This window comes from Amycolatopsis sp. NPDC000009 (assembly GCF_055563465.1).
Window position 1 is genome coordinate 115,344 of record NZ_JBVHDI010000003.1, and the last position, 54,957, is coordinate 170,300.

Annotated in this window: 60 protein-coding genes and 1 pseudogene (2 of these 61 running past the window's edge); 17 read left to right on the forward strand and 44 right to left on the reverse strand. The window is 69.2% G+C overall.

Going from position 1 to position 54,957, the window contains the following annotated elements; genetic code table 11:
• Nucleotides 1–905, forward strand: partial view of an alkaline phosphatase D family protein gene (locus ACZ3HL_RS10385; protein WP_465530184.1) — the 3' portion only. It extends 631 nt beyond the left edge of the window; the window shows 905 of its 1,536 coding nt (coding positions 632–1,536); its start codon lies beyond the left edge, outside the window; its stop codon occupies nt 903–905.
• Between the two features lie 164 nt (nt 906–1,069).
• The gene (locus ACZ3HL_RS10390; protein ID WP_465413376.1) at nt 1,070–1,411 is read left to right on the forward strand and encodes a hypothetical protein; all 342 of its coding nucleotides are present in this window, start codon (nt 1,070–1,072) and stop codon (nt 1,409–1,411) included.
• Nucleotides 1,412–1,448: 37 nt separating this feature from the next.
• On the opposite strand, the gene ACZ3HL_RS10395 is transcribed toward ACZ3HL_RS10390, so the two are convergent.
• Both ACZ3HL_RS10395 and ACZ3HL_RS10400 read right to left on the reverse strand, forming a co-directional pair.
• The gene (locus ACZ3HL_RS10395) at nt 1,449–2,312 is read right to left on the reverse strand and encodes an alpha/beta fold hydrolase (protein ID WP_465530186.1); all 864 of its coding nucleotides are present in this window, start codon (nt 2,310–2,312) and stop codon (nt 1,449–1,451) included.
• Between the two features lie 28 nt (nt 2,313–2,340).
• A complete protein-coding gene (locus ACZ3HL_RS10400) occupies nt 2,341–3,165 on the reverse strand; it encodes an ANTAR domain-containing protein (RefSeq protein ID WP_465530188.1) in 825 nt (274 codons plus the stop codon).
• Between the two features lie 348 nt (nt 3,166–3,513).
• Between ACZ3HL_RS10400 and ACZ3HL_RS10405 the strand changes: the two genes are divergently transcribed.
• Nucleotides 3,514–4,956, forward strand: coding sequence for a SpoIIE family protein phosphatase (locus ACZ3HL_RS10405; protein WP_465531036.1), 1,443 nt, complete (start codon nt 3,514–3,516; stop codon nt 4,954–4,956).
• 6 nt (nt 4,957–4,962) lie between these two features.
• Here the strand turns inward: ACZ3HL_RS10405 and ACZ3HL_RS10410 are convergent, their stop codons facing one another.
• From ACZ3HL_RS10410 to ACZ3HL_RS10425, 4 genes are all read right to left on the reverse strand, one after another.
• Nucleotides 4,963–5,517 carry a cysteine hydrolase family protein gene (locus ACZ3HL_RS10410; RefSeq protein ID WP_465413384.1) on the reverse strand — a complete coding sequence of 185 codons (555 nt, stop codon included), beginning with the start codon at nt 5,515–5,517 and terminating at the stop codon, nt 4,963–4,965.
• Nucleotides 5,518–5,629: 112 nt separating this feature from the next.
• Nucleotides 5,630–6,181 carry a hypothetical protein gene (locus ACZ3HL_RS10415; RefSeq protein WP_465530190.1) on the reverse strand — a complete coding sequence of 184 codons (552 nt, stop codon included), beginning with the start codon at nt 6,179–6,181 and terminating at the stop codon, nt 5,630–5,632.
• A 235-nt stretch (nt 6,182–6,416) separates the two neighbouring features.
• Nucleotides 6,417–7,598: a cysteine desulfurase-like protein gene (locus ACZ3HL_RS10420; protein ID WP_465530192.1), complete on the reverse strand. Its 1,182-nt coding sequence runs from the start codon at nt 7,596–7,598 to the stop codon at nt 6,417–6,419.
• Nucleotides 7,599–7,678: 80 nt separating this feature from the next.
• On the reverse strand, nt 7,679–9,664 hold the full coding sequence (locus tag ACZ3HL_RS10425; protein ID WP_465530194.1) for a peptidase S8/S53 subtilisin kexin sedolisin: 1,986 nt from the start codon (nt 9,662–9,664) through the stop codon (nt 7,679–7,681).
• A gap of 496 nt (nt 9,665–10,160) precedes the next feature.
• Here ACZ3HL_RS10425 and ACZ3HL_RS10430 point away from each other — a divergent pair, with 496 nt between their 5' ends.
• Entirely contained in the window at nt 10,161–10,466 is a 306-nt protein-coding gene (locus ACZ3HL_RS10430; protein WP_465413392.1) for a DUF6355 family natural product biosynthesis protein, read from the forward strand.
• A 56-nt stretch (nt 10,467–10,522) separates the two neighbouring features.
• Here ACZ3HL_RS10430 and ACZ3HL_RS10435 read toward each other — a convergent pair whose 3' ends face one another.
• Nucleotides 10,523–11,326: a sulfite exporter TauE/SafE family protein gene (locus ACZ3HL_RS10435; RefSeq protein ID WP_465530196.1), complete on the reverse strand. Its 804-nt coding sequence runs from the start codon at nt 11,324–11,326 to the stop codon at nt 10,523–10,525.
• 91 nt (nt 11,327–11,417) lie between these two features.
• Here ACZ3HL_RS10435 and ACZ3HL_RS10440 point away from each other — a divergent pair, with 91 nt between their 5' ends.
• From ACZ3HL_RS10440 to ACZ3HL_RS10450, 3 genes and pseudogenes are all read left to right on the forward strand, one after another.
• Complete coding sequence (locus ACZ3HL_RS10440; protein ID WP_465530198.1) at nt 11,418–12,191, forward strand: AraC family transcriptional regulator; 774 nt, start codon at nt 11,418–11,420, stop codon at nt 12,189–12,191.
• Between the two features lie 76 nt (nt 12,192–12,267).
• Nucleotides 12,268–12,781: pseudogene (locus ACZ3HL_RS10445) on the forward strand (SDR family NAD(P)-dependent oxidoreductase).
• Nucleotides 12,781–12,906 (forward strand): SDR family oxidoreductase, encoded by a 126-nt coding sequence (locus ACZ3HL_RS10450; RefSeq protein WP_465414127.1) that lies wholly within the window; start codon nt 12,781–12,783, stop codon nt 12,904–12,906. The pseudogene ACZ3HL_RS10445 and the gene ACZ3HL_RS10450 overlap by 1 nt, the downstream one beginning before the upstream one ends.
• Nucleotides 12,907–13,140: 234 nt before the next feature.
• Here the strand turns inward: ACZ3HL_RS10450 and ACZ3HL_RS10455 are convergent, their stop codons facing one another.
• The gene (locus tag ACZ3HL_RS10455) at nt 13,141–13,956 is read right to left on the reverse strand and encodes a DUF1206 domain-containing protein (RefSeq protein ID WP_465531038.1); all 816 of its coding nucleotides are present in this window, start codon (nt 13,954–13,956) and stop codon (nt 13,141–13,143) included.
• 195 nt (nt 13,957–14,151) lie between these two features.
• Between ACZ3HL_RS10455 and ACZ3HL_RS10460 the strand changes: the two genes are divergently transcribed.
• A protein-coding gene (locus ACZ3HL_RS10460) for an IS5 family transposase (protein WP_465530199.1) occupies nt 14,152–14,972 on the forward strand; the annotation gives its coding sequence in 2 pieces (ribosomal slippage) (nt 14,152–14,506 and nt 14,506–14,972; 822 coding nt in all).
• Nucleotides 14,973–14,977: 5 nt separating this feature from the next.
• Here ACZ3HL_RS10460 and ACZ3HL_RS10465 read toward each other — a convergent pair.
• Nucleotides 14,978–15,388 (reverse strand): hypothetical protein, encoded by a 411-nt coding sequence (locus ACZ3HL_RS10465; RefSeq protein WP_465530201.1) that lies wholly within the window; start codon nt 15,386–15,388, stop codon nt 14,978–14,980.
• Between the two features lie 111 nt (nt 15,389–15,499).
• On the opposite strand from ACZ3HL_RS10465, the gene ACZ3HL_RS10470 reads away from it, so the two are divergent.
• The gene (locus tag ACZ3HL_RS10470; RefSeq protein ID WP_465530203.1) at nt 15,500–16,084 is read left to right on the forward strand and encodes a dihydrofolate reductase family protein; all 585 of its coding nucleotides are present in this window, start codon (nt 15,500–15,502) and stop codon (nt 16,082–16,084) included.
• A 31-nt stretch (nt 16,085–16,115) separates the two neighbouring features.
• On the opposite strand, the gene ACZ3HL_RS10475 is transcribed toward ACZ3HL_RS10470, so the two are convergent.
• Complete coding sequence (locus ACZ3HL_RS10475) at nt 16,116–16,421, reverse strand: hypothetical protein (RefSeq protein WP_465413404.1); 306 nt, start codon at nt 16,419–16,421, stop codon at nt 16,116–16,118.
• Between the two features lie 33 nt (nt 16,422–16,454).
• Nucleotides 16,455–17,561, reverse strand: coding sequence for a dual-specificity RNA methyltransferase RlmN (gene rlmN / locus ACZ3HL_RS10480; RefSeq protein WP_125673176.1), 1,107 nt, complete (start codon nt 17,559–17,561; stop codon nt 16,455–16,457).
• A 193-nt stretch (nt 17,562–17,754) separates the two neighbouring features.
• Between rlmN and ACZ3HL_RS10485 the strand changes: the two genes are divergently transcribed.
• From ACZ3HL_RS10485 to ACZ3HL_RS10495, 3 genes are all read left to right on the forward strand, one after another.
• Entirely contained in the window at nt 17,755–19,911 is a 2,157-nt protein-coding gene (locus tag ACZ3HL_RS10485) for a YcaO-like family protein (RefSeq protein WP_465530205.1), read from the forward strand.
• Nucleotides 19,912–19,941: 30 nt separating this feature from the next.
• On the forward strand, nt 19,942–20,409 hold the full coding sequence (locus ACZ3HL_RS10490) for a GNAT family N-acetyltransferase (RefSeq protein WP_465530207.1): 468 nt from the start codon (nt 19,942–19,944) through the stop codon (nt 20,407–20,409).
• An 88-nt stretch (nt 20,410–20,497) separates the two neighbouring features.
• Nucleotides 20,498–21,106 (forward strand): PadR family transcriptional regulator, encoded by a 609-nt coding sequence (locus ACZ3HL_RS10495; protein WP_465413411.1) that lies wholly within the window; start codon nt 20,498–20,500, stop codon nt 21,104–21,106.
• Here ACZ3HL_RS10495 and ACZ3HL_RS10500 read toward each other — a convergent pair.
• Complete coding sequence (locus ACZ3HL_RS10500; protein WP_465530209.1) at nt 21,052–21,891, reverse strand: class I SAM-dependent methyltransferase; 840 nt, start codon at nt 21,889–21,891, stop codon at nt 21,052–21,054. The two genes, ACZ3HL_RS10495 and ACZ3HL_RS10500, sit on opposite strands and share 55 nt — an antisense overlap.
• A 115-nt stretch (nt 21,892–22,006) precedes the next feature.
• Between ACZ3HL_RS10500 and ACZ3HL_RS10505 the strand changes: the two genes are divergently transcribed.
• Nucleotides 22,007–22,852 carry a VOC family protein gene (locus tag ACZ3HL_RS10505; protein WP_465530211.1) on the forward strand — a complete coding sequence of 282 codons (846 nt, stop codon included), beginning with the start codon at nt 22,007–22,009 and terminating at the stop codon, nt 22,850–22,852.
• A 13-nt stretch (nt 22,853–22,865) separates the two neighbouring features.
• On the opposite strand, the gene ACZ3HL_RS10510 is transcribed toward ACZ3HL_RS10505, so the two are convergent.
• The 6 genes from ACZ3HL_RS10510 to rpsB form a co-directional block, all read right to left on the reverse strand.
• Nucleotides 22,866–24,398 carry a carboxylesterase/lipase family protein gene (locus ACZ3HL_RS10510; RefSeq protein WP_465530213.1) on the reverse strand — a complete coding sequence of 511 codons (1,533 nt, stop codon included), beginning with the start codon at nt 24,396–24,398 and terminating at the stop codon, nt 22,866–22,868.
• A 60-nt stretch (nt 24,399–24,458) separates the two neighbouring features.
• Nucleotides 24,459–25,355, reverse strand: coding sequence for a phosphatidate cytidylyltransferase (locus tag ACZ3HL_RS10515; RefSeq protein WP_465413419.1), 897 nt, complete (start codon nt 25,353–25,355; stop codon nt 24,459–24,461).
• Nucleotides 25,355–25,912 (reverse strand): ribosome recycling factor, encoded by a 558-nt coding sequence (gene frr, locus ACZ3HL_RS10520; protein ID WP_034310934.1) that lies wholly within the window; start codon nt 25,910–25,912, stop codon nt 25,355–25,357. Before frr ends, ACZ3HL_RS10515 begins: the two co-directional genes overlap by 1 nt.
• Nucleotides 25,913–25,963: 51 nt before the next feature.
• On the reverse strand, nt 25,964–26,707 hold the full coding sequence (gene pyrH, locus ACZ3HL_RS10525; protein WP_005154669.1) for a UMP kinase: 744 nt from the start codon (nt 26,705–26,707) through the stop codon (nt 25,964–25,966).
• A 92-nt stretch (nt 26,708–26,799) separates the two neighbouring features.
• On the reverse strand, nt 26,800–27,624 hold the full coding sequence (gene tsf / locus ACZ3HL_RS10530; RefSeq protein WP_395882492.1) for a translation elongation factor Ts: 825 nt from the start codon (nt 27,622–27,624) through the stop codon (nt 26,800–26,802).
• Between the two features lie 89 nt (nt 27,625–27,713).
• Nucleotides 27,714–28,586: a 30S ribosomal protein S2 gene (rpsB, locus tag ACZ3HL_RS10535; protein ID WP_034310929.1), complete on the reverse strand. Its 873-nt coding sequence runs from the start codon at nt 28,584–28,586 to the stop codon at nt 27,714–27,716.
• 381 nt (nt 28,587–28,967) lie between these two features.
• Here rpsB and ACZ3HL_RS10540 point away from each other — a divergent pair, with 381 nt between their 5' ends.
• Complete coding sequence (locus ACZ3HL_RS10540) at nt 28,968–29,573, forward strand: murein hydrolase activator EnvC family protein (RefSeq protein ID WP_465530215.1); 606 nt, start codon at nt 28,968–28,970, stop codon at nt 29,571–29,573.
• Nucleotides 29,574–30,435: 862 nt separating this feature from the next.
• Here the strand turns inward: ACZ3HL_RS10540 and ACZ3HL_RS10545 are convergent.
• From ACZ3HL_RS10545 to ACZ3HL_RS10660, 24 genes are all read right to left on the reverse strand, one after another.
• The gene (locus ACZ3HL_RS10545; RefSeq protein ID WP_126733408.1) at nt 30,436–31,284 is read right to left on the reverse strand and encodes a FliA/WhiG family RNA polymerase sigma factor; all 849 of its coding nucleotides are present in this window, start codon (nt 31,282–31,284) and stop codon (nt 30,436–30,438) included.
• Nucleotides 31,285–31,391: 107 nt separating this feature from the next.
• Complete coding sequence (locus ACZ3HL_RS10550; RefSeq protein ID WP_465413426.1) at nt 31,392–32,387, reverse strand: tyrosine recombinase XerC; 996 nt, start codon at nt 32,385–32,387, stop codon at nt 31,392–31,394.
• Between the two features lie 105 nt (nt 32,388–32,492).
• The gene (gene dprA, locus ACZ3HL_RS10555) at nt 32,493–33,632 is read right to left on the reverse strand and encodes a DNA-processing protein DprA (RefSeq protein WP_465530217.1); all 1,140 of its coding nucleotides are present in this window, start codon (nt 33,630–33,632) and stop codon (nt 32,493–32,495) included.
• On the reverse strand, nt 33,629–35,140 hold the full coding sequence (locus ACZ3HL_RS10560) for a YifB family Mg chelatase-like AAA ATPase (protein WP_465530219.1): 1,512 nt from the start codon (nt 35,138–35,140) through the stop codon (nt 33,629–33,631). The genes dprA and ACZ3HL_RS10560 overlap by 4 nt, the downstream gene beginning before the upstream one ends.
• A complete protein-coding gene (locus tag ACZ3HL_RS10565; RefSeq protein ID WP_465413432.1) occupies nt 35,141–35,527 on the reverse strand; it encodes a YraN family protein in 387 nt (128 codons plus the stop codon). It abuts the gene before it with no gap.
• A gap of 231 nt (nt 35,528–35,758) precedes the next feature.
• Entirely contained in the window at nt 35,759–36,082 is a 324-nt protein-coding gene (locus ACZ3HL_RS10570; protein WP_003096226.1) for a DUF2469 domain-containing protein, read from the reverse strand.
• Complete coding sequence (locus ACZ3HL_RS10575) at nt 36,079–36,858, reverse strand: ribonuclease HII (RefSeq protein WP_465531040.1); 780 nt, start codon at nt 36,856–36,858, stop codon at nt 36,079–36,081. The genes ACZ3HL_RS10570 and ACZ3HL_RS10575 overlap by 4 nt, the downstream gene beginning before the upstream one ends.
• Before the next feature lie 58 nt (nt 36,859–36,916).
• Nucleotides 36,917–37,867 (reverse strand): signal peptidase I, encoded by a 951-nt coding sequence (gene lepB / locus ACZ3HL_RS10580; protein WP_465413434.1) that lies wholly within the window; start codon nt 37,865–37,867, stop codon nt 36,917–36,919.
• A gap of 31 nt (nt 37,868–37,898) precedes the next feature.
• A complete protein-coding gene (gene rplS / locus ACZ3HL_RS10585; protein WP_005154717.1) occupies nt 37,899–38,267 on the reverse strand; it encodes a 50S ribosomal protein L19 in 369 nt (122 codons plus the stop codon).
• Between the two features lie 160 nt (nt 38,268–38,427).
• A complete protein-coding gene (trmD, locus tag ACZ3HL_RS10590) occupies nt 38,428–39,192 on the reverse strand; it encodes a tRNA (guanosine(37)-N1)-methyltransferase TrmD (protein WP_465413436.1) in 765 nt (254 codons plus the stop codon).
• Nucleotides 39,192–39,704, reverse strand: coding sequence for a ribosome maturation factor RimM (rimM, locus tag ACZ3HL_RS10595; RefSeq protein WP_034310909.1), 513 nt, complete (start codon nt 39,702–39,704; stop codon nt 39,192–39,194). Before rimM ends, trmD begins: the two co-directional genes overlap by 1 nt.
• 16 nt (nt 39,705–39,720) lie before the next feature.
• Nucleotides 39,721–39,960 carry an RNA-binding protein gene (locus ACZ3HL_RS10600; RefSeq protein ID WP_003103110.1) on the reverse strand — a complete coding sequence of 80 codons (240 nt, stop codon included), beginning with the start codon at nt 39,958–39,960 and terminating at the stop codon, nt 39,721–39,723.
• On the reverse strand, nt 39,957–40,403 hold the full coding sequence (gene rpsP / locus ACZ3HL_RS10605) for a 30S ribosomal protein S16 (protein WP_005154724.1): 447 nt from the start codon (nt 40,401–40,403) through the stop codon (nt 39,957–39,959). Before rpsP ends, ACZ3HL_RS10600 begins: the two co-directional genes overlap by 4 nt.
• Before the next feature lie 157 nt (nt 40,404–40,560).
• Nucleotides 40,561–41,364 carry a lysostaphin resistance A-like protein gene (locus ACZ3HL_RS10610; RefSeq protein ID WP_465530221.1) on the reverse strand — a complete coding sequence of 268 codons (804 nt, stop codon included), beginning with the start codon at nt 41,362–41,364 and terminating at the stop codon, nt 40,561–40,563.
• 57 nt (nt 41,365–41,421) lie between these two features.
• Nucleotides 41,422–42,171: a lysostaphin resistance A-like protein gene (locus tag ACZ3HL_RS10615; RefSeq protein WP_465414133.1), complete on the reverse strand. Its 750-nt coding sequence runs from the start codon at nt 42,169–42,171 to the stop codon at nt 41,422–41,424.
• Between the two features lie 45 nt (nt 42,172–42,216).
• Nucleotides 42,217–43,290, reverse strand: coding sequence for an amidohydrolase family protein (locus ACZ3HL_RS10620; protein WP_465530223.1), 1,074 nt, complete (start codon nt 43,288–43,290; stop codon nt 42,217–42,219).
• Nucleotides 43,291–43,293: 3 nt separating this feature from the next.
• Nucleotides 43,294–44,835 (reverse strand): signal recognition particle protein, encoded by a 1,542-nt coding sequence (gene ffh, locus ACZ3HL_RS10625; protein ID WP_465413442.1) that lies wholly within the window; start codon nt 44,833–44,835, stop codon nt 43,294–43,296.
• 675 nt (nt 44,836–45,510) lie between these two features.
• Nucleotides 45,511–46,368 (reverse strand): non-homologous end joining protein Ku, encoded by an 858-nt coding sequence (gene ku, locus ACZ3HL_RS10630; protein WP_465530225.1) that lies wholly within the window; start codon nt 46,366–46,368, stop codon nt 45,511–45,513.
• Nucleotides 46,369–46,418: 50 nt separating this feature from the next.
• Nucleotides 46,419–46,811 carry a hypothetical protein gene (locus tag ACZ3HL_RS10635; RefSeq protein ID WP_465413447.1) on the reverse strand — a complete coding sequence of 131 codons (393 nt, stop codon included), beginning with the start codon at nt 46,809–46,811 and terminating at the stop codon, nt 46,419–46,421.
• A 92-nt stretch (nt 46,812–46,903) separates the two neighbouring features.
• Nucleotides 46,904–47,212 (reverse strand): EamA family transporter, encoded by a 309-nt coding sequence (locus tag ACZ3HL_RS10640; protein ID WP_465530227.1) that lies wholly within the window; start codon nt 47,210–47,212, stop codon nt 46,904–46,906.
• A gap of 146 nt (nt 47,213–47,358) precedes the next feature.
• Nucleotides 47,359–47,745 (reverse strand): EamA family transporter, encoded by a 387-nt coding sequence (locus ACZ3HL_RS10645; RefSeq protein ID WP_465530229.1) that lies wholly within the window; start codon nt 47,743–47,745, stop codon nt 47,359–47,361.
• Nucleotides 47,746–47,781: 36 nt separating this feature from the next.
• The gene (locus tag ACZ3HL_RS10650) at nt 47,782–50,097 is read right to left on the reverse strand and encodes a [protein-PII] uridylyltransferase (protein WP_465530231.1); all 2,316 of its coding nucleotides are present in this window, start codon (nt 50,095–50,097) and stop codon (nt 47,782–47,784) included.
• Nucleotides 50,098–50,106: 9 nt separating this feature from the next.
• The gene (locus ACZ3HL_RS10655) at nt 50,107–50,445 is read right to left on the reverse strand and encodes a P-II family nitrogen regulator (protein WP_020630602.1); all 339 of its coding nucleotides are present in this window, start codon (nt 50,443–50,445) and stop codon (nt 50,107–50,109) included.
• Complete coding sequence (locus ACZ3HL_RS10660) at nt 50,442–51,836, reverse strand: ammonium transporter (RefSeq protein WP_465413453.1); 1,395 nt, start codon at nt 51,834–51,836, stop codon at nt 50,442–50,444. Before ACZ3HL_RS10660 ends, ACZ3HL_RS10655 begins: the two co-directional genes overlap by 4 nt.
• Before the next feature lie 175 nt (nt 51,837–52,011).
• On the opposite strand from ACZ3HL_RS10660, the gene ACZ3HL_RS10665 reads away from it, so the two are divergent.
• From ACZ3HL_RS10665 to ACZ3HL_RS10675, 3 genes are all read left to right on the forward strand, one after another.
• Nucleotides 52,012–52,872, forward strand: coding sequence for a putative RNA methyltransferase (locus ACZ3HL_RS10665; protein ID WP_465530233.1), 861 nt, complete (start codon nt 52,012–52,014; stop codon nt 52,870–52,872).
• Nucleotides 52,872–53,486 (forward strand): (2Fe-2S)-binding protein, encoded by a 615-nt coding sequence (locus tag ACZ3HL_RS10670; RefSeq protein WP_465530235.1) that lies wholly within the window; start codon nt 52,872–52,874, stop codon nt 53,484–53,486. Before ACZ3HL_RS10665 ends, ACZ3HL_RS10670 begins: the two co-directional genes overlap by 1 nt.
• A 137-nt stretch (nt 53,487–53,623) precedes the next feature.
• Entirely contained in the window at nt 53,624–53,800 is a 177-nt protein-coding gene (locus ACZ3HL_RS10675) for a hypothetical protein (RefSeq protein ID WP_465413459.1), read from the forward strand.
• A 67-nt stretch (nt 53,801–53,867) separates the two neighbouring features.
• Here ACZ3HL_RS10675 and alc read toward each other — a convergent pair whose 3' ends face one another.
• Nucleotides 53,868–54,884: an allantoicase gene (gene alc, locus ACZ3HL_RS10680; RefSeq protein ID WP_465530237.1), complete on the reverse strand. Its 1,017-nt coding sequence runs from the start codon at nt 54,882–54,884 to the stop codon at nt 53,868–53,870.
• Nucleotide 54,885: 1 nt separating this feature from the next.
• A protein-coding gene (gene allB, locus ACZ3HL_RS10685; protein WP_465530239.1) for an allantoinase AllB crosses the window boundary here: on the reverse strand, nt 54,886–54,957 show its 3' end. It continues 1,257 nt past the right edge of the window; only the last 72 of its 1,329 coding nucleotides appear in the window; its start codon lies off the right edge, out of view — the gene reads right to left on this strand; the stop codon is at nt 54,886–54,888.

Consider the following 54,957-nt stretch of genomic DNA (forward strand, 5'->3'; position numbering starts at 1 on the left):
TGACCCTGCCGGCGTACCGGCGGCGGCACGCGCTCTACAAATCCGACCGTTCGCTGCGGGACGCTCACGCCGCCCACCCCTGGTTCATCACCTGGGACGATCACGAGGTCGTCAACGACTACAGCGGCACCACCCCGTCCTTGCGGGCGCGGCGCTCGGCGGCGTACCAGGCCTGGTACGAGCACATGCCGGTGCGCCCCGACCACCCCTCGACGCCGAGGATCCACCGGCAGCGCCGCTGGGGCGACCTCCTCGATCTGTCCATTCTGGATCTCAGGCAGTACCGGTCGGCGCAGAACCTGCCCGACGGCACGATCCTCGGCGCGGACCAGAAGGCCTGGCTCAAGGACCAGGTGACCGGCGCGGGCGAGGCGTGGCACTGCTGGGTGAACTCGATCATGCTGAGCCAGCTCGCGAAGCCCGGCGGCGGCTACATGTTCACGGACCAGTGGGACGGTTTCCTCGCCGAACGCAAGGAGGTGCTGACCCACGTGGCGAACAGCGGCCTCGAAGATCTCGTGGTGATCACCGGTGACTGGCATTCCGCGTTCGTCGACGACATCCGCCCGGACTTCGCGGATCCGTCCACGCCGGTGATCGGCACGGAGTTCACCGCGCATTCGGTCTCCTCCGGCGCCTACTCCCCCGAGTGGAACGCCACGAACGGACCGAAGATGGGCGCGGCGAACCCACACCTCAAGTACTTCGAGGGCGACCGGTACGGCTACGACGTCTACGAGGTCACCCCGCGCCGCTGGAGCACGCATATGCGGGTGATCGGCGACCGGCGCGACCCGCGTTCCCCGGTGAGCACCCTGACGACGTTCCACGTCGACCGCGGCAGGCCGGGGTCGTACGAGGACCGGTCCACCATCACGTCTCCGGCGCAGTACCGGCGGCGCTAGGCCAAAAGGGGAACCGGGAACTCAGAAGAGGGGCGGCCGACGCTCTTTCGGAGCAGCGCGGTTCACCGCACGCGTTCTCGTTTCACCTGCCCGATGAATTCACGACAATTCTTCCGTGCGGCTAACCTTGGCATTCCATTGGGAACGAGCCGCGGGAGAATTCAATGAAGAAGAAAATCGCCGCTTTAGTCATGGCCGCCTTTTCGGCGGCCGTATTCCTGGCCGCCACACCGGCCTCCGCGGCGACCGAAGACAGGTTCCCACCCTACGGATGCGACGGCGACCGCTATGGAATCCTCTTCGGCGAAGGGATTTCCCTGGCCTGCTTCTCCCTGCCGAGACACTCGGAGACCTACCGGGTGGTCGCCCACTGCGCATCCGGATCCTCCTTTTGGTACACCGTCGGGCATTGGGTTCCGATCGGTTTCGGTCCGTCCAGAGCGGAATGTCACGGCGCACTGCTTTCGAGCGCATATGTGGCCGGGTATCACGTAGACGACTTCTGATATTCGAATGACTTGATGTCGATCTTGGCGGCGCCGTTCAGCGTCCGCTCCCGGCTGGTCCCCACCGGCCCACTTCCGCGGTGAGCCACCGATGGAGGGAAAAGGCGAGTTCGACCGGCGCGTCGTACTGGATCAGATGTCCTGCCTCGGGAATGACCTCCAGAAGGGCACCGGGAATCGCGTCGGCGAGCCGCTTCGCCCGGTCCACCGGGATCCACGTGTCGTCCGCACCCCAGATCACCTTCACCGGCAGCGACAGTTCCGGATAACGGTCCTGGATCTCGTCGGTGTACCGGACGTCCGCTTCGGCGATCTGCCGGTAGAAGGCGCGTTGTCCGTCCGCGTCCAGCCAAGGCTCGGTCAGCGCGTCCAGCTGCGCGCCGGTGAGCCCACGATGGGAGGCCGTCCCGATGTAGGACTCCAGCGCGCCCCGGTGCACCGCCGGCGGCTGTGACTGGAAGACCCCGGCGTTCTCCGCGACGAGCCGGAAGAATTCCGAACCCCATGGCCGCAGCGCGACGACGTCCACCAGGGCGAGCGAGGCGTACTCCGCGCCGTGCAGCAGCTTCGCGCGCAGGGAAACGGCCCCGCCGTAGTCGTGGGCGATCACGTGCGGAGCCGTCAACCCCCAGTACTCGAGCAGATCGGCGAAGAGCTCGCCCTGCGTCCCGAGATCGACGGCGTGGCCGGGATCCTTCGAAGAACGGCCGTACCCCGGCATGTCCCAGACGTGGACGGCGAACTCCGCGCTGAGCGCTCGCGCGAAAGGCGCCCACAGCCGGGCCGACCACGGTGTCCCGTGACACAGCACCACCGGGGCGCCTTCGCCGAGGCGTTCCCACGCCACCGAACGGCCACGCCACTCGAACGTCCGCGACAACTCCAGCTCGTCGAAGCCCATGATCGCGATGGTAGTGGCGTCCACCCGATCAGTCGGGCAGTTCCAGTTCGGCATGCCGTTTGGACAGCATCTCCGCCAGCTCCCGGAGTTTGACGTTCATGTTCTGCGACGTGTGCCGCAGCACCTCGAACGCCTCCGCCGCGTCGATCCCGCGCCGCGCCATCAGGATGCCCTTCGCCTGCCCGATCGCGTCGCGGCTGTCCAGCGCCTGCTGGAGCTGCTCCTCCTGGAGCTGGCCGCGTGTGACCGCGTGCGTCGTCGCCAAGGCCAGTGACGCGTGCGTCGCCAGAAGCAGCAGCACGTCACGGTCGGCCCGGGCGATGCCGTGCGGGCTTCGCGAATAGACGTTCAGCGCGCCGGAAACCTGCGAACGCGACGCTTCCGGCAGGAGGGCCGTCGAGACCAGCGAGTGGAACCCGAGCGCCGCGGCCGCCGGACCGAAACGCGGCCATCGGGCGTCTTCCGCGAGATTGTCGCTGAAGGCCGCCGCCGGCCCCGAAACCCGGGCCGCCTCGACGCAAGCACCCTCGCCGTACTGATACTGCAACTGATCCAGCTCGCCGGCGATCTCGTCGGTCCCTACCGGCGTGTGGAACCCTCCGTCGGGATCGAGGAGGGTGACGCTGACCAGATCCGCGCCCGGCACCAGGTCACGCGTCGCGAAGACCACCCGTTCGAGTACGGCCGCGATCGAACCGGAATCCAGCAACGCCCTGGTCAGGGCAACGAACTGGTTGACAAGTGGCCCGGCGATGTACCGGGCGCCGCTTTCGGAGGTCACCGGCAGGTCGCCGTCGCCGACATCCTCGACGAATCGGTTCTTGTCCTGCTGCCAGTCGAATTCATCGGCCAAAGCCCGCCTCTCCCACTTCTGCACATCGGCGTGATGCACCACGGGAGTCACCGGCGGGAACCGGCGCCGAGCGCGCACCATCAACCGCCGCAACCAACCCGGTTACCGGCGGATCGGCGCTAACTTCTCAACGCTCAGAACCGCTTTCGGAAGCCGACCTTAGCCGAATGCGATCACCCGGCCTACCGCGACCCACGTTCGGCCCGTCCCGGATCACTTCTCCCGGTCGTGCCCGCGTCGAACGGTTCGGCCACCTGGCGTAATTCCGCATCGCCTGGCCGGCCCCGGCTCATGTTTCACCTCGGGTCGCGGTGGTACCCGGGTCGCGTGTCGCCGAGAACCCCGGGGGTGGTCACTGTGTTTTCGCTCTCGCTCCAGGCCGCGGAGCAGCGACGGATCATCGCCGAGTGCTTCGCGCGCACAGGGCTCACCATGGAACAACTGTGGCTGAGGTATTTCGCGCTGGGCGGCGACGCCAACGAGGCCGACTTGGCGGCCTACCTGCGAGGGGTGCTCCCCCTGTCCAGACTCCAGCGGGACATGGTGGCCCACGCGGTCAACGAGCGGCTCGACGAGATCTCCGGCGCGCAGCGGGCACCGTACAGCCACGACGCCGGAGACGGTAGCCACCCTCGCGGTCTCCTGGCCGCACTGGTCGGACTTCTCGACGGTGCCCAGCGGGTCTCTCCCGAACGGCTGCCCGCGATCGTCGCCGCGGCGGGCCGGGCGCTGGACCTCGAGCTGACGGTCTATCTCGCCGACTACGAGCAGCGACAGCTTCACCCTCTCCCCGCCGGGTCCGCGCCCGGCCGGCTACCGCTGCCCATCGAGGCCAGTACCGCCGGACAGGCCTACCGGCAGGCCGGCACCGTGCTGACCGAGGAGCCGGGCGGGCCGCGGCTGTGGACCCCGCTCCTGGACGGCGACGAGCGCATGGGGGTGCTCGAGATCGAGGCCGCCGCGGACGCCGACCTGCACGATCCCGCCCTGCGCACCCAGTGCCAGTGGCTCGCGTCGCTGTCCGGCCACCTCATCGCCGCCGCGATGCGCTACGGCGACGGCCTCGACATGACGCGGCGCAGGCGGCGGCGCGGCCCCACCGCGGAGCTGCTTTGGCAGAACCTGCCCCCGCTGACGGCGGCGACGGGCGACTTCGTGGTGGCAGGCGGCGTCGAGCCCGCCTACGACGTTCGTGGCGTGACCTTCGACTACGCGCTGTCCGAAACGACGGCGTGGCTGGCCATCTTCGACGCGGGCCGGGACACCGGGGCCTCGGGCCTGGCGGCTTCGGCGGCGCTCGCGGCTTACCGATCCGCCCGCCGCGAGGGGCAGGATCTGCGTGGCCAGGAGAGCGCTGTCGACAAAGCGCTTTCGGCACAGTTCGCTGACGGCACCACGGTCCGCGGCACCTTGGCCGAGGTGGACCTCACCCAGGGCACCCTGCGCCATCTCGAAGCGGGCGGGGAACCACCACTCGTCCTCGGCACCGGGCACGGGGCGACCACAGTGGACAGTGCACGGCGACCACCCTTCGGCGGCGGGGGCCCTGGGCACATCGCGACCGCCCGCCTCCGGGCCGGAGACCTCCTCGCCCTGCACACCGAAGGCCTCGCGGGAGCTCATGCCGCCGACGGCGAACGGTTCGCGCTCGCCGAAAGCCTGGACGCCGGCGCCGGGCACGTACCACCGGAAATCGTCCGCCGCGTACTCGATGCGGCGAAATCCCGCTACCGCAACGGTTTCACCGGTGACGCCGGACTGCTGATCGCCCGCTGGCCGGGCGCGCGGTGAACGGGCTCAGCCGCGGAAATCGACGTCTTCGGTCTTGACCGTCCCTCCCTTCCGGCCCGGCGCGGCCTGGTATCGCCAGTACAGATTCGTGTGCGCGATGACCTGCTCCGGCGTGGGCGCACCCCACTCCGATTTGTCGAAGGTCGTGTGCGCGTCACCGACGAGCGTCGCGTCGTACCCGCGGACCATCGCGCCGTGCAGTGTCGAACGGATGCAGGCGTCGGTCTCCGCCCCGGCGACCACCAGCCGCCCGACACCGCGCTCGGCCAGCACCTTCTCCAGATCGGTGTCCTCGAACGAGTCGCCGTAGGACTTTTCGACGAGAGGCTCGGACTCGTCACGGTCCAGTTCGCCGACGATGCGCCACTCTTCGCTGCCTCGCACGAGCCCGTCGTCGGAGTGCTGCACCCACACGACCGGCACGCCTTCCCTGCGCGCCTTGCCGACGAGAGCGCCGATGTTCGCGACCACGGAGTCACGCTCGTGGGCCTCGTCGACGACGCCGTTCTGGACGTCGACGACGAGGAGCGCGGTGTTCGGCCGGTTGGCGAGTGTGGTCATTGCGGGTGTCCCTCCAGGTCAGGCTGCTGTGGCAGACCTTAACCCCGGGCACCGACAAGTTCCGGCGATCAGTATCCGGGCGCGGAGTCTCCCCATCGTGGCCACTGTCGGGTCAGCCGATGAGCTGCCACAGATAGCTGGGGCTCTTGACCGGCGCGACGGCGTTCTTCTTCCAGAGGTACTTGACCTTGCACGGCGGGACGATCCGGTACTTCTGCACGGTGAACGAGCGTGCTTCCTTGTACTGCTGCAACCGCAACGTCTTGCCGGCGGGCACCGTCGCGGAATAGGACCAGGAATCGGCCTTCGAGTAGCTCGCGCCGACACTCACCGCCAGTGAGACACTCGCCTTCGCGAAGATGACGCCCGCCTCGGCACTGGTCGTGCCGGTGATGGACGCGTTGACCGACGAGGTCGTGGTCTTGTTGTAGGTGATCGTCCCCGGCCCGCGCAGGTAGTCGCTGCGAAGGTTCGTCTTCATCCAGGCCTTGGCGCCGTTCGAGATCGTGTAGTCGGGCGGGTCGTTGACCTCGGGGCAGGGCTGGATCGCGAGCGACTGGGCCCCGGCCCCGAGTGCCGCGGGCGCCACGCACAGCGCACAACCGAGCAGGACAGAAGCGCCCACCGACCGGAAACGCATCGCGAACCTCCCGTTGTCGATCATGATCGAACGGTAATACGGCGCCCGGCGACGGCGCGGAAATCCAACCGTTCGAGTTATCCGGCCGGCAGAGCGTGCTCCGGGGGCGAGGTCCTCGCGATCCTATGTCCGGCTCATCAAGTGGGCTCGTGAGTGTTTAGGACGGTTCTAACCGTCCTAAACACTCACGACCCCCTCAGACCAAATCAGGCTCCAGACCAGGTCGACCACACCGCGCCGTACTGTCCACTGTGGTCCTTCAGCCGAACGTCGACAGCCCGTCCAGCAGCCTGTCGACGTCCTCCGTGCTGGTGTACGGTGCCAGCCCGACGCGGAGCGCGGGATCCTCCAGCTTCAGGGCCGCGAAGACTTCGTAGGCGTAGAAGGATCCCGCCGGTGCGACGACGTTCCTCTCGGCGAGATACTTCTGCGCCTCGCGCTCGCGGCCGCCGAGGCTCATCAGGACTGTCGGCGTCCGCTCGGCCGCCTTGCAGTGCACGGTGACTGCGTCACCCAGCCCCTTCTCCAGCCAGGTGCGCAGCGTGTTTTCGTGCTCGTGCAAAGAATTCATCGAGTTCGCCAGGCGCGCCCGCCGTGTTCCGGCCGATCCCGGGTCGAGTGCGGCGAGGAAGTCCACGGCCGCCGTCGCGCCCGCGAGGATTTCGTAGGGCAGCGTGCCGAATTCGAACCGTTCGGGCACCGTATCGGGCGACGGAACGAGCTTGTCCGGCTCGACGGTTTCGAGGACGGCCGGCGACGCGCCGAGCACCCCGCAGTGCGGGCCGAGGAATTTGTACGGCGAACAGACGAAGAAATCCGCTCCCAGCGCGAGAACGTCCACCAGGTCGTGGGCGGCGTAGTGGACTCCGTCCACGAACACCAGCGCCCCGGCTTCGTGGGCGAGATCGGCGATCCGCCGGATCGGCGGTTTCGTGCCGAGGACGTTCGAAGCCGCCGTGACCGCGACCAGCCTCGTCCGTTCGGTGAGGACCAAGGTGTCGAGGTCGAGTTCGGTGGTCTCGGGATCGATGTCGAGCCAGCGGACGGTCATGCCGGCTCGCTCCGCGGCCTGGACCCACGGCCGGACGTTGGCGTCGTGATCGAGCCTGCTGACGACGATCTCGTCGCCCGCACGCCAGTTTTTGGCCAGGTGCCGGGAAAAGTCGTACGTCAGCTGGGTGGCGCTGCGGCCGTGGACGACGCCTTCGGCAGGCACGCCGAGGAAGTCCGCGTAGGCGGCTCGAAACGCCGCGACGGCGTTCTCCGCGTTGAGTTCGGACGGGCTGACCTTGCCCCGGTTCGACAGTGGCCCGGTGAGTGTCCGGACGATGGCGTCGGCGACGGGACGAGGTGTCTGAGTACCCGCGGGTCCGTCGAAGAAGGCGGTTCCGTCGGCGAGGGAAGGGAAATGGAGCCGGAGGGCGGCGACGTCGATGGCCATGCCCCCGACTCTGACATTCGACGGGGGACCGAGTAAACGCTTCGTGGCCGGAACTTTCTCCGGCCACGAAGCGCTCGGACTCAGTACAGCTTCAACCGGTACGCGCCGGACTGCGCGGTGCCGGCGAACAGATACCGGCCGTCCGCGCTGATCGCCAGGGAGAGCACCCTGGGATCGGGCAGTGCGCCGGGCACGGGCGCCCAGGTGCGGCCGAAGTCCGTGCTGCGCAGCACGCCTCCCCCGGTCGCACTGCTCGCGAACCGCACCCGGAAGTCGAACGGATGCGGCAGGATCCGGCTGATCTCATGGGGCTCCCCGCCGTCACGGACCCGGCGGAACGTCCGTCCGTCGTCCTCGCTGAGCAGGATGCCCGCGCCACCGACGAGGACGCGGCCGCCACCCCATCGGCTGACCGAGATCGAACTGACCGGTTCGCCGGAGACGTGGGTCCAGGTCTTGCCGCCGTCGTCCGAGCGGGACAGACCGCCGGAGTCCCCGCCCCAGACGCGATTCGGGTTCCACGGATCACCGGCGAAGGTGATGAAGCCACTGTCGACCGCGTGCTTTTCCCAGGTCTTCCCCGCGTCGTCGCTGCGGTAGAGCACGTAACCGGTGGGCGCGAAGGCCGAGACGAAGATCCGGTCCGGATCAGCCGGGTGGGCGAAGATCGTCCTGGGGAGCCCTTCCTTCGCCTTCGCCGCGAACTGCCAGGTCCGCCCGCCGTCACCGCTGCGCAGCACGTCGAGCGAGAACCCGTTCCGGGTGACCTGCCAGACGACGTCCGGGCGGCTCGGCGAGACGGACAGGCTCGCGTCCTCGTGCAGCCGATCGGTGGGATGCGACTGCCAGACCCGGTCCGTCGCGGAGACCTTGCCGCGCGGGAGCGGGGTGTTGTAGATCTCCTGCACACCGGCCGCGACGACGCTCTCCCGCAGGAGGTTCCCGGTGGTCACGAGGTCGCGAATGGTCTCACCGGGCACGCCGATCTGCTGGTAGCCGCGCTTGCCGCCGTCGGCGTACAAGCCGCGGTACAGCGAGGAGATCAGCGTGGTCGCGGGTTTGCCCGGCCCGGCGGGAAGATCGATCATGTCGCTGACGCCTTCGCCCGGTGCGGGCACCGGTTTGCGGGCCCAGGTGCGGCCGAAGTCCGAGCTGACGTCTATGTCGTTATACGTCGAGACGTACAGGCGCCCGCCGAGGAACCTCGGTTCGCGCAGGGTCTGCCCAGCGGGCTCGCGGCGCAGCACCGTCCAGGTCTTGCCGCCGTCGGCGGAACCGTGGAGTTCGGGGCCGACCGTGACCACGAGCCGCTCGCCGTCCGCGGCGACCTGACCGACCTCACCGTTGGTCCGGTAGACGAGTTCCGCCCGCCGCTCCTTGCCGCCGACCCCGCGGACCACCCAGAGGGCGTATTCGGGGTAGACCGTCGCGAAGTAGGCGTCGTCGCCGACCATCGTGAGCTTGAGCGCGCCGACCGGCGAGGCGATCCCCTCGCGCGGCCAGGTCCGCGGCACGTCGTTCCAGTGCTCGCCGCCGTCGATGCTGACGCTCAGCGAGTCGAGGTTCTGCACCACGACGACCCGGCCCGTCGGATCCGTGGCCATCCCGAACGCGCCGTCGGGGTACCACTCGCGCAGGGTCTCCCAGTTCTGCCCGCGGTCGGTGGTCCGCAGCAGCATCCCGTGCCACTCGCCGGGCATCCCGCCGGGCGAGTTGCCCACCGCGAGCATCCGGTCCGGGTTCACCGGATCGGCGAAGAATCCCTGGATGGCGGTGTCCGCCGGCATCCCCCTGCGCACGTTCCACGAGGCGCCGCGGTCACCGGAGAGCCACAGGGCGGGCGGGCTGGGCACCATCATCGCGAGCCCGGCGGGTGAAACCGCCAGCAGCCCGCCGACGCTGTTCGGGCCGATCGGGTCCCAGGCGCCGTGCGGCCGCCCGGTCGCGTCGGCCTCGGCGGACGGGAGCTGGGGTTCGGCGGTGGCCACCGATGTCGCCCCGGTGGTCCCGAGAACCGTCAGCAGCCCGAGAACGAACATGCGTTTGGTGATCGATCTCAGTTTCATGCAGGAGATCTTGGCGCAAGATCCGGCAAAGGGATAGAGGATTGGTCGGATCTTTACCCTCGTATCGACACGGCACGTTGCCCTGCCACCTGACAGACCCGCTTGTCAAGACCCGATCGCCTTCGGTCCTACCCTCAACTCATCGGATCACTGACGCCCGACGGCTCGCCTCTTCCTGTCGAATCGAGCATGAGAAATGTTCAGTAAAGCAGAAAATGGAGATCACCCCCTTGGGGGATATTCAACAACCACAACTGCCGGAAAGCTGTTAACTGTCGCCGAGAACAAACGGGCGGCACTCTGGGGCGGGGTCACTCGAGGGGTTTCAATGAATTCGAATTTTTGTTTCGTGTTCAGCTGAGGTTCGCTCACTTTCCATGCATGCCAACGCATATACCGGATCGGGCCCAGCCCGTTCCGGCGGCAGACTCCGCCTTTTCACGGCGATAGAACATGCGCCGTTCATCAATCAGCCATTGTCGAAAAAGGGGTAGACATGCGCTTTTTGAAAGCATCCGCGGTAGTCGCTTCGGCGGCGGCGGGACTGATTCTCGCCGGGACGTCGGCGATCGCGGCACCGGCGGAATCGGCGCCTTCGGCCGAACCCGCCGCCATGGAGGTGTGCGGGTTCTACGAGAACCACGTCACCGCCTTCTACGCCCACTGCGCGGACAGCTGCATCTGGATCGTCGTCGACTACGAGTCGGGCCCCAACCAGTACAAGCAGATCCTTCAGCGGGGCACCGTCGACATCGGCGGGGCGCGGGACGTCAACAACGCGTGGTACTCCCACGTCTGCTGAGTGAACCGGAGTGGCCCGGCCGTGCGCCGGGCCACTCCGGCCTCGATGCGGCTTCGCTAGCGGACGGCGATCACGATCAGCGCGGCGACGAGCAAGGCGAGGTACGCGATGGCGTGTGCCCGGTCCGGGATCCGGCCGACCACCCGGCGGGTCACGGCGATGGCCGGAAGCGATCCACACAGCAACGCGCCCGCGGCCACCAGGTCGATGTAGCCGAGGTGGGCAGAGCCCGGCGCCGTGCCCGTCGCCGCGAAGGCGTAAACCGCCGTGCCGATCACCGCCACCGGCAGGCTCAGCGGGTTCGCCAGCGCGGCCGCGTCGGCCATCGGCAGGCCCTTGCGCCGCATGAGCGGGACGGTGAGGACACTGCCCCCGACCCCGAGAAAGCTCGCCACGGCACCGATCCCGGCGCCGCCCGCGGTGGCGGTGACCCCGCCGAGCGCCCGCGGCCGGCTGTCGTCCCGTCTGCTCACGAATCCCTTCCGGACCACGCCATCGGCGATGGTCAGCGCGAGATAGGCGACGAAGAGCCAGCGCAGCGCACTCTCGTCGGCCATGGTGGCCGCGAAGGAGCCGAGTACGGCACCCAGGCCGATGAACGCGACGAGCGGCCACAGGTAGTCGCGGCGAAGCCGTCCTGTCCGCAGTTGCGCGAGGGTGGCGCTCCCGGCGTTCACCACCATCACCGCGGTCGACGTGGCCACCGCCACGTGCATCGCGGCCGGCGCGTGCTCGGGATCGGCGAGCACGAAGGCGTAGACGACGGGCACGGTGACGAATCCGCCGCCGAATCCGAAAAGGACGGTGGTGACCCCGCTCAGGCAGCCGAACCCGAGGAGCACCGAGATCTCGATCAGCACTCCTTCGACGGTAGGCGCCCGTGGCGCGGCGGGCATTCGAAAGAACGCCACTTTCTTTCGCGCATCGGACAACCGGCGTAGGCTGGGTGAGGTGCGTGACATCCCCATCGACGAGGTCGATCACCTCGACCGCGCGGTGGTGGCGATCCGCACCGATTACCCGCCAGGGCACCGGATCCTCCCGCATCGGCACCGGCGCGCGCAGTTCCTCTACAGCGCGACGGGATCGATGCGGGTCGAAACGGCCGACGGCACGTGGACCATCCCGACGCGGCGGGCGGTGCTCGTGCCGCCGGAAACGATCCATCAGGTCTTCACCACGACCGTGAGCACCCGGAGCCTGTACATCGAGCCGAAGGCGGTGCCATGGTTCCCGCACCGCTGCCAGGTCGTCGAAGTCTCCGCGCTGCTCCGGGAACTGCTGAACGAGGCCGTCGGCGTGCCCGACCTGTACTCCCCGCGCGGGCGGGACGCCGCCGTCATCGGCCTGACCCTGCACGAGATCCGCCGGGCCGCCCCGGTCCGCCTCGACCTCCCGCTGCCGAAACACGACCGGCTGCGCGCCCTGTGCGAGTCCTTTTTGGACGATCCGGACATCCACGATCCGGTCGGTGGCTGGGCCGCCCGGTTGCACGTGAGCGAACGGACGCTGAACCGGCTCTTCACCACCGAAACCGGGCTGAGTTTCGCCCGCTGGCGGCAGCGGGCCTGCGTCCTGCACTCCCTCTCGCTGCTGTCGGACGGTCGTCCCATCGCCGGGATCGCCGCCTCGCTCGGCTACGAGAGCCCCGCCGCGTTCTCCACGATGTTCACCCGGCTTCTCGGCACCTCGCCGAAGGACTATCGCGCCGCTGTCTCAAAGTGAGACACGAGGCCACTCCCAAGGCGCCGTCGCCGCCCCTACCTTCCGTTCAAGCCCAGGCGAACAAGGGAGTCATCGCATGAGCAAGAACGTACTCGTCACCGGTGCGGCACGAGGAATCGGAAAGGGGATCGCGCTCCGGCTCGCCGCCGACGGGCACGACGTCGCGGTCAACGACGTCGCCGCCAACGAAGCGGAACTCGAAGCGGTCGCCAAGGAGATCCCTGCCGCTGCTCGAAGTGACCCCGGAGGACTGGGACCGGATGATGGCCGTCAACGCGCGCGGCATCTTCCTCTGTTACCAGGCCGCGGCCAAGCGGATGATCCAGCAGGGGAACGGCGGCAAGATCATCGGCGCGGCCTCCATCGTCGCCCATCGCCCGTTCGCGTTGCTCGGCCACTATTCCGCGTCCAAATGGGCGGTGCGCGGGCTGACCCAGGCCGCCGCGATGGAATGGGCCCGCCACGGCATCACGGTCAACGCGTACTGCCCCGGCATCGTCGGGACGGCCATGCGGGACCTCATCGACGAGAAACTGGCGGAATCGGAAGGAATCCGGAAGGGCAGGCGATCGAGAAGTACTCGAATCTGATCCATCTCGGACGCGTCTCCGTTCCCGAGGACGTGGCGGCGTACGTGTCGTATCTCGCGTCCCCGGATTCCGATTACATGACCGGCCAATCGGTGATGATCGACGGAGGAATCCAGTTCTCATGATCTTCATCACGGCGAAGTTCCGGGCCCGCCCCTAACACGTGGACCGGTGGCCGGAGATCGCGCGCGAGTTCACCGAGGCGCACGGCTCGGCGCGAGCTTCCGCGCTACCTGGCCGAGACGCCGCGCATCGTCAACGCGAAGGTCGATCAGGACGGCTGGTCGGAGCTGGGCGAACTGGCCGTCGAGTAGCTTCCTTGTCCCGCCTCGGTTCCGGGGCGGGACAAGGCCGCTTCCTCAGCCACGCTGCGCCCGTGCCGCCCCGGCGCAGTACACGCCGAAGGCCGCGACCCCGGCGGCCACCACGATGAGCAGTACCGTGCCGAACGGCTGAGCGGCCAAGGTCCGCAGGGCGGCGTCGAGCCCGCCGGAGCGGGCCGGGTCGTGGGTCAGCGCCGCGTAGCCGACGAGTACCGAGACCACGCCGAACACGAAACCTCGTGCCACGTAACCGATCCTGCCGAGCCGCTCCACCCACCGCCGGGTCCCCGACGGGAGCCGCGAGAGGTCGAGATCCTGCAGGAAGGTCCGGCGCACGCCCTTCACCACCGAACCCGCCGCGACGCCGAACACGATGACGGCCACCACGGTCACCAGGAACGGCCCGGCCGGCAATCCGAGCAGCCGCGCGGTGAACTCCTGCTGCTTCTGGTCGCCGCTGCCCCGCTCTCCCGAGCCCATGGCGACCCTGGCCGCGTAGAGCCCCAAGGAAATCCCCACCACGCAGCGCACACCGGACGTCACCCGCTTGACGGCGCGTTTCCTCCGCTCGTCGATCCAGGTGTAGCCGACCGCGGCCAGCAGCCCTTGCCACAGGCCGTAGGCCACCAGCCCAGCCGCCAGCACCCACAACAGCACTCCGCCCATCGGGGTCGAGCCGACCTCCGCGATCGCGCCACGGCCGTCGGCCTCCTGACCGCCACCGCCGACGGCGACGCGCACCGCCAGGTACCCGATGAGCAGGTACACCAGGCCGTAGCACCCCATCCCGATCCGGCCGAGCACCTGGACGGCCTTGTTGTGGCGCACCTGTCTCGCCTTGGTCGCGGACATCCGGTCCACCTCCTCGTGAGTCTTCATCGAGTGTCACCGGCGACGGCCACGACCGCCGCGTGACTGGTCCGTCCGGCCCAACGCGAGGCGAGAAGTTCTGGTGATGCATCGAGATCGACTAAGGGGTCGTAACACAATGATCTTGGGGTGTGGTTTGATGCCGTGTCTCGGTGATTGTCTGTGAGGGGTGGGCTGGTGGGGCAGCGGCGTCCGTGGGAGGTCGATGACGGTCTGTGGGAACGGATCGAGCCGTTGTTGCCGCGGGTGGAGCGTCGGTTTCGGCATCCGGGACGTAAGCGGCTGGACGACCGTAAGGCGTTGTGCGGGATCATGTTCGTGCTCTACACGGCGATCCCGTGGGAGTTCCTGCCGCAAGAGCTGGGGTATGGCTCAGGCATGACCTGCTGGCGCCGGTTGCGGGACTGGACCGAGGCCGGGGTGTGGCAGCAGCTGCACGAGCTGCTGCTGGCGGAGCTGCACGCGGCGGGCCAGCTGGATTGGTCACGTGCGGCGGTCGACGGATCGCATGTGCGGGCGTTAAAAGGGGGCCGAAAACCGGCCCCAGCCCGGTAGATCGAGCCCGTACCGGGTCGAAACACCACGTCATCACCGACGGCACCGGGATCCCACTGGCGGCGACCCTGACCGGCGGGAACCGGCACGACGTCACCCAGCTGATGCCGCTGATCCACGCGATCCCGCCAGTGCGAGGCCGGCCCGGGCCCCCGCGGCGACGGCCACAACGGCTCTACGCCGACCGCGCCTACGACCACGACAAGTACCGCAACCTTGTCCGCGCCGCCGGAATCACACCTCTCATCGCCCGCCGAGGCCAGGAACACGGCTCCGGCCTCGGCGTTCACCGCTGGGTCGTCGAAGGCGCCTTCGCCCTGCTGCACTGGTTCCGGCGCCTACGCATCCGATGGGAGATCCGTGACGACATCCACGAAGCCTTCCTCACCCTCGGCTGCGCCATCATCTGCTGGCGCAGACTCAAGACCCACTCAATCTGTTAGGACCCCTAAGCGGACAGCCAGTCGTCGGTGTCGCGATGCCTGCCGAGCCCGACGGCGTCGAACTCGTCGGAGTGGTCGCCCTTGAGCACTCCCAGCCGCCGAAGCGCCTGGGAGATCGGACTGCCGTCGGCCGGGTCGGGTTCGTCTTCATCGACGTGCAGCGGACCGAGGACGGTCTCGCCGCGCTCCCACACCTGCGCGGACTGCGTCCCGGCGCCACCGAAGTACTCGGCTTCGACGTACGCCACGGCTCCGTGCTCGGAGCACTCGGCGAGCGGCCCGGTGTCGAACCGCGTCTCGGTCACCGGCATCAGCGTCAGGTTCTGTCCGAGCGGCACGAGCCTCGCGCCTTCGACCGAATCGAGCAATCTGCTCCGTGCGGACTCCGTGACGATGACGGCTTGCAGGCGATACATGCCCGCATCCTGCCATTTCGCCGCCCCGCGAAGATCTTTCCGCCGCCGATGTCGATCGGCGGCGGACGCGTTCGTAGCCAGGGTGAGAGACGAACTCACCGAAGGAGCATCATGACCGCGAACTACACCTTTGACGTCTTTTCCACCCTCGACGGCTACGGCGCCCACACCGGCGACTGGGGTGGCTACTGGGGCAAGCAGGGCCCTGAATTCCTCGAACACCGCCTGGCCCTGTACTCCGAGAGGCAGCGGATGGTCTTCGGCGCCACCACGTTCCGCGCGACCATGAAGATGCTGAACGCGGAGATCGTGGAGCGCGAGGCGCTGGACCCGTGGGTCTCCCGGCTGAAGCACCTGCCGGCGACGGTGGTGTCGGCCACGCTGCGGGAGCCGCTCGACTGGCCGGACGCGACCGTCGTGAGCGGGGACGCGGTCGACGTCGTCGCCCGGCTCAAGGCGGAGTCGGATATGCCGCTGCGCTCGCACGGCAGCCTGACGATGAACCGGGCACTGATGGCCGCCGGTCTGGTGGATCGCGTCCAGGTGACCGTCTTCCCGGTGATCACCGGAATGACGGGGGCCGACCCGATCTTCCGGGGCGCGGCCGACTTCGACCTCGAACTGCTCGAGAGCCGCACCTTCGACGGGCGCGTCCAGGAACTCGTCTACCGGCCCACCCGGCACGAACCGAGCTGACCATCCACAAAGGACGGTCGCGTCGGCCCGCCTAGACGGTGCCCGACGCGACCGCCGGACGGCGGTGAGAACCGAGCCAGGGCGCCAGCAGGGCTTCGAGGTCGGCGTCCGACAACGCGTACGGCCCGCCGTGGAACTCGTGCCACCGCGAAGCGTCCCGCGCCGCCATGTACTCCACCTCGAACGCCCGCATCAGGACGTACATGAAGGTCACCGAGCTGAACCGCTCACCGAGCAACGTCCTGGCCTCGCGCGCGACCCCGGTCGCGCCGTGGCCGAGCACGTCCGTGAGCTTCAGCTCCTCCGCAGCCGGATCCAGCAGGCTGGGGGCATACATCACGACAAAATCTCCATCACTGAAAGGAAGAACTCAGTTCTCGGCGGCGAGCTGACCGCACGCCGCCGCGATCTCCTGACCACGCGTGTCACGGACCGTGCACGCCACTCCGCCCGCGTTCACCAGGCGGACGAACTCCCGCTCCACCGGCTTCGGCGAGGCGTCCCATTTGCTGCCCGGCGTCGGGTTCAGCGGGATCACGTTCACGTGCACCAGCTGGCCGAGGTGCTGCCGAAGCCGCTTCGCCAGCAGCTCGGCACGCCAAGGCTGATCGTTGACGTCCCGGATCAGCGCGTACTCGATCGACACCCGGCGGCCGGAAGTATCCGCGTAGTACCGGGCCGCGGACAGGACCTCGTCCACCGACCAGCGCTCGTTCACCGGCACCAGCGTGTCCCGCAGCTCGTCATCGGGCGTGTGCAGCGAAACCGCCAGCCGAACCTGCATCTTCTCGTCCGCCAGCTTGCGGATCGCCGGCGCGAGCCCCACCGTCGATACGGTCACCGAACGCTGGCCGATGCCGAGCCCGTCCGGCGAGGGATCCGTGATCCGCCGGACCGCCGCCACCACCCGCTTGTAGTTCGCCAGCGGCTCGCCCATGCCCATGAAGACGATGTTCGACAGACGGCCGGGTCCGCCGGGCATTGAGCCGTCGCGCATCACCGCGGCGGCGGCGCGGACCTGGTCGACGATCTCGGCGGTCGACAGGTTCCGGTCGAGGCCGCCCTGACCGGTCGCGCAGAACGGGCACGCCATGCCGCAGCCCGCCTGGCTCGAGATGCACAGGGTCGCGCGATCCGGGTAGCGCATCAGCACGCTCTCCAGCAGCGTCCCGTCGTGCGCGCGCCACAGCGTCTTGCGCGTGGTGCCGTCGTCGCACGCGAGCGCCTTGATCTCGGTGAGCAGCGTCGGCATCAGATCGCCGACGAGCTTCTCCCGCGACGCCGCCGGGATGTCGGTCATCTCCTCCGGGTTCACCGTGAGCCGCGAGAAGTAGTGGTTCGAAAGCTGCTTCGCGCGGAACGGCTTCTCCCCCAGCTCGGCGACGGCGGCGGCCCGCTCGGCGGCGGAAAGGTCGGCGAGGTGGCGCGGCGGAAGGCCGCGCTTGGGCGCGTCGAAGACGAGAGGGAGGGCAGTCATAGCTCACTCAGTGTCCCATGTCCACCTTCGACGCGCCTGGGCCGCCCCGGATCGCTGTTTCCCAGGTCACGTGAACCAGGCCCGGCCCGGCCGTGCGGATCGCATATCAGGAGACGTCGGGAGGTCACGTCCGGCCAGAGACTTGGTCATGTCGCGCCACGCCGGGTGGCGACGAGGCGGGAGTCGGTTCGCCATGGGGTCCGAAGAGGTCAGACCGCGGCTCGACGGAATCGAGATCACCGATCTCGAACCAGAGCTCTGCTTTCTCGTCACCCCCAACGGGGGCCAGTTCTCCGTCGCCGCGCCCGCCCGGGAGTTCCGCGCCTGGGCGAGCCGCTGCGATGGCACGCGGACCCGCGCCGAACTGCTGGCCGGCATGGATCCGGCCTACGAGGAGATGCTGGAGATCCTCGAAGCGGACGGCTGTCTCGTTCCCGGGACGGACGACGTCGCCACCACCTCGATCCTCCTCACCGGCTCGCCGTCACTCATCGAGCCCTTGGCGGAGATCGTCGGTGGCAGCGGATACGCGAGCGTCGAGGCCGTCCCCTACTTCCACGACATGTCCGAAAGGGACATCGAGAACACGGTCGTGGTCGCGGCCTTCGACCACCCCGCCTACACCGAATTGATCGCGCTGGACGCGTTGTGCGCCGGCAGCGGGGTGCGCTGGCTGCCGTCGCGCCGGGAACGCGGCCGGGTGATCGCCGGCCCCGCGATCACGCCCGGCGGCATCGATTTCGCCGACGTCGTCGCGCGGCGCCGCTCCGCCGCGCCGGACCCGCGTGTCGTCGATGCGTTCCTTTCAGCGCCCTCGGAGTCCATCCCGCTCCGGCCCGGTGACGCCCGCTGGGCGCTGACCACCCTCGCCGTCCATCTCGAACACTGGCTCTCCGGCGGGCGATCCGGCCTGACCACCGGCGAGATCGAACTGAACCCGGCGGACCTCACCGAGATCCGCCGTCCGATCCTCCCCGTACCCGACCGCGCCCGGCCCGTTCCCGCCACGACCGGCCCAGGACTGCTGGTGGACGACCAGACCGGGATCGTGACCGGCGTCGGCGAGATCCCGCCCGCGCCGGGGATGCCCGCCCGGCTGCGGGTCTGCGCGGTCGACGTCGCGGACATGCGCCGCGTGACGAACTGGCCCAACGATCGTCAGGCCGTCGGCACGGCGTGGCACGACTTCGACCTCGCGCGTCAGTCGGCCATCGGCGAAGCGGTCGAGCGCTACTGCGGAAGCTGGCTCGCTCCGGAGCGCGAAGTGTGCTTCGGCAGCTACAAGCAGTTCTTCCGCTACGGCGTCCCTGCACTCGACCCGCAACGACTGAACCTCTATTCGGCTTCGCAGTACCGGTCGCCGGGTTTCCCGTTCGCACCGCTCACCCAGGACACGGAATGTTCGTGGGTGGAAGGCTTCTCCCACAGCACCGGCGAACCCGTCTGGGTTCCGGCGTTCCTGTTCTCGAACGAACGACGGCCGGAGGAAGCGCGTTTCGCCGATCCGCTGATCGCCGGCCTCGCGAGCGGGACCACCGAGGAGTACGCCGTCACCTCCGGCCTCGAAGAGGTCCTCGAGCGCGACACGACCATGCTCTGGTGGGCCAACACGCCCCGGCTCGGCAGGCTCACGATCCCGGGCGAGATCAGGTCGCTCATCGCCGACGCCACCGACGACTACGAGGTCACGCTCATCCACCTGGACAACGAGTTCGACGTCCCGGTGGTCGCCGCGGTGGTACTCGACCGCGTGAAACGATGGCTGTCGATCGGCTTCGCCACCCGGCCGGACGCGCTGGAGGCCGCGAAGAAGGCGCTCGCCGAGGGGTTCGCGCTCCAGCACACGTGCCGCGCCCTCGACGACGAACGCGAATTTTCGGGCATGCGCCGGGATCTGCCCCAGCTGGGCGACCTCAAGCCGCACCGGGCCGATCGGCGCTACCTGGACTCGTACCGCGAAGACTTCGCCGACGTCACGGATCTCCTTTGCCAGCAACAGATCTATCTCGACCCACGGGCCGTGAAGCGAGTGGCGCCCTGGATCATGGACCTGCCGAGCCGAAGCTGGGACGACCTTCCCGCCCTCGGGGAACGGCGGCTCAAGGCCTACCAAGCCCGCGTCGAAGCCCGCGGCTTCGAGGTGATCAGCGTCGACCTGACGACCTGCGACGTCGCGGCCGCCGGATTCCATGCCGCGCATACGCTGGTCCCGGGGCTGGTGTCGAACTTCCCCGCCGGATCTCCGTTGTGGGGCAACGGAAGGATCGCCGATGCGGCGGTGGCGCTCGGCTGGCGGGACGAACCACTCGCCGAGCACGAACTCAACGTCTTCCCGCTCCCCCACGCGTGATGGCCGCCGATCGGCCGGGCAGACTGAACCGTGCCCGCTGAACTGGACGACGTCTACCGCCGTGTCTACCGCGAACCGCCGTACCTCGAAGGCGAGGACGACGTCGCTCGCTTCGGCGAGCTGTTCGCCGAACACGCCGCGCTCCCCGGGTTCGCCATGACGACCGTGCGCGAAGCCGGGGCACTCGGCGGCTTCGCCTACGGGGTCCGGCAAGAAGCCGGCTGGTGGCCCGAACGCGCGACGGCTCCGGCGCCCTCGTGGCTCGACGGCGAAGAGCTGTTCTACGTGTACGAGCTCGCACTTCTCCCCGAGCTCCGCGGTCGCGGGCTCGGCCGCGCTCTGCTCGATGACCTGCTGAAACAGCGGCCCGAGCGGTTCGCCGTCCTCGCGTCCCGCGTCGAGGCGCCCGCTCGGCGGCTGTACCGCCGCTGGGGCTGGCGGAAGGTCGGCGAGTTCGACTTCGGCGGCATCGATCTGCTCGCGCTCGACCTCTCCTGAGACCCGGATCACCGAGAACGGGTTGCCATGCGACTGTTTACGATATATCGTGAACGTGTCGAAACAGTACGTAGAGAGGATTCACATCATGCGACGACGACCTTTCCCCCCAGAACACGGCAGGCAGGCCTTCGGCCCTTGGTCCCGCGGCGGCTTCGGCGACTTCCCGCCGGGGCCGGGCGGACCGGGCCACCGGCACCGGCACGGCCGCCGCGGCGGTCCCGGGCGGCGCGGCAAACGCGGCGACGTCCGCGCCGCGATCCTGGCGCTGCTCTCCGAGCAGCCGAGGCACGGCTACGAGATCATCCGCGAGATCGGCGAACGCAGCGGCGGCTTCTGGAAGCCGAGCCCCGGCTCGGTCTACCCGACCCTGCAGATGCTGGCCGACGAAGGCTTGGTGATCAGCAAGGACGAGAACGGCAAGAAGCTGTTCGAACTCACCGAATCCGGCCGCGCCGCGGCCGAGCAGCAGGACGCCGTCCCGCCGTGGGAGCAGATCGCCCACGACGTCGACCCGGCCGAGGTCAACCTGCGCAAGGCGGGCGCGACCCTGGCCGCGGCGGTCGCGCAGGTGATGCACGCCGGCAGCGAAAGCCAGCAGGCCCGCACCGTCGACGTGCTCAACGAGGCACGCCGGACGATCTACGGCATCCTCGGTGAGGCCGAGGACGCCACTCCGGACGAGGACACGGAGTGACCAGGCACGACGAGGCCGGTGGGCTTGACGCGCGTATGCACGCGATAGCCCACCGGCAGCGTCATCCGCTTCTCCCCGGAACCTGACGCAACCTCGTTCAGGCGCCGGACCTCCGCGATCGCCTTCGCCGCGACCGGAGCGCTGAACTCGATCTTCAGCACCGCTTCCATCGCGGCGGCGTCCTCGAACAGCCACCGCGTCATCACCTTGCGGCAGCCGAATCCCTGACGGGCGAAGAACTTCTCCACCCCGGGCGGGTCGTAGTGCGGGAGATCCAGCCGCATCCAGCGTCCGTAGGGCTCACTCGTCACGTCGAGATCCACGATCATCAACAGCCCGCCCGGACGCAGCACCCGCTCCGCTTCGCGAAGGCCGGGTTCACAACCGGGGCCGAAGAAGTACGCGGTGCGCGCGTGCACGACGTCGAAAGCCGCGTCCGGGAAGGGAAGCCGCTGCGCACGCCCGTGGTGCACCTCGACGTTGCCCAGCCGCTCCACCCGTTTCCGCGCGTCACGGACGAGCGGCTCATGGGGTTCGACCCCGGCCACCGACCGCGCGGTCGCGGCGAACCGCGGCAGGTGGAAACCGTCACCGCAGCCGATGTCGAGGACGTCCGCACCGGACCAATCGCGATACCCGGCGAGCACGCGCCAGATCTCGTCGTCGACGTCCTGCGCGCGGTTCTCGACCTCGTAGGCCTTCTGGTAGTACCAGATGTTCGGGCTCGGCAGCACCTCCTCACCGCCGCGGCGGAAGGAGGAGAGAGCTCGGGGAAACCAGCGCACGGAAGCTCCAACGAAGGGACACCGGGCCGGGTTCCGGGGTCGTCCGGTCGAAATCTTTGACGGAAACAATGCGGTCAGCGACTAGACTTTACTCCCACCGGTAAGGGAGAACCGCATGTCGCTCGGCTCGGCCGCCCACACTTCCGTCATACCTTCGGGAATCCCGTGCTGGATCGAGCTCGCGTGCAGAGACGAAACGTCCGCACAAACCTTCTACAGCGGGCTTTTCGACTGGGAATACGTGGTCCAGCGCGATCCGGCGACACCGACCGGCCGCTACTCGATCGCGACGCTGAACGGCGTCCCCGCCGGTGGTCTGTACCGCGCGGGCACCGGCGGCCCGACCGGCTGGAGCGTCCACATCTCGGTATCCCAGGCGGCCACGGCCGCCGAGTGGGTCGACAGTCTCGGTGGCCGGGTCACGCTCGGGCCGGTGGCGATCCCCCATCGCGGCAACATCGTCCACGCCGTCGACGCGTGCGGCGCGCACGTCGTCTTCTGGGAGCCGCCCGCCACCTGGGAGTTCGCGACAGGAGTGCCGAACACCTTCAGCGGCGCGGATCTCAACACCCACGACGGCGCGGCGGCGGATCACTTCTACTGCCGCCTCTTCAACTACACCAGCCACCAGATCGGCGACGGCGCCTCGCTCGACTACGCCGAATGGCTCATCGAGCACGAGCCCGTGCTGTACCGGTACGTGATGGGTTCGGAGTACCGGGCGGACACGCCACCGCATTGGATGGTCTACTTCGAGCTCGACCCGGCCCGTGGCGCGGACGCCGCGGCGGGACAGGCCCTGATGCTCGGCGGTGCCGTCGTGGTCCAGCCCTACGACACCCCGTACGGCCGGATGGCGATCCTCGCCGACCCGGACGGTTCGGTGTTCGCCGTGATCGACCATTCTCGGGCCGTCGAGGGCTGGGGCACCGCCGAAGTCGACGATCCCTACGACGACTGAGCCCGGTACCCGGTCAGATACCCGCCCAGAATCGGCAATTGTGCACGGCTGCGAGGTCGACCGGGCCGATCGCGCCCGGCGCCAGCGATTGCGTCCGCGGTGAGGGACGCCATTTCGGCGGTTCTTCGCCGTTCGGGTCACCGGTGCGCGCGAAGGCGGTCCAGTACCGGATCATTCGCGCCGCCAATTCCTGCTGAGCGGACGTCAAATTCGCCGGAAGCGCGGTCACATCGGACAAATAGGCCAATTCGGCTCCATGAGAAGCGCCCATGGACATTCCGGGCGGAGCGGGGAGAAGCGAGGGCCCGTTCCGATCCGCGAACTCGTAGCCGAAAGTCCGGGTGCGCTCGCGCAGCAGTCGCTCGGTCTCCAGCTGGGTGCATCCCCAGATCCGGTCGGTCATCGCGTCCGCGAACGCCATCGACGGGCCACCGTGCCGGGCCGACGGGTACCGGGCGGCGACGAGCGGCGCCTTCTCCCCGAAAGCCGTCCGCAGCAGTCCCTGATACTGCTCCTCGGTGAACGGATGCCCGGAGAACATGGCGACGAACATCCTCGCCTCGTCCCTCGTGATCCCCGTCAGCACCGGCACCCGCGCGAAGCGGCCGGCCTTCACCGCCTCCGCCGGATGCTCGGGCAGGAGATCGGTTCCGTACGCGGGCGGCGCGAACGGCTGATTCACCAAGGCCTTGACCGGAAGCCGCCGGAGACAGGCGACGTCGGCGCACCCGAGTTTCCCGGCGGCGTCGGCACCCATCGCTTCGACGTCCGCCCGGGACAGGTACGGCGTGCCCGCGGGCAGGCCGGGGACGAATCCGCCGTCGGGCCAGTTCAAGGTGCACGGACTGCTCTGGATGATCACCCGGTGGAACAGGCCAGCCGCCGACGGGGAGGCCAGCTGGGCACAGGCGCTCATCGATCCCGCCGATTCGCCGAACAGCGTGACGTTCCCGGGATCTCCCCCGAAGGCGCGCGCGTTGCGCTGCACCCAGCGAAGCGCGGCCTGCTGGTCCTGAAGACCGAAAACGCCGGAGTCGCGGCCGAGTTCCGGATGCCCGAAGAAGCCGAACACCCCCAGCCGGTAGTTCACGGTCACCACGACCACGTCCCCGCCCAGCGCCATGCGCTTGAAGTCGTAATCGCTGCCCGCGCCGTACGTGAAGCTGCCACCGTGGACCCAGACCATGACCGGACGCGGCTTCCACGCCGGCCTGGCCGGGCTGATCACGTTGAGATACAGGCAATCCTCGTTGTCACTCGGCCCCGGACCGAGCCCCGCCTCCTGCGCGCACCGAGGTCCCGGTCTGCTCGCGTCCCGCACCGCGGTCCAGGGTTCGGGTCTTTGCGGCGGCGCCCAGCGCAGATCACCGACCGGGGGCGCGGCGAACGGAATGCCTTGGAAACTCCGGTATTCGCCGGTACTCACGCCGCGGACGGGACCGGAATCCGTGCCGACGACCGGGCCTGAGCCCGCCTCCGCCGCGGTCGTCGTGAGAGCACCGAACGTCACCAAGCTCAGGGCCGTGGCCAGAAATCGCTTACCCATCCGTCGAGAGCGCATACCCCCGACCATGACAGAGCGCCCGGCTCGTCACAGGGACTTGGCCTAAAGAGGCACGAATGCGGAGAGCAGCAGCCAGGAGACGACGGCCGAAGGGAGCAACGAGTCGAGCCGGTCCATCAGCCCGCCGTGCCCCGGCAGCATGGTCCCCATGTCCTTGACGCCGAGGTCACGCTTGATCAGCGACTCGACGAGATCGCCCAGCGTCGCGGTGCAGACGATCGCCGCGCCGAACAGCACGCCCTGCCAAGCATGACCGTCGAGGAGAAGGCTCAGGGTGAGCGCGCCGGCGACCACACCGGCCACGAGCGAACCGGCGAACCCTTCCCAGGTCTTCTTCGGGCTGATGCTGGGCGCCATCGGATGCTTGCCGCCCAGTACACCGGCGATGTAGCCGCCGGTGTCCGAAGCGACCACGCCGATCATGAACGCCAGCACCCGGCCGACGCCGTCCGCCGGCGGGACGAGCATGGCGGCGAAGGCACCGAAAAGCGGGATGTACGCGGCGGCGAAGACCGACGCGCTGATGTCGCGCAGGTAGCCGTCCGCGCCGCCGGGCAACCGCCACAGCAGGCAGACGAGCACCGTCAGCACGAACGCCGTCAGCGCGCCTTCGCGGCCGTACGGCCACGCCAGCCAGATCATCGCCTGACCGCCGACGAGCACCGGGACCAGCGCGATCCGGATGCCCGCCGCGCGCTTCAGTGCCCCGGCCAGCTCGATCGTGCCGACCGCGATGGCGATCGCGATGATGCCGATGAACAGATAGCGGACGGTGAGCAGGGACGTGATGATCGCCGCGCCCAGCAGCAGCCCGACCCCGATCGCGGCGGGCAGGTTGCGGCCGGCGCGGGAAACCTTTTTCACCGGTTCCGGCTTCTCGGCCGGAACCGGTTCCGGGGCGTCCACCCGGTCCTCGCGTTCCTCGCTCACCTGGCTCATCAGACCTCGAGTAGCTCGGCTTCCTTGTGTTTCACCAGCTCGTCGACCTTGTGGCTGTAGGTGTCGGTGAGGTTCTGGAGTTCCTTCTCGGCGTGGACGACCTCGTCCTCGCCCGCCTCGCCGTCCTTCTTGATCCGGTCGAGCTCTTCCTTGGCCTTGCGGCGGACGCTGCGGATCGAAACGCGGGCGTCCTCACCCTTGGCCTTGGCGACCTTCACCATCTCCTTGCGGCGCTCTTCGGTGAGCTGCGGGATGACGATGCGGATCACGTTGCCGTCGTTGCTCGGGTTGACGCCGAGGTCCGACTCGCGGATCGCCTTCTCGATGGCGTTGAGCGAGGTCTGGTCGTAAGGCTTGATCAACGCCATCCGGGCTTCGGGGATGTTGACGCTCGCCATCTGGTTCAGCGGGGTCGGCGCGCCGTAGTACTCGACGACAATGCGCGAGAACATCCCGGGGTGGGCCCGGCCGGTGCGAACCGACGACAGGTCCTCCTTGGCGACGGACACCGCTTTTTCCATCTTCTCCTCGGCGTCGAGGAGGGTCTCGTCGATCACGGCAACTCCCGTAGTTGTGTATGCGTACCGATTGCGAAGATCAGAGCAGGCTTACGCGGGCACCCCGTCGGCGGGGGTGTCGACCAGGGTGCCGATCCTCTCACCACTGACCGCGCGGGCGATGTTCCCCTCGGTGAGCAGATTGAACACGATGATCGGCATGTTGTTGTCCATGCACAGGCTGAACGCGGTGGCGTCGGCGACCTTGAGGTCCCGCTCCAGCACCTCGCGGTGGCTGATCTCGTGGAACATCTCGGCGGTCGGGTCGCTCTTCGGGTCCGCGGTGTAGACGCCGTCGACGGCCTTCGCCATCAAGACGGCCTCACAGCCGAGCTCGAGCGCGCGCTGCGCGGCGGCGGTGTCGGTCGAGAAGTACGGCATGCCGACCCCGGCGCCGAAGATGACGACGCGGCCCTTCTCCAGGTGGCGCTCGGCGCGGCGCGGGATGTACGGCTCGGCGACCTGCCCCATGGTGATGGCGGTCTGCACGCGGGTCGGCAGGCCCTCCTTCTCCAGGAAGTCCTGCAACGCCAGGCAGTTCATGACGGTGCCGAGCATCGCCATGTAGTCCGCGCGGTCGCGGTCCATGCCGCGCTGCGACAGTTCCGCGCCGCGGAAGTAGTTGCCACCGCCGATCACGACGGCGATCTGCACGCCCGTCCGCGCGACGTCTGCGATCTGCTGAGCGACCGAGTGCACCACATCCGGATCAACCCCGATGGAACCGCCGCCGAACATCTCGCCGCCCAGCTTCAGCAGCACCCGCCGGTATCCGCCTTCGACCCGGACACCCATGTCGCCCTCCCTAATGCTCTGAACCCGACTGTGCCCCGTCCCCGATGGACGGAGACGGGGCACAGTGGTGATTCTTGTGTTCCGCGCCTGGATCAGGCCTGGCCGACCTCGAACCGGGCGAACCGGCTCACGGCCACGCCGGCCTCGTCGAGCAGGGCCTTGACGGTCTTCTTGTTGTCCTTGACCGACGGCTGCTCGAGCAGGACGTTGTCCTTGTAGTACGCGTTGACCTTGCCCTCGATGATCTTGGGCATGGCCTGCTCCGGCTTGCCCTCTTCGCGGGCGGTCGCCTCGGCGACGCGACGCTCGTTCTCGACGATCTCGGCCGGGACCTCGTCACGGGTGAGGTACTTGGCCTTGAGCGCGGCGACCTGCATGGCGGCGCCACGGGCGGCCTCGGCGGCGGCCTCGCCCTCACCGGTGTACTCGATGAGCACGCCGACGGCGGGCGGGAGGTCCGCACCGCGACGGTGCAGGTACGTGGTGGTGGTGCCCTCGTAAGCGGCGACACGGCGCAGCTCGAGCTTCTCACCGATGCGGGCGGCCAGCTCCTGGACCTGCTCTTCGACGGTCTTGCCGTCGAGCGAGGCGGCCTTGAGCTTCTCGACGTCGCTGGTCTTCTCGGCCTTCGCGACCTCGACGATCTTCGCGGCGAGGGCCTGGAAGTCCTCGTTCTTCGCGACGAAGTCGGTCTCGGAGTCGAGCTCGATCAGCACGCCGCCGTCACCGGCGACCAGGCCCTCGGCGGTGGCGCGCTCGGCGCGCTTGCCGACGTCCTTGGCGCCCTTGATGCGCAGGAACTCGACGGCCTTGTCGAAGTCGCCGTCGTTCTCCTCCAGCGCCTTCTTGCAGTTCATCATGCCGGAGCCGGTGAGCTCCCGGAGACGCTTCACGTCTGCGGCGGTGTAGTTCGCCATCGTGGGTGTGTCCGTCCTTTTTCAGGTACGAGAAGTCTTGGGGAAGTCACCCGTGGGGCCACCCGGAGGCGGCCCCACGGGCGGGTGGATCAGGAGGAGGCGGTGGCCTGCTCGGCCGGAGCCTCGGTGGCGGCCTCGGTCGCGGCGGCGGCTTCCTTGGCGTCCGCGGCGGCGGTCTCGGAGCCGGCGAGCAGCTCCTTCTCCCACTCGGCCAGCGGCTCGTCCGTGGCGACGCCCGCCTCGGGCTTGGCGTCGGCGGAGGAACCGTTGCGGCTGGAGCGGGCCATCAGACCGGCGGCGGCGGCCTCGGCCACGACCTTGGTCAGCAGCGCGGCCGAACGGATGGCGTCGTCGTTACCCGGGATCGGGTAGTCGACCTCGTCCGGGTCGCAGTTGGTGTCCAGGATCGCGACGACCGGGATGTTCAGCTTGCGAGCCTCGCCGACGGCGATGTGCTCCTTCTTCGTGTCGACGATCCACACGATGCTCGGCACCTTGGCCATGTCGCGGATACCGCCGAGGGTCTTCTCGAGCTTGTCCTTCTCACGGGTGAGCGTGAGGATTTCGCGCTTGGTCAGGCCGGCGAAGCCGCCGGTCTGCTCCTGCGACTCGAGCTCCTTCAGGCGGAGAAGACGCTTGTGCACCGTCTGGAAGTTGGTCAGCATGCCGCCGAGCCAGCGCTGGTTCACGTAGGGCATGCCCACGCGCGAGGCCTCGGCCGCGATGGCTTCCTGGGCCTGCTTCTTCGTGCCGACGAACATGATGGTGCCGCCGTGCGCGACGGTTTCCTTGATGAACTCGTACGCACGGTCGATGTAGGTCAGCGTCTGCTGCAGGTCGATGATGTAGATGCCGTTGCGCTCGGTGAAGATGTAGCGCTTCATCTTCGGGTTCCACCGACGGGTCTGGTGCCCGAAGTGCACGCCGCTGTCGAGCAGCTGCTTCATGGTGACGACGGCCATTGCCGGAATCAACCTCTTCTGTGTCGTGCGCGCCCGGCTCCGCCGGAACGCGCTTGCTCGGTTCGTCGCTCTCGGCCGGGTGGCCGATCGCCCTGGTGCCGATGCTCGGGCCCGGACCCCGGAGCGAAGTACCCCAGGGACCGCCGGACCGTGTGCCCCCGCCTGTCCTGACCCTCCGTGAGGAGATCGGCCATCGGGAGCGCGCACGTGCACGCGAAGTCAGTCCGCTGCCGCGGACCGCGCAAAAGAGTCTACTCCCTGTCGCCACCGGGTACCGCACCGGCAGCCCCTGATGAGAGGGGTTGTCCACAACCGCCCCGGTTATCCACAGATTCCACCGGCGCGCCCCGCCCGCCACGCCGTACCCCCAACCTGGAACACATGACATCGACGACCTCATCCCGCCCTGTCACCAGGCATTCCTTCCCGATCGACCGCACCGGCGGCAGGCACCGCCGCCCAGGGCACGGCCGGCGTCTTCCCCGCCTGGCGATCCTCGCGACCGTGCTCGCGATCCTCACGTCCGCGGCGATGCCCGGAACGGCGAGAGGGGCGCCCTCTCAGCAGGGGCGTCTCTCCTGGCCGCTCTCGCCGGCACCGAGCGTCACCAGGTACTTCGAGCCGCCCTCGACGCCATACGGCCCCGGCCACCGGGGCGTCGACCTCGCCGCGCCCCCGGGTGCGAACGTGCTCGCGGCCGCCGAGGGAGTGGTGATGTTCGCCGGGCAGGTGGCGGGCCACGGCGTGGTGTCGATCGATCACGACGGAGGGCTGCGCACCACCTACCAACCGCTCGCCCCGACGGTCACCACGGGTGATCAGGTCTACCGGGGCCAGGTGCTCGGAACGCTCGCGGCGGGCCACCCGGGCTGCCCGGAGCAGGCGTGCCTGCATTTCGGCGTCCGGCGGGGCGAGGAGTACGTCGACCCGCTCACGTTGATCGGTGAACCGTCCGAGATCCGCCTCAAACCCTGGGAAGGAGACTGAGTGACCGTTGCGCGACCTGGCGGTACCCGCTTGGCCGCGGGGGCGGCGGTGCACGCTTGGCCGCGGGGGCGGCGATGCCCGCCTTCCCCTGGTCGCCGGGGCGGGCCTTGCGGTCCTGCTTCGTGCCCCTTGCTTGGTCCTGGTTCATGTCCTCGTGGAGGGCCCGCGCGAGCCCTCGCGCCCCTCGCGGGCGAGCCGTCGCGTTGCTTGCACTCGCGCCCCTTCCGTGGCCAGGTCCAGCCCTCGCGTCGCCTTGCACTCGCGCCCCCGTGGCCTGGACTCCTCCTGGTGTGGCCCTCGCGTGCCCTGGTGCGGCCTGGCTTGCGCGCCCTGGTGCCACCCTCGCGTGCCCTGGTGCGGCCTGGCTTGCGCGCCCTGGTGCCACCCTCCTTGCCCTATCACCGAATTTGGCCGATGGTCGTAATTCGCGTGTCCAGGGAGCGATCACGCGCGATTGGAAACCGAACACGCGTGTTCAGGGAGCGATCACGGCGGGTGGCCTCCGCACCGTGCGATTCGGCCAGAGCCACGTGCCGTCCGTCCAGACACACGCGTCGTCCGTCCAGACACACGCGTCGTCCGTCCAGACACGTGTGTCGTCCGTCCAATCACACGCGTCGTCCGTCCAATCACACGCGTCGTCCGCCTAAGCACACGTGTCGTCCGGCTAGACACACGTGTGTCGTCCGGCCAAGCACTCGCAACGCCTGGCTACGGCAGGAGCGACACACTCCCGCGAGATGAGAGGGGTTCCCGGAACAACGGCGCGGAAGCGACACGGGCCTACGCAGCTCACCCGAAGCGGCTGAGGAACCTTCGGCCAGGCGGCGATTCGTCTGGTCGTCGCGGAGTAGGACGGCGGCTAGGCCTGTTCGACCAGTTTGGCGCGCAACCGCATGACGGCGCGGGTGTGCAGCTGGCTGACCCGCGACTCGGTGACGCCGAGGACCTTGCCGATCTCGGCGAGCGTCAGGCTTTCGAAGTAGTAGAGACCGACCACGATCCGGTCACGTTCGGTGAGCTGGGCGATCGCCTGCGCGAGCTGGCGGCGGTTGTCCTGGTCGACCAGGACGGCCACCGGGTCGACGGCGCCGTCGTCGGGCAGGGTGTCGACCAGCGAGCCGCTGTCCTTGCCCGCGGCGACCAGGTCTTCCAAGGCGATGACGCTGGTCAGCTGCATCTGGCCGTAGAACTCGCGCAGGTCGTCGACGCTGATTTCCAGCTCGGCCGCAAGCTCGGCGTCGGTGGGAGTGCGGTTCAGCCGGGCGCCGAGGCGTTCCAGGGCGCGCTCGGCTTCGCGGGCCTTGCTGCGCACCGCTCTGGGGACCCAGTCCTGGGAGCGCAGGTCGTCGAGGATCGCGCCCCGGATGCGCTGCATGGCGTAGGTCTCGAACCGCAGGCCCCTGGCGGGTTCGAACTTCTCGATCGCGTCGACCAGGCCGAAGATCCCGGACTGGATCAGGTCCCCGACGTCGACGTGGGTCGGCAGCCCGGTGCCGACCCGACCGGCGACGTACTTGACGAGCGGGGCGTAGTGCAGCACGAGCCGGTCGCGCACGATCTGGTCCGGAGACTCGGTGAACTCCCGCCACAGCGCCTGGATCCCGGCGTCCACTTCGTAGCCGGTCCGCGCTTCGGGCGCGACGGCAGGACCGTCCCCGCCGGGACGGTGTTTCCCGGCGGCTTCGGTGACATGTGGGTCGGCGGTCATCGGGCCGCCGTTCTCAGCATGCGACTCAGCGTGTTCTCCGTGCTCGTGCGGATGCGCGTGCGCCGCCGATCCGGGCCGCCGGGTCACCTGCCGAGTTCTCCCCGGCATCATCGGGCCCGGGGGTGCGCGCGGTCGTGGATCGCCTTCAGCCGATCGACGGTCACATGAGTGTAGAGCTGCGTTGTGGCCAGCGTAGCGTGACCAAGCAGTTCCTGAACGCTCCGAAGATCAGCGCCGCCTTCCAGCAGATGGGTGGCCGCGGAATGCCTCAGGCCGTGCGGCCCCATGTCGTTCGCACCCGGCACCGAACCGACGGCGTCGTGGACGACGCGGCGGGCCGCCCGCGGATCGAGCCTGCCTCCCCGCGCCCCGAGGAAGAGCGCCGCTTCCCCCGGCCCCTTCGTTTCGACGGCGAGCTTTCCCCTGCCCTCGTCCAGCCACGCACGCAAGGCCGCTTCGGCGGGGACCCCGAACGGCACGACGCGTTCCTTGCCACCCTTGCCCAGCACGAGCACGACCCGGCGGGAGAAGTCGACGTCTCCGACATCCAGCCCGCACAGTTCCGAGACCCGCACACCGGTCGCGTAGAGCAGTTCCACGATGGCACTGTCCCGCAATGCCACCGGGTCGCGCTGTTCGGCACCGGCGGCTGAGAAGCGCATGACGTCGCCGGCCTGTTCCGCGCGGAGGACCCCGGGAAGCTTGCGGTGCGCGCGCGGCGCCACCAGCCGCCCGCCCGGATCCGACGCGAGCGCCCCGCCTCGATGTGCCCACGCGGTGAAGGTGCGAGCCGCCGCGGCCCGCCTCGCCAACGTCGTCCGGCTGGCCCCTTCCTCGCGTTGCCGGGCGAGCCAGCCGCGCAGCGTCCCGATGTCGAGGTCGGAGAACCGGCCACCGTTCCCGTCCACGAAACCCATCAGCGACACCACGTCGCCGAGGTAGGCACGCACCGTATGCGCGGACAGCCCGCGTTCGAGGGACAGATGCCGCTCGTAGTCGTCGATCAGCTTCCGGACAGACTCCGGCAGCGCGGCACGGGCGGCGCGCAGATCGGGTCTGCGGGCACGTTTCCCCGTGCCGTGGGGCCCTTCGGTCGACGGCATGCCGATCACGCTGCGCGATGTGCGGCGGATGGTCAAGTATCGCCGCACCCTGTTGCGGTGTCCGTGGTCGGATCGTGCCGGGATGGCGTCTCATGGGTAGGCCAGTCAGGTCTTGGCGGCGCGTCTTCGCCACCCTGTGTCACCCCTTTCCGCGAAGCCGTCGAGTTCGAGTGCCGGAAGCAACGAACGGACACGCTCGACCGGGATGCCCGACTCGGCGGCGAGCCGTTCCACGGGCCTCGCCGACCGATCGGACAGCGCGTCGTGCACTCGCAGCGCATCCGGACTGAGCTGATCGGTGCGGCGGCGCGGTTTCGACGGGTCCGCTCCCGTCGCCTCGAATCGTCCCGCCGTCTCGAGGATCTCGTCGACCGAGGTCACCAGCGTGGCCTCGCCTTCGCGGATCAGCGCGTGGCAGCCGGCGGACATCCCCGAAGAGACCGGTCCCGGCATGGCCATCACGACCTTGCCGAGTGCTCCGGCCGTCCCCGCGGTGTTCCGCGCGCCGCTGCGCCTGCCCGCCTCGACCACGACGGTCCCTTCGGTGAGGGCCGCGATGAGCCTGTTCCGGACCAGGAAGCGATGCCTCGCGGGTGTCGTGCCCGGCGGGTACTCGCTGACCACCGCGCCGGTCTTCGAGATGGACCGCAGCAAGGTCGCGTGCTGGGCCGGATAGCCGACGTCGACGCCGCAGCCGAGCAGGGCGACCGTCGTACCGTCCGCGCTCAGCGCACCCCGGTGGGCCGCGCCGTCGATGCCGTACGCCGCCCCTGAGAACACCGGGATACCCCGGCTCGCGAGGTGGTAGCCCACCTCGGCCGCGTTGTGCTCGCCGTACCCGGTCGCCGCACGGGCACCGACGATCGCGATCGCCTGGTCCACGGCCTCGTCGAGCCTCGCGGGGCCGCGTACCCACAGCGCCAGCGGAGGTGCCACACCGGACACGCCCCTGCGCTGGGCCACGGCCAGCGAAAGCAACGGCCAGGCCGGCCATTCGTCGTCTTCCGGGATGACGAGGCGGGCCTCGCCTGCCTCGGCCCGCTCCAGATCCCGCTCGGCGTAGTCGTGTGCTCGCCGCGCGGCGGTCTCGTCACGCACCTTCGGCGGGCACTCGGCGCTTCGTACTCGTTCCGCGGCGGCGACGGGGCCGAGTTCACCGACGAAATCGGCCAAGGCGGGTGCCGGTGGCTCGGCCACGCGCAGGAGATACGACCGGGCGATGCGCTCGGCGTCGAGTTCACTCATCCGAATGACCTCTCCCGGAAGTTCAGGGCCGCGGCGACCTCGTCCGCCTCCGGCTTGTCGGCGCCCTTCAAATCGGCGAGCGTCCAGGCGATGCGGAGGCAGCGGTCGGCGCCGCGCGCGGTGATCGCGCCTCGCTCCAACGCACGGTCCAGCAAGGCCGTGACCTGCGGCGGCAGCGCGAACTCACGGCGCAGTGCCGGGCCGGGCACCTCCGCGTTCGTGAGCCAGCCTTGCCCCGCCCAGCGTTTTCCGGCTCGCTCGCGTGCCTCCAGCACTCGCTCCCGGACCGCCGCCGACGCTTCGGGCGGCTCGCTCAGGTGCGCGCTGAGCGCGGAAAGCGGGCGCAGCCGAACACGCAGATCCACCCGATCGAGTAATGGGCCGGACAGCCGGCTCAGGTAGCGCCTGCGCACGGTCGCGGAGCACGTGCAGTCGGCGTCTTTCGCCGGAGCGCAGGGACAGGGATTGGTCGCCAGCACCAGTTGGAACCGTGCCGGATACCGCACGGCGCCCTTGACCCTCGCGATCCGCACTTCGCCCTCTTCGAGCACCGTGCGCAGCGACTCCAGCCGTTCCGGGCCGAATTCGCACACCTCGTCGAGGAACAGGATTCCCCGGTGCGCGCGGCTGATCGCGCCGGGGACGGCGAGACCGCTTCCACCGCCGATCAGGGCGGGCACGCTGATCGAGTGGTGCGGTGCGACGAACGGCGGCACGGTGACGAGCGGCTCGGACCGCGAAAGCGAACCGTCGATCGAATGGACCGCTGTCACCTGCAGCGACTCTTCGGCGGTCAGTCGCGGGAGGAGGCCGGGAAGGCGTTTGGCGAGCATCGTCTTGCCCACCCCGGGAGGCCCGGTCATGAGCAGGTGGTGCCCGCCCGCCGCGGCCACCTCTAGTGCCCACCGCGCTTCCGGCTGTCCCACGACGTCGGCGAGGTCGGGCACCTGCGGCGGCTCCTGGACGACGGCCGGCTCGGGGCGGGTGAGTTCCCCTTCACCCTTGAGCCAGTCCACGAATTCGCTCAGCCGGGCTACCCCGCCGACCTCCAAGCCGTCCACGAGAGCGGCTTCGTACAGCGACTCGGCGGGGACGACGGCCCTCCGGTACCCGGCGTTGCGCGCCGCCAGGAGCCCCGGCAGGACCCCGCGGACCGCCCGCACCCGGCCGTCGAGGGCGAGTTCGCCCAGCAGCACGGTGTTCAGCAGCTTCGTGGCGGGAACCGACCCCGTCCCGGCCATGACCGCCGCCGCGATCCCCAGGTCGTAACCGGACCCCACCTTCGGCAGATTCGCCGGTGAGAGACCGAGGATCACCCGCTCGTCCGGCCAGGTCCGCCCCGAATTACGGACGGCGGAGCGGACCCTGTCCTTGGCCTCTTTCAGCCCTGTGTCGGGCAGCCCGACCATCGTCACCTTCGGCGAGCCACCGCCGATGTCGGCCTCGATCTCGATCATCCTGCCTTCGACGCCGAGCAACGCGACGGACCAGGCCCTCGCCAGCGCCATTCAGAACGCCGCCTTGATATGCCGCACCTTGGGCTTCGCGTCGGGCCGGGCGACGATCGCGATGATGTCGTAGCGGACGGGACACCAGCGGAGCATGAACTGCCGCTGCCATTGGTACGCGAGACGGCGGATGCGGTCCGCCTTGTCCGGGGTCACCGCCTCGGCGGGCGTGCCGAACCCCACCCCGCTCCTCGTCTTCACCTCGCAGAAGACGAGGCGTTTGGTGTCGGTCGCGATGAGATCCAGTTCGCCGTCACGGCAACGCCAATTGCGGCTCAGGACGACATAGCCCGTCTTTTCCAGATGCTGGACCGCGAGCTCCTCGCCCCATCTGCCCAGTTCGATATGTGGTGCCCCGGCGGGCGGCTGTTCGGCCGTGCTCGTCATCTCGATCCCCCTCAGCGATCGTCACGGTGCGTGTGCGATCAACGCTGCCAGGGTGAGGGGGCGACGGACAGAGCTGATTTCGCCGCCTGTGGACAACCGGTGTGTTGTGGATGGTTCGGCCGTCGTGGGAGCTCACCGGCCGGAATCGTCGGTGGGGTGTGGTAGGCGGCCAGGAGATACGTGAAGGCCCCCTTCACGCGGCGAAGGGGGCCTTCACGTACTTTCCGAAGATCAGCCGGAGAACGGCCCGTCTTCCGGCAGCCGGAGATCCGGTTTGTCGAGTTCTTCGACGTTGACGTCCTTGAACGTGATGACCCGGACGTGCTTGACGAACCGCGCGGGCCGGTACATGTCCCAGACCCACGCGTCGGACATGCGGACCTCGAAGTACACCTCACCGCCGCCGTCGCGCACCTGCACGTCGACGGCGTTGGCCAGATAGAACCGCCGCTCGGTCTCCACCACGTACGAGAACTGGCCGACTATGTCGCGATACTCGCGGTAAAGCGAGAGCTCCATCTCGGTCTCGTACTTCTCGAGATCCTCTGCGCTCATGAAATCCGCGCCCCTCCTCGCGATTTTGCTGCTGTTCCAGCGGCGGAGCGTTCATTGTTACCCACGTACGGGCCGAGGGCACGTATCGGCACGCTCGGGTTTTCCAGTGCCGCGACGGTCAGCACCACCGGATGCGGTGGTGGCACGCGGTGTGCGGCGGCCACGGTGGCCACGTTCGTGTACGACCAGCGATGGACCGGGCTCGGACCGTGAGTGTTCAGTGCCGCGCTGTGGTCGGTGGTGCTGTAGCCCTTGTGCACGTCGAAACCGTAATGCGGGTGGACGTCGTGCAGGTCGCCCATGATCCGGTCCCGGGTGACCTTCGCCAGCACCGACGCCGCCGCCACGCACGCGACGGCCTTGTCCCCTTTGAGCACCGGGATGCTCGGGGCGGGCAGCCCGGACACGCGGAATCCGTCGGTCAGGACGTAGCCGGGCGTGGTCCGCAGCGCCGAGACGGCGCGCCGCATGCCTTCGAGGTTCATGACGTGGATCCCGAACAGGTCGATCTCGGCCGCGGGAACGACGATGACCGAGTAGTCGACGGCACGCTGGACGACCCGGTCGTACACGCGATCGCGAGCCTTGGCCGTGAGCACCTTCGAGTCGGTGAGCTCGGGCAGGCGGGCGGCGTCACCCGGACGCAGGACGCAGGCGGCCACGACGAGCGGGCCGGCGCAAGCACCGCGCCCTGCCTCGTCGACTCCGGCGACGGGCCCGAGGCCCCGCCGGTCCAGCGCGCCCTGCAACCCCCAGAAGAGGTCGCCACGCACCACTGCCCGCGGCGGCCGAAGCGGCTCGGCCGGTGTGAGCGGTACAGGAACTCTCAAGGCCTTACCGCCTCCGGTCGACCGCCTTGCGCACTCCGGCCGACATCCGCCTGCCGAAGAAGAGCACGGGCCATGCCGCGGCGACACCGACGCCAAGGGGAAGCCCCTGCTGCCAGGCGGGCGCACCGAGCGCCACCGGCTGGGCGTTCGCCTGCGGGTTGTGGTCCGAAACGCCACCCCAGCGGCCGGGCGGGAGCACGATGACCCGCGCCTTGCCGATGATGTTCTCGATCGGGATCGCGCCGTTGACCCCGCCGCCGCCCTGGCGCCGTGAGTCGCTCGAGTTGTTGCGGTTGTCGCCCATCACCCAGACGTATCCGGCAGGTACCTTGACCGGCGCGAACGTGTCCTGGACGGGCTTGCCGCTCTCGTCCACCTGCGAGCCTGGCTCCCAGTGGATGTACGGCTCGTCGAGCGCCTTGCCGTCCACGATCACGCGGTTCTGGGGGTCGCAGCACTGCACCGTCTGCCCGGGGGTCGCGATGATCCGCTTCACGAAGTCACGCTCGTCCGGCGGCGCGAACCCGATCAGGGAACCCAGCGTGCGGAATCCGGTGACGAAGATGTTGCTGGACTCCGGCGTGTCGATCTCACCGACCCAGGCGGGCGGTCCCTTGAAGACCACCACGTCGCCCGGGCCGGGATCGGTGAAGTCGTACGTGATCCGGTCGACCAGGATCCGGTCGCCCGTGCATCCCGCGCAGCCGTGCAGCGTGGTCTCCATCGACCCCGAGGGGATCATGTAGACCTTGGCGAGGAACTGCTGGATCAAGATCGTCAGCACGAGTGCGACGACGATCAGGATCGGCAGTTCCTTCCAGAACGACCGCTTCTTGTTGACCTTGCCGAATTTCTTGGAGCCGGATCGGCCCCGTCGGGAGGCCCTGGTAGGACGCTCCTCTTCGGGGCGATCGGGCTCGTCTTCGGAGGTGTTCTGGGACACGGGTTCGACCACGACGCCAGGTTACCGGTAACCGTGCGGCTACCTACTTGGCGGAGGTCGTCTCGCGGTTTTCGCGGCGTTCCTTGATCTTGGCGGCCTTGCCGCGCAGCTCGCGGAGGTAGTAGAGCTTCGCCCGGCGGACGTCACCGCGCTTGAAGACCTCGACCTCGGCGATGTTCGGCGAGTGCACCGGGAAGGTGCGCTCCACGCCGATGCCGAACGACACCTTGCGGACCGTGAAGGTCTCGCGGATGCCGCCGCCCTGGCGACGCAGCACGACGCCCTGGAAGATCTGGTTGCGCTCGCGGTTGCCCTCGATGACGCGGACGTGAACCTTGAGCGTGTCGCCCGGTCGGAAGTCCGGGATGTCGGAACGCAGTGACTGCGCGTCCAGCGCGTCCAGGGTGTTCATCGGTGGTCCGTCCTCGTCTTCGTATGGCTTACGTGCAGCTTGGGCGCGCAGTGTCGGGCACTGCGACCTACCCGGGGGCTGATGGCGTTCCGGTGTACGGCGCCGGCTGCGAAGCCGCGCGTCCACTCACGCCAACCTGTCAAGTATTGCAGACCAGGTCTCAGGCGGTTGACCCGGCCTGGCCGGTGTCCTCGTGCAGCCGCTCGAGGACGGCGAGATCGTGCTTGTCGAGACTACCTTCCGGCAGTTGCCCGACCAGTTCGGGTCTGCGCCGTACGGTGCGTTCCAGCGCCTGGTCACGGCGCCAGCGGTCGATCAGCGCGTGGTTTCCCGAGCGCAGGACGTCCGGTACGGCCAGGTCGCGCCAGACCTCCGGCCGGGTGTAGCTGGGGCCTTCGAGCAGCCCGTCGGAGAACGAGTCCTCTTCGGCGGAGCGCGCGTTGCCGAGGACTCCGGGCAGCAGCCGGACGACGGCCTCGACCATCACCAGTACCGCGGCCTCGCCGCCGACCAGCACGTAGTCGCCGATGGAGACCTCGTCGACGGGCATCCGCCGCGCGGCGTCGTCGATCACGCGTTGGTCGATGCCCTCGTAGCGGCCGCACGCGAACACCAGGTGCTCCTCGGCGGCGTACTGGTGGGCCATGGCCTGGGTGAACGGCCGTCCGGCGGGGGTCGGGACCACGAGGCGGGTGTTCTCGCCGCAGACGTCGTCCAGGGCGGGGCCCCAGATCTGCGGTTTCATCACCATGCCGGGCCCGCCGCCGTACGGCGCGTCGTCGACGGCGCGGTGGACGTCGTGTGTCCAGTCCCGCAGGTCGTGCACGCCGACCTCGATGAGGCCGCGATCGATCGCGCGCCCGAGCAGCGCGGCGCGGAGCGGGTCGAGGTACTCGGGGAAGATCGTGACTACGTCGAGGCGCATCAGGCGTCCAGCAGGCCTTCCGGCGGGTCGAGGACGACGCGGCCACCCGGGACGTCGACCGCCGGGACGATCGCCTTCACGAACGGCACCAGCACCTCGCGGCCGTCGTGCTCGATCGACAGCAGCTCGCCGGCTGGCGAGTGCACGATTTCGAGCACCTTGCCGACGACCGTGCCGTCGGTGAGTTCGGCCCGCAGGCCTTCGAGTTCGTGGTCGTAGAACTCGTCGGGGTCTTCGGTCGGCGGCAGCGTCGAGGTGTCGGCGATCAGCAGCGCGCCGCGGAGGGTCTCCGCGACGTCCCTGGTCAGGACCTCTTCGAAACGCACCAGCAGCCGCCCGCTGTGTTCGCGGGCGGCTGCGATGGTGAGGTTTCTGCTGCTGCCGTCACGCAGCTTCGTCGTGACGGCCGAACCGACCGCGAACCGCTGTTCCGGCGAGTCCGTGCGCACGTCCACCGCGAGTTCCCCGCGGATTCCGTGCGCCTTGGCGATCCGGCCTACTACGACGTCCATCCCGTTCAGTCCTTGGTCAGCGATCGGTGTCGACGACGTCCACCCGGACGCCGCGGCCACCGATGCCGCCCATGACGGTGCGCAGGGCGGTCGCGGTGCGACCACCCCGGCCGATCACCTTGCCGAGATCGTCGGGGTGCACGTGCACCTCGAGCGTGCGGCCACGGCGTGTGGTCAGCAGCTCGACCCGGACCTCGTCCGGGTTGTCGACGATCCCGCGCACCAGGTGCTCGAGGGAGTCAGCGAGGAAGCTCACGCCTCGGCCTTGTCACCCTCGGCGGCCTCGGCCTTGTCGGCTTCGGCCTTCTTCGGGGCGGACTTCTTCTTCGGCGTGGTGGCCTCGGCGGAGGCCGAGTCACCGGCGGCGGCGAGCGCGGCGTTGAACAGGTCCTGCTTCGACGGCTTCGGCTCGGCGACCTTCAGGGTGCCTTCGGCGCCCGGCAGGCCCTTGAACTTCTGCCAGTCACCGGTGATCTCGAGGATGCGCTGGACCGGCTCGGTCGGCTGGGCACCGACGGACAGCCAGTGCTGGGCCCGCTCGGTGTCGACCTCGATGAAGCTCGGCTCTTCCTTGGGGTGGTACTTGCCGATCGTCTCGATGGCCTTGCCATCACGGCGGGTGCGCGCGTCGGCGACGATGATGCGGTAGTACGGCGCACGGATCTTGCCGAGACGCTGCAGCTTGATCTTGACGGCCACGGGTGTGGGTACTCCTCAGTTCTCTCTGATGCATGTGGAAGGCGCACGCCCGCCGAGTGGGGACACGGCTGCGCACACCCGAAGGGTGAGCTCGGGCGCGGTGAGAGGGTCCGGCCAGAGCAGGCAAGCGTACATTCTGCCAGACGCCGATCGGCCGTCAGAACGCGGCTATCCCGAGCGAGGCCAGCAGGATCGTCACGGCCGGGAGGAAGTTGTTCACCTGATGGGCGACCACGCTGCCGAGCAGCCGTCCGGTGAACACCCTGGCCAGCCCGATCGGGATCGCGATCACCAGCAGCAACGTGGTGCGCAGCGGTTCGAGGTGGCTCGCCGCGAAAACGGCCGTGGAGACCAGGAACGCCGCGATCCTCCCCCAGCGTTCGGTGCGCCACGTCAGCCGTTCCACCGCGCCCCACAGGAGGCCGCGGTAGATGATCTCCTCGCAGATCGGCCCGACCAGCCACAGGTAGATGAACATGACCACGGCCGCCGAGACCGACATCCGCCGGTCCTCCACCAGCGCGCTGATCGCCGAGGTCGCGTTCTCGTTGCCGACGACCTGTGTCCAGACGTAGGCGGCGAGCGAGGTGAACCCGAGGCCGAGCACACCGAGTTTGAGACCGACCTTGACGTCGGCCCAGCTCCAGCCGATCCGCAGGTCGGTGAAGGGGCCGTTGCCGCGCAGGCGGGTGATCAGCAGCGCGACCCCGGCGGCGATCATCGTCGGCACCATGGTGCCCAGCAGCACCATGCGCATCGGCAGGGGCTGACCGGGCTGGACGTCGCCGAGCAGGACGCTGATGAACGCCGCCGACGCCAGCAGGACGGCTTCCACCAGGAGGAAGGCCCCGAACCCCCAGCGATGCGGCGGTGGCGTGTCGGGCGCGGCCACCTCACCTCCGGCAGTGAGCTCGTCCGGCGCCGCCTCCGGGATCGGCTCCCTGGGCTGAGATACGGTCACGCCGATCCTCCGGTGATCGTTCGGTTACTCAAAGACTCTAACCGCCTGGACCGGCGATCACCGCGCCGCGAAGAGCAATACAGCCGGTGGGAGGTTGTTGGCGGCGTGCGCGATCACGGACGCGCTCACCCGGCCGGACAGGTAACGGGCGAGGCCGATGGCGATGCCCTGGCCGAACAACGCGATCGTGCGCGCGGCCTCCCCGTGCAACTGGGCGAACACCAGCGCGGTGACCAGCAGGATCACCCAGGAAGGCAGGCGGTGGAAGCCCATCGCGTTCCACAGTGTGCCGCGGAAGAGCAGCTCTTCGGTGACCGGAGCGGCGAGGACGACGATGACCGCGGCCAGTACCAGCCAGATCGTGTCGCCGTCGGTGGTGCCCGACAGTTCGGTGATCGGGCCGGGCGAGACGTCGGAGAAGGTCCTGTCGTCGCTGTCGGTCCCGTAGACGGCGAGCAGGAGCAGGTTGAGGAGATAGCCGGCGGCGAGCGCGGCGGCCCCGCAGGCGAGCCCGATCCGGACGTCGCGCCAGGTTGGCTTGAGCCCGAAGTCCGCGCGGAGTCCTTGGCCCCACACGCGAGAGCCCACCACCGGACCGAGTCCGAGCACGAGGGTGGGCAGGAACGCGAGGATCAGCAGCGGGCCGACGTCACGCAGTTCCAGCGGGTCGTAGCCGCCGAAGCGGCCTGACATCAGGAAGCTCATGACGAGCGTGACGAGGTGGTATCCGGCGATGCCCGCGAAGAACGCTACGAAGCCCCAGTGCGCTCCGAGCACCAAACGCTCGCGAGCCTGCCCGTCGTCCACCACGCCTCCACGCTAAGTGCCGCTCCGGTCACCGGTGGAGTCGGGTCAGGCGTAGATCTTGCCACGCAGGACGATGTGGCTCGGATGGCGGAGCACCGCGAGATCCTCACGCGGGTCGGACGGGTAGACGAGCAGATCGGCCGAAGCGCCGTCGACGATTCCCGGCACGCCGAGCCATTCGCGGGCCGCCCACGAAGCCGATGCCAGCGCCTGCTCCGCGGACATGCCCGCCTTGTGCAGCGCCTCGATCTCGTCGACGAGCCTGCCGTGCTCGACCAGGCCGCCCGCGTCGCTTCCCGCGTACACTCCGACACCCGCCTCGATCGCCGTCGAGACCATCTCCCCCACGCCGGCGTGCAGCGCCCGCATGTGGTCCGCGTACACCGGGTACTTGCCCGCCTTGTCCGCGATGCCGGGGAAGTTCTCGATGTTGATCAGCGTCGGCACGAGCGCGATCCCGCGTTCGGCGAGGACACCCAGCTGGTCCGCCGAGAGTTCCGTGCCGTGTTCGAGGCAGTCGATCCCCGCGTCGATCAGACCCGGCATCGCGGCCTGGCCGAACACGTGCGCCGTCACCTTGGCGCCCTCGGCGTGCGCGACGGCGATGGCCTCGGCGAGGACGTCGTCGGGCCAGAGCGGCGCGAGGTCGCCGGCGCCGCGGTCGATCCAGTCGCCGACGAGTTTGACCCAGCCGTCACCGTCCCGGGCCTGCTCGGCGACCGCCTTCGGCAGCTCGGCAGGGTCTTCGAGTTCGATCCCGAGGCCGGGGATGTAGCGCTTGCGCAGGGCGATATGCCGTCCGGCGCGGATGATCCGCGGCAGATCGGCCCGTTCCTGCAACGGCCGGACGTCGATGGGCAGACCACAGTCGCGGATCAGCAGCGTCCCGGCGTCGCGATCCGTGATCGCCTGCTCGGTCGCCTCTTCGAGCGTGGTCGCGCCGCCGACACCGATCCCGGGGTGACAGTGCGCGTCGACCAGCCCGGGGACCAGAAAGCCTTCCCGGACCACGGTTTCCGCTCCGGCGACCGGTTCGGTCGTGATCCGGCCGCCGGTGACCCACAGCTCGCGACGCTCGCCGTCCGGCAGGACGACACCGGCCAGGTGCAGCGCCTCCACGGGCTACTTGTCCTTCGGCAGCTTGAACTTCTTCGGGTCGAACCCGGGTACGTCGTTCATGCCGCCGAGCTGCGAAAGGTCGGGCATCCCGCCACCGGGCATCCCGCCGCCCGGGGGCAGCATCGGCATACCGCCGGGGAAACCGCCGCGGACCTTGGGCTGCGTCGGGCCGCGCCCCTTGCCCTTCTTCCCCTTCTTGCCCTTGCGGTTCTTGCTGCCGCCGCCTCCGCCGCCGCCGAAGCCGAACCGTCCCGCCATCTGCGCCATCATCTTGCGCGCTTCGAAGAACCGGTTGACCAGGTCGTTGACGTCGCGGACGGCGACACCGGAGCCCTTCGAGATCCGGACCCGGCGCGAGGCGTTGATGATCTTCGGGTCGGCCCGCTCGGCGGGGGTCATCCCGCGGATGATCGCCTGCAGCTTGTCGAGCTGCTTGTCGTCGACCTGCGAGAGCTGGTCCTTCATCTGCCCGGCGCCGGGCAGCATGCCGAGCAGGTTGCCGATCGGGCCCATCTTGCGGACCGCGAGCATCTGCTCGAGGAAGTCTTCGAGGGTGAGCTGGCCGCTGCCGAGCTTGGCCGCGGTCTGCTCGGCCTTCTCCTGGTCGAAGTGCTCCTCGGCCTGCTCGATGAGGCTGAGCACGTCGCCCATGCCGAGGATCCGGCTGGCCATCCGGTCCGGGTGGAAGAGGTCGAAGTCTTCGAGCTTCTCACCGTTGGAGGCGAACAGGATCGGCTGGCCGGTGACCTGGCGGACCGACAGCGCGGCACCACCGCGGGCGTCACCGTCGAGCTTGGTGAGCACGACACCGGTGAAGCCGACGCCGTCGCGGAACGCCTCGGCCGTGGTGACCGCGTCCTGACCGATCATCGCGTCGACGACGAACAGCGTCTCGTCCGGCGAGACGGCGTCGCGGATGTCCGCGGCCTGCTTCATCAGCTCTTCGTCGACACCGAGACGGCCGGCCGTGTCGACCAGGACGATGTCGTGCTGGGCGCGCTTGGCCTCGTCGATGGCGCGGCGGGCGACGTCGACCGGGTCGCCGACGCCGTTGCCGGGCTCGGGCGCGAAGACCGCGACGCCTGCCCGCTCACCGACGACCTGCAGCTGCGTGACCGCGTTGGGGCGCTGGAGGTCGCAGGCGACCAGCATCGGCGCGTGGCCCTGCTTCTTCAGCCACATCGCGAGCTTGCCCGCGAGCGTCGTCTTACCGGCACCCTGCAGACCCGCGAGCATGATGACCGTCGGCGGGTTCTTCGCGAAGGTGAGCCGCCTGGTCTCGCCGCCGAGGATGGTGACGAGTTCCTCGTTGACGATCTTGATGACCTGCTGCGCCGGGTTCAGCGCGCCGTGCACCTCGGCGCCCTTGGCGCGCTCCTTGATCCGGGCGATGAAGTCCTTGACCACCGACAGCGCGACATCCGCCTCGAGCAGCGCGATACGGATCTCACGCGCGGTGGCGTCGATGTCGGCGTCGGAGAGCCTGCCCTTGCGAGACAGGGTCTGCAGGGCGGACGTGAGCCGATCGGAGAGGGTGTCGAACACGGGTGTGCACGCTCCAGCTGGGTCGTTGTGGCGTGCCGGTACGGACCGGCGGCTTTCCAGGGTAGTCGGTGTCCGAGGTCAGCGTTTGACGCGGTTGCGGACGGCCAGCAGGGCCAGGCCGAGCAGCAGCGGCCCGAGGACGCGCGTGACCAGCCGCAGGACCTCTCCGAGCGACGTAGATCAAGGTATCCCCGAAGGCGGGCGTGGTCCTAAAGCCGCCTAGCCACATGCTCGTGCCTACGACGGCGATGAGGACCGCCAGGGTCCTGAGGGCGCGAAGGCCGTAGCCGGAGACGAGCCAGTACAGGTGGAGGATGACGCGCTCGGACCACGGGGTGGCCGGGCTGTGGCGGCGCATCTCCATCTCGCCGGAGCAGAAGTCGGCGGCGCCGGCCACGGCTTGTCCATGTCCATACTTCTAGCGCACGAACACAAAACAGGGCTCCGGGACCGATCGCCCCTCGCAGACCGGTACCGGAGCCCCTACGGAAGGCTCGCCTCCCCGCGAGCCGACCGTAAGCACACTTGGCGAGCTTCGCGGGACTCGGTATCGCCGGACCCCCAGTACCAGGCGATTCGCTGCCCGCGCTCTCTCCGCGCGATGCCATAACCATGCCCGGTCACCCTGGGGTCACGGCAGCGTGAAGACCCCCAACTCCCCCTGAGTAGATCTACTCAACTGGACTTGGCCGACGACGCCGATGACCCCGACGACGCAGCCCGTTTCGCCCGCGTCCGCGCCTGGCGCGCCTTGTCCGCCGCTTCCTGGGCTTTCTCGACCGGGCCCTGCTGCAATGCCGCCAGCAGCCGCGTCACGCCTTCGGCCTGTTCGGCGGCGGTCGGCCGCAGGACGTCGTCGCCGTCCAGCTTGGCCTGGATGAGTGCTTCGAGCGCCTCGCGGTAGTGATCGGTGTACCGGCCGGGGTCGAAATCCTGGGTGAGGTCCTCGATCAGCGAGACCGCGTTCCGCAGTTCCCCGCGCCGCAGGTCGACGTCCTCGTGCAGGAACGGGAAGTCGGGACGCCGGATCTCGCCGGGCCACAGCATCGTCTCGAGCAGGATCACCTGGTCCCGCACACGGAGCGCGCCGAGCGTTTCGCGCTGCCGCAAGGTCACCTTCACGATCGCGATCCGCCCGGACTGCTGCAGCGCCTCGCTCAACAGCACGTACGGCTTGGTGCCTGACGGCTCCGGTTCGAGGTAGTAGCTGCGCGCGAAGTACATCGGGTCGACCTGCTCGGCCGGGGTGAAGCCGACGACGTCCATCGACTGGGTGGTCGGCGGGAGCAGCGACGCGAAATCCCCGGCGGCCAGCAGGACGACGTCGCCGTTGGGGACGGGATATCCCTTGGCGATCTCGGCCGTGGGCACCTCGGCGCCGTCGACCTCGCAGACCCACTTCACCCGCACCCTGCCGCCGTCGGGCTCGTGCACCTGATGGAGGGGGATGTCGTGCGCCTCGGTCGCGCTGTACGCCTTCACCGGAATGGCGTAGGTCCCGAATCCGATCGTGCCTTTCCACACCGCTCGCATCGCCCACCTCCGCCTGGTCAGCGTATCGACGCGCCGAAGGGGCGGGACAGCTACAAACGGGTGTCAGGGGCGACGGATTCGCTCACACATTCGAATGACGGGCGGGATTCGGCCAGTGCCTCGGCCGAACAGTCGACAGCGGTGGCCGCCGCACGGAGTACTTCGGCGACGACCTCGACGTCGATCATCGGAGCGGTGGCCAGCGCGCCTTCGCCGCCTACTTCGACCCTGCCTGCCATGCCTTCGAGCGCGATGGCGAGCGCCTGCTGACCCGCGACGAGGTGCCGGACCACCTTGAGCAGTTCGGGCACGGTCGCGGCGGGACCGGACGCGGTGAGGGAGACGGCGAGGTCGTCCGCGCACGCACGGAGATGGGAGGCCACGACCGTCGGCGGAAGCGTGATCCGCTGCGGTCCGGGCGGGTCCTGCTCGTGGTCGAGCACGTGCTCACCGCCCCTCCGGCTCCTTCGGGTCTCGACCGCGCACATCCTGCCACCGCTACCCTCCGCGATTCGCGCGACACCCCGGTCCCCGGTCAGCCGTAGCCGAGCAGCACCACCGCGGCCGCCGCCAGGACCAATCCCGCGGATCGCACCGGCCCCGGCCGCTCACGCAGTGCCACGATGCCGAGGACGACCGGCACGACCGGATAGAACGACGCCAGCACCACCGCGATCGTGGTCAGCCCCTGACGAGTGGCGAGGAGATACAGAACCAGCGACAACGCGGCGAAGCAGCCATTCGCCGCCGAGCCGGCGGCGAAGCGCCACGGCAGCCGCACACCGTTCCCCCTCCGGATGACGATCGCGAGGATCGCCGCGGTCGCCGCCAGCCTGCTCGCCACTACCGGCCAGAGACCGGCTTCCGGTGCCGCCTGCGCCAGCGCGAGATACTAGACGGCGAATCCGGCGCTGGCGATCAGCGCGTCCCGGACCGCGGGCTTCGCGCCTTCCGCGTCGCCCGCGCCGGAACGCGAAACGGCCCCCAGCGCTATGACCGCCAGCCCGATCCCGGCGAACCGGGCACCGAGGGACGCTCGCCAAGCAGGGTCACGCCGACGAGTACGGGCAGCGTCACGCTGCCCACCGCGCTGATCGGCACCACGATGCTCATCGCCCCGCCGATCAGCCCGCGATAGAGGAAGACCATGCCGACGGCCGTGCCGAAGCCGGAGGCCGCGCCCCACCCGAGGTCCGGCAGCGACGGATCCGCCGTCGGGAGCAGCAGTACGGTGCCGAGCATGAACACGAAACCGCCCACCTGGCCGGCGAACGCGACGGCGGCGAAGTCGGCCCGCCTGGCCAGGAGCCCGCCCGTGAAGTCGACGAATCCGTAACAGAGGGCGGATCCCAGCGCGAGCAGGGTGGGATCGGGCATGACTCGGCTTACCCGGCGCCCGACGTCACCAAACGATCAAGAAGCGGCCGCCAGCAGCGCGGCTTCGATCTTCGACCGCCACTCCTGGTCGACGCGGCCCGTCCGCGGCGCGACGGCGAACGAGTCGACGACGGCGCCACCGAGCGTGGCCACCTTCGCCCAGCGCACCTCGGCCTCGCACCGGCGCAGCGCGCCCGCGACCCGGTACAGCAGCCCGATCCGGTTCGCGGCCCGTAGTTCGACCACGACCGTGTCGTGCCCGCTGGTCTCTTCGTCGAACCAGATCACCTTCGCTCCCGCCGACGGCGTCTCCCCTCCGCCGTAGTCGCGTTCCTTCGCCGCGAGCCGCTGGGTGAGCGGCAACGTCCCGGCCACCGCCCGCGCGAACTGCTCACGCAGCAGGGTGACGTCGGGCAGCGAGCCGAACTTCGGCGACGCCGTGAACACGCCCGCCCGTCCCCCGTCGTGCCCGCGCAGCACCGCCGCGTGGACCTCGAGCGAGTTCAGCGCGAGCACGCCTGCCGCGGGTGCCAGCAGTTCCGCACGGGCCGGGACCGCCAGCACCACGGTCACGACCTTGCCCGCAGCGGTGATGCGCACCTCGCCACGGCCGGAAGCGACGGCCTCGGCGACGAGTTCCCGCTGTTCGGCACCCATCGGCTCCGGCGGCACGAAACCCTTGCCGTGCAACGCTTCTTCGCAACCGGACACGAGTTCGGCGAGCAGGCGCGCCTTCCAGTCGGTCCACACGCCCGGTCCGGTGGCCAGTGAATCGGCCGTCGTCAGGGCGTGCAGCAGTTCCAGCAGGACGAGGTTCTCGTCGAGGGTCTTCGTCACCCGCTGGATCGTGGCGGAATCGCTGATGTCCCGCCGCGTCGCGGTGTGCGGCAGCAGCAGGTGATGCCGGACCATGGCCGCGACCAGCGCCGAATCGGCGTCCGTCAGCCCGAGCCGGGCCGCCACCTGGGCGCTGATCTTGGCGCCGAGTTCGGAATGGTCCGCGTCGCGTCCCTTGCCGATGTCGTGCAGCAGCGCACCGATCAGCAGCAGATCCGGCCGCGACACGGTGGTCGTCAGTTTCGACGCCTCGACCGCGGCACGCACGAGATGCCGGTCGACGGTCCAGGAATGCACCGGCGACCTCGGCGGGAGATCCCGCACCGCCCCCCATTCGGGGAACAGGCGCGCCCACAGGCCGGTGCGGTCCAGCGCCTCCACGGCGTCGACGAGTCCCTCGCCCGCGCCGAGCAGTTCCACCAGTGCCTTGAGGGCGTCGGCGGGCCAGGGCGCACGCAGTTCCGGCGCGGTTTCGGCGAGCGCCCGCAGGGTCCCGTGCGCGATGGGCTTCCGGACCCGCGCCGACGCCGCGGCCACCCGCAGCAGCAAGGCCGGGTCCTTGGCGGGCACCGCGTCCCGCGCCAGCGCGACCTCGTTCCCGTGCAGGACGACACCCTCGTCGAGTGGCGTCCGCACCGGCCGCCGCCCGAACCGCGCCTTCGGCGGTTCCACAGTGGACCGGAGCGCCACGTCCACCGCGTACGCGATCGTCCTGCCGACACCGGAAAGCTTGCGTGCCAAGGTGAACCGGTCACCGAACCCGAGCTCGGCCGCGACCGTCTCCGCCTCCGGCGCGCTGAGGATGTCGCGCTCACGGCGCAGTTCCCGGCGCAGTTCCGTCCGGACGTCGAGCAGCAGGCTCTTCGCCGCCAGTAGTTCCTCGCCGGGTCTCGCCGTCAGCTGTGCCGCCGCCAGCGCTTCCAAGACGGCGAAATCGCGAAGCCCGCCCCGGCCGTGCTTGAGATCCGGCTCGGCGGATTGCGCGATCTCGCCACTGCGGGCCCAGCGCTGACGCACCGCGTCAAACAGTTCGTCCATCCGTTTCCGGGCGGTCCGCCGCCACTGCTCCCGCGCCGCGGCCGCCAGCCTGGCGGTGATCTCGGCGTCCCCGGCGATGTGGCGGATGTCGAGCAGCCCCATCGCAGTCCGCAGATCCTCGGACGCCACCTTCAGCGCCTCACCCGGAGTGCGCACCGAGTGGTCGAGGCCGATCTTGGCGTCCCACAACGGGTACCAGATCGCGTCGGCGATCTCGCCGACCCGCGAGTTTCCGTTGTGCAGCAACAAAAGGTCGAGATCGGAGAAGGGCACCAGCTCGCTGCGCCCCAGGCCGCCGACGGCGGCCAGCGCGACACCGGGTTCAGCGGTGTCGACGCCGGCCGCCGAAGCGCCCTTGCCCAACCAGAATTCGTAGAGGTCGACCAGGGCCGCCCGCAACGCGGACGCTCCCAGCCTTCCGTGCCTGCCCTCGAGCAACCGCTCGGTGGCCTTGACCAGTTCACCCCCGTCGGCCATCCGTGACGCCTATAGGGCGTCCGAGCCGCGCTCGCCGGTACGTACCCGGATGACCGTCTCCACCGGCGTCACCCAGATCTTGCCGTCACCGATCTTGCCGGTGTGGGCGGCCGTGGTGATCGCGTCGAGCACCTTCTCGACGTTGGAATCGTCGGTGACGACCTCGACCCGCAGCTTCGCCACGAAGTCCACGGAGTACTCGGCACCCCGGTAGACCTCGGTGTGGCCCTTCTGCCTGCCGTAGCCCTGCACCTCGCTGACCGTCATGCCGAGCACGCCCAGCTGCTCCAGCGCGGAGCGGACGTCGTCGAGCGTGAACGGCTTCACGATCGCGGTGATCAGCTTCATGCCTTGCTCTCCTCGAGTTTCGTGGCCGCGTTTCCGGTGGACGCCTTGACCGGGATGGAGCTCGGCTGGCCGAGACCACCGCCCGAACCGGTGAAGTCGTACGCACTCTCCGCGTGCTGGGCCTCATCGATACCACTGACCTCGTCCTCCGCGCTGACACGGAACCCGCCGAGTTTCTTGATCACCCAGCCGATGACGAAGGTCAGCACGAACGAGTAGGCGAGCACGACACCGGCCGCGGCGGCCTGGATGCCGAGCTGCCCGATGCCGCCACCGTAGAAGAGGCCGTCGACACCGGCCGAGTTGACGCTGGTGGTGCCGAAGAAACCGATGAGCAGCGTGCCGACGAGACCACCCACGAGGTGGACACCGACGACGTCGAGGGAGTCGTCGAAACCGAAGCGGAACTTGAGGCCGATCGCCAGCGCGCACAGGACGCCGGCGATGAGACCGATGGCGATGGAGCCCAGCGGGCTGACGAAGCCGGCCGCGGGAGTGATCGCGACGAGACCGCCGATGGCACCGGAGGCGGCACCGAGCATGGTCGGCTTGCCGATCTTGATCTGCTCGACGATCAGCCAGCCCAGCACCGCGGCCCCGGTCGCGACGGTGGTGTTGGTGAACGCCACCGCGGCGAGGTCGTTGGCGCCCAGTGCCGAACCGGCGTTGAAGCCGTACCAGCCGAACCACAGGAGCGCGGCACCCAGCATGACGAACGGCACGTTGTGCGGACGTCCGGTGCCCTTCGGCCAGCCCTTGCGCTTGCCGAGCACGATCGCGAGCGCCAGGCCCGCCGCACCGGCGTTGATGTGGACCGCGGTACCACCGGCGAAGTCGAGCGCCTTGAGCTGGTTGGCGATCCAGCCGCCGACCGAGTCGGGGCCGATGAAGCCGTCGAACGAGAACACCCAGTGCGCGACCGGGAAGTACACGATGGTCACCCACACCGCGACGAACAGCGTCCAGCCCCAGAACTTGGCGCGGTCGGCGATGGCACCGGAGATCAGCGCGGGCGTGATGATCGCGAACATCAGCTGGAACATCACGAAGGCGAACAGCGGCAGCGCGGAACCGCCCGGCCAGGCGACCTCGGGCGCGGTGTCGGTCGCCGCCGTCGCGAACCCGGCGAGTTTGCCGGAGATGGTCGAGAGACCGGCGAAGTCGAAGTTACCGAGCAATCCTCCGCCGATGTCGTTGCCGAACGCCATCGTGAAGCCGTACAGCGTCCAGAGGACACCGACTACGGCGAGCGCGATGAAGTTCATCATCAACATGTTCAGGACGCTCTTCGCGCGGACCATGCCGCCGTAGAAGAACGCCAGTCCCGGTGTCATGAGCATGACCAGCGCGGCGCTGATCAACACCCATGCGGTGTCTCCTGCGTTCAGCACAATCTTCCTCCCGTGCCTGGGGTGTACTGCGCAGGAATTTTTGGACCGCGGTGTTTCCTCGGGCGGCGATTCAGGTTTCACCCGCGTGAACTGTCGGTACGGCGTTGTTACGGCCAGGTTTCCGGTGACCTGGTGCGTTCTGTCCGGTTGCGAAACCTCGTGGTCGAATAGATCCATGAACGCGCGAGTTTCCGGCCATGACCCCCTGCCACCGGCGATCGTCCGGTCCTTGCGGTGTTCGGTCTGCGGTGACCCGGTCGGGTCAACCGAGCGCACGGTGCGTTGCGACCGGGGCCACTCGTTCGACGTAGCGAAGCAGGGTTACGTCAATCTTCTGCATGCGCGCATCCCGGCCGGCACGGCGGACACCGCGCCGATGGTCGCGGCCCGCGTCGACCTCCTTGCTTCCGGTGCTTATCTGCCTCTCGCCGACGCCCTCGCGAAGGTGGCTTCGGAGCACGTCGAGAACGGGTTGGTCATCGATGCCGGGGCGGGCACGGGGTACTACCTCGCGCATGTGCTCGACGCCGTCCCCGACGCGTACGGACTGGCGCTCGACGTCTCCGCCGTCGCCCTGCGCCGGGCCGCCCGCGCGCACGCGCGCGCGGGCGCGGCCGTGTGGAATCTGTGGGAACCCTGGCCGGTGGCGGATTCGAGCGCGTCACTCGTCCTCAACGTCTTCGCGCCCCGCAACGCCCCGGAGTTCCACCGGGTCCTGACCGCGGACGGGCTGCTGGTCGTCGCGACACCGAACCCGGGACACCTCCGGGAACTGGGCGACCTGGTGATCTCCGTCGACGGCGGCAAGGACGCGCGACTGGAGGACACCCTCGGCGAACGTTTCACCCGGGCGGACCGGCACGAGGTCACCCAGCGGGTGACGTTGGCGCCCGCCCGGATCCGCCAGGTGGTCGAGATGGGGCCGAGCGCGCACCACCTGCACCGCGACGGCCGCCGTGAACGCCTCGACGCGATCGTCGCGCCGATGGACGTCACCACCTCGTTCAGTGTCACGCTGTACCGGCCGGTGCCCTGATGGAGGCACCCGCGACCCTGCTCGCCGACGCCGCATGGGTCGGCGCCCGCATCGGCGGCGCCGCGAAACTCTACGGCTGCTCACGGCCCGAAGTGCTCGGCACGATCTGGTGGTACTCGCTGTCTTCCGTGCTCGTCGCGCCCTCCGTCGAGTCGCTCGTCCGTGGTGAGCCGCTGGATCCGTCGCTCGACGCCGTCACGATCGACCTCGTCCCGGACGGCCGTTTCACCGGCGCCCGGTCGTCACGGGTGCTCGACGGCGGCCTCGCCGAACTCGGTGCGGCGTTCGCCGGGACGCTCAGCACGGCGATCGGCACCATTTCGGCCGTCACGGGGGCGAATCCGCGCGCGCTGGGCGCGATCGCGACCGATTCGATCGGCAACCGCCTGCTGTGGACCGGCGACACCGCCCGAGCGCTCGAGCTGGCGGCACCGCTCGTGGCCGCGATCGGGCTCGGGATGCCGGAGCCGCGGTTCTCCCGGATCGGGCGGAACACCGTGGTGCGCCGTGCTTCCTGTTGCCTGATCTACGAAGCGGGCAACCCGAAGTGCACCAGCTGCCCGCGGCAGACCCCGGCCGAGCGGGACCGGCGGCTGCGCGCCGCGCTCGGCTAGTGCGCCGCGTTTCGTCCTCTGAGTGCGGTCCTTGCGCGTGCAAGGACCGCACTCAGAGGACGAAACGCTCTGGCCGCAGGCCGGGGTGGACTCCGCCCCCCGGCCAGCGCGACCGCGGCCCGTGAGAGGGTGGCGGTATGGCCAAACCGACACCGCTGCAGATCAGGAACATCGTCATGGCGGTGCTCATGGTGGGTGCCCTGGTGTGGAACCTGTCCATCGGCGGCGCTTGGTGGCTCACCGCGATCTTCTCGGTCGGCACCGTCCTCTCGTTGTTCTCCGCGTACCTGAACCGGCCCGGCGCTCAGCGCTGAGCCGCATTTCGTCCTCTGAATGCGGTAGTTCTCGATGCCAACTACCGCATTCAGAGGACGAAACGCGTCAGGAGCGCGCCGCCTCGAAACGCGAAGTGAGATCGGCGCGGCCCCGCTCGGAAAGCGCCCCGAAGAGCCTTAGGCGCGCCATCCCGCCGTCGGGGTAGATGTCGAGACGGACCTCGGTCACCTCAGGCCCCTCGGCGAGGGCGAACCGGTGCCGTGTGTCGGGCTGCAAGCGGGTCTTCGGCAGCAGTTCGACCCATTCGCCGTCACCGTCCCGGCCGCTCAGCGACGCCCAGCCCGGCGCGTTGCCCTTGAGGTTGCTGTTGTCGAACTCGGCGAACCGGACGACGCCCGCGCCGGCGAGGCGCACCGTGACCCAGTCGTTCCCGTCGTCCCGGCGCCGCGCCGTCTCCCAGCCCTCGGCCTGATGCGCGGCGAGCCCTGGCGAGAAGAGGTTGTTGGGCGAGGAATAGAACATGTTGCTGCAGCCGGTGACCACCGCGCCGTTCTCCAGCGCGGCGAGGTCGAGCGCGCCGAGGTCGAGCAGGCGCGGATCCGGGATCGGCGTGCCGTGCACCCGCAGCCGGGCCACCCCGCCGTCCGGATGCATGGTCAGCCGGACGTGCGTGTAGCGCTTGCTCCCGCCGATGTCGAAGAAGTTCTCCGTGTGCCCCGCCGCCGCGCCGCGTTTCACCAGCACGTCCCAATCCGCTTCGGCCAGTTCGGCGGCGTTGGGATAACCGTCGACGGCGCAGGCCTCGACCGAAACGAACGGCGGGTAGTTGCCCTTGAAGAACGCGGTGTCCACGACGACGCCGGTGATCGCGCCCGCCAGGCCGAGCCGGACGACGGCCTGGTCGTCGCCGGGCTCGCGGTGCCGCCGGGTCTCCCAGCCGTCGTAGACCTGCCCCTTGGGACCGAAGGTCTCCGTCTGATGCGCGGGAACCCAGGGATTGACCAGGTTCTCCTTCTCGGCGAACAACTCGTCCGTCGCCCACATCACGGTCCCGCCGAACTTGCGCGAGGCCAGATCGGGCCGGGCTGTCCACTCAGGACGGTCGTTCACGGCATCCTCCATTTCAGCAGTCTCCCCGGGTCAGCAGAACGCCTGCCGGGTCTTCACCGGTGATCTCCTCGCCGCGCAGCCACGT

Bases quoted from the DNA above. Each gene is read 5' to 3' on its own strand.
- rimM (WP_034310909.1), bottom strand. From the start codon at position 39,704: ATGGACGTCGTAGTAGGCCGGATCGCCAAGGCGCACGGAATCCGCGGG.
- rplS (WP_005154717.1), bottom strand. From the start codon at position 38,267: ATGAACACCCTGGACGCGCTGGACGCGCAGTCACTGCGTTCCGACATC.
- ACZ3HL_RS10395 (WP_465530186.1), bottom strand. From the start codon at position 2,312: ATGGGCTTCGACGAGCTGGAGTTGTCGCGGACGTTCGAGTGGCGTGGC.
- ACZ3HL_RS10430 (WP_465413392.1), top strand. From the start codon at position 10,161: ATGCGCTTTTTGAAAGCATCCGCGGTAGTCGCTTCGGCGGCGGCGGGA.
- ACZ3HL_RS10505 (WP_465530211.1), top strand. From the start codon at position 22,007: ATGTCGCTCGGCTCGGCCGCCCACACTTCCGTCATACCTTCGGGAATC.
- tsf (WP_395882492.1), bottom strand. From the start codon at position 27,624: ATGGCGAACTACACCGCCGCAGACGTGAAGCGTCTCCGGGAGCTCACC.
- rpsB (WP_034310929.1), bottom strand. From the start codon at position 28,586: ATGGCCGTCGTCACCATGAAGCAGCTGCTCGACAGCGGCGTGCACTTC.
- ACZ3HL_RS10495 (WP_465413411.1), top strand. From the start codon at position 20,498: ATGCGACGACGACCTTTCCCCCCAGAACACGGCAGGCAGGCCTTCGGC.
- ACZ3HL_RS10465 (WP_465530201.1), bottom strand. From the start codon at position 15,388: ATGTATCGCCTGCAAGCCGTCATCGTCACGGAGTCCGCACGGAGCAGA.
- trmD (WP_465413436.1), bottom strand. From the start codon at position 39,192: ATGCGCCTCGACGTAGTCACGATCTTCCCCGAGTACCTCGACCCGCTC.
- ACZ3HL_RS10645 (WP_465530229.1), bottom strand. From the start codon at position 47,745: ATGCCCGATCCCACCCTGCTCGCGCTGGGATCCGCCCTCTGTTACGGA.
- ACZ3HL_RS10390 (WP_465413376.1), top strand. From the start codon at position 1,070: ATGAAGAAGAAAATCGCCGCTTTAGTCATGGCCGCCTTTTCGGCGGCC.
- ACZ3HL_RS10510 (WP_465530213.1), bottom strand. From the start codon at position 24,398: ATGGGTAAGCGATTTCTGGCCACGGCCCTGAGCTTGGTGACGTTCGGT.
- ACZ3HL_RS10410 (WP_465413384.1), bottom strand. From the start codon at position 5,517: ATGACCACACTCGCCAACCGGCCGAACACCGCGCTCCTCGTCGTCGAC.
- ACZ3HL_RS10550 (WP_465413426.1), bottom strand. From the start codon at position 32,387: ATGCCGTCGACCGAAGGGCCCCACGGCACGGGGAAACGTGCCCGCAGA.
- ACZ3HL_RS10565 (WP_465413432.1), bottom strand. From the start codon at position 35,527: ATGACGAGCACGGCCGAACAGCCGCCCGCCGGGGCACCACATATCGAA.
- dprA (WP_465530217.1), bottom strand. From the start codon at position 33,632: ATGAGTGAACTCGACGCCGAGCGCATCGCCCGGTCGTATCTCCTGCGC.
- ACZ3HL_RS10650 (WP_465530231.1), bottom strand. From the start codon at position 50,097: ATGGCCGACGGGGGTGAACTGGTCAAGGCCACCGAGCGGTTGCTCGAG.
- ACZ3HL_RS10675 (WP_465413459.1), top strand. From the start codon at position 53,624: ATGGCCAAACCGACACCGCTGCAGATCAGGAACATCGTCATGGCGGTG.
- ACZ3HL_RS10515 (WP_465413419.1), bottom strand. From the start codon at position 25,355: ATGAGCCAGGTGAGCGAGGAACGCGAGGACCGGGTGGACGCCCCGGAA.
- ACZ3HL_RS10425 (WP_465530194.1), bottom strand. From the start codon at position 9,664: ATGAAACTGAGATCGATCACCAAACGCATGTTCGTTCTCGGGCTGCTG.
- ACZ3HL_RS10570 (WP_003096226.1), bottom strand. From the start codon at position 36,082: ATGAGCGCAGAGGATCTCGAGAAGTACGAGACCGAGATGGAGCTCTCG.
- ACZ3HL_RS10560 (WP_465530219.1), bottom strand. From the start codon at position 35,140: ATGGCGCTGGCGAGGGCCTGGTCCGTCGCGTTGCTCGGCGTCGAAGGC.
- ACZ3HL_RS10655 (WP_020630602.1), bottom strand. From the start codon at position 50,445: ATGAAGCTGATCACCGCGATCGTGAAGCCGTTCACGCTCGACGACGTC.
- ACZ3HL_RS10470 (WP_465530203.1), top strand. From the start codon at position 15,500: ATGACCGCGAACTACACCTTTGACGTCTTTTCCACCCTCGACGGCTAC.
- rlmN (WP_125673176.1), bottom strand. From the start codon at position 17,561: ATGACTGCCCTCCCTCTCGTCTTCGACGCGCCCAAGCGCGGCCTTCCG.
- ACZ3HL_RS10545 (WP_126733408.1), bottom strand. From the start codon at position 31,284: ATGACCGCCGACCCACATGTCACCGAAGCCGCCGGGAAACACCGTCCC.
- ACZ3HL_RS10485 (WP_465530205.1), top strand. From the start codon at position 17,755: ATGGGGTCCGAAGAGGTCAGACCGCGGCTCGACGGAATCGAGATCACC.
- ACZ3HL_RS10475 (WP_465413404.1), bottom strand. From the start codon at position 16,421: ATGTATGCCCCCAGCCTGCTGGATCCGGCTGCGGAGGAGCTGAAGCTC.
- alc (WP_465530237.1), bottom strand. From the start codon at position 54,884: ATGGAGGATGCCGTGAACGACCGTCCTGAGTGGACAGCCCGGCCCGAT.
- ku (WP_465530225.1), bottom strand. From the start codon at position 46,368: ATGCGAGCGGTGTGGAAAGGCACGATCGGATTCGGGACCTACGCCATT.
- ACZ3HL_RS10420 (WP_465530192.1), bottom strand. From the start codon at position 7,598: ATGGCCATCGACGTCGCCGCCCTCCGGCTCCATTTCCCTTCCCTCGCC.
- ACZ3HL_RS10540 (WP_465530215.1), top strand. From the start codon at position 28,968: ATGACATCGACGACCTCATCCCGCCCTGTCACCAGGCATTCCTTCCCG.
- ACZ3HL_RS10670 (WP_465530235.1), top strand. From the start codon at position 52,872: ATGGAGGCACCCGCGACCCTGCTCGCCGACGCCGCATGGGTCGGCGCC.
- ACZ3HL_RS10455 (WP_465531038.1), bottom strand. From the start codon at position 13,956: ATGTCCGCGACCAAGGCGAGACAGGTGCGCCACAACAAGGCCGTCCAG.
- ACZ3HL_RS10665 (WP_465530233.1), top strand. From the start codon at position 52,012: ATGAACGCGCGAGTTTCCGGCCATGACCCCCTGCCACCGGCGATCGTC.
- ACZ3HL_RS10415 (WP_465530190.1), bottom strand. From the start codon at position 6,181: ATGATCGACAACGGGAGGTTCGCGATGCGTTTCCGGTCGGTGGGCGCT.
- pyrH (WP_005154669.1), bottom strand. From the start codon at position 26,707: ATGGGTGTCCGGGTCGAAGGCGGATACCGGCGGGTGCTGCTGAAGCTG.